52 protein-coding genes and 1 riboswitch (1 of these 53 running past the window's edge) are annotated in these 57671 nt (G+C 48.7%); of the genes, 5 read left to right on the top strand and 47 right to left on the bottom strand.

Features of this window, described 5'->3' with window-relative positions; genetic code table 11:
- Positions 1–102: 102 nt before the first annotated feature.
- The 6 genes from rlmD to ACLTOH_RS04340 form a co-directional block, all read right to left on the bottom strand.
- Positions 103–1578 carry a 23S rRNA (uracil(1939)-C(5))-methyltransferase RlmD gene (rlmD, locus tag ACLTOH_RS04315; protein ID WP_412223459.1) on the bottom strand — a complete coding sequence of 492 codons (1476 nt, stop codon included), beginning with the start codon at positions 1576–1578 and terminating at the stop codon, positions 103–105.
- A gap of 3 nt (positions 1579–1581) precedes the next feature.
- Positions 1582–1881: a DUF4366 domain-containing protein gene (locus tag ACLTOH_RS04320; protein ID WP_117464880.1), complete on the bottom strand. Its 300-nt coding sequence runs from the start codon at positions 1879–1881 to the stop codon at positions 1582–1584.
- Between the two features lie 154 nt (positions 1882–2035).
- Positions 2036–4420, bottom strand: coding sequence for an ATP-dependent helicase (locus ACLTOH_RS04325; RefSeq protein ID WP_412223460.1), 2385 nt, complete (start codon positions 4418–4420; stop codon positions 2036–2038).
- 3 nt (positions 4421–4423) lie between these two features.
- Positions 4424–7285, bottom strand: coding sequence for an EAL domain-containing protein (locus ACLTOH_RS04330; RefSeq protein WP_412223461.1), 2862 nt, complete (start codon positions 7283–7285; stop codon positions 4424–4426).
- A gap of 21 nt (positions 7286–7306) precedes the next feature.
- Positions 7307–8068: a zinc ribbon domain-containing protein gene (locus ACLTOH_RS04335; RefSeq protein ID WP_022313486.1), complete on the bottom strand. Its 762-nt coding sequence runs from the start codon at positions 8066–8068 to the stop codon at positions 7307–7309.
- 206 nt (positions 8069–8274) lie between these two features.
- Positions 8275–9633: an SPFH domain-containing protein gene (locus ACLTOH_RS04340; RefSeq protein ID WP_022313487.1), complete on the bottom strand. Its 1359-nt coding sequence runs from the start codon at positions 9631–9633 to the stop codon at positions 8275–8277.
- Between the two features lie 192 nt (positions 9634–9825).
- Between ACLTOH_RS04340 and ACLTOH_RS04345 the strand changes: the two genes are divergently transcribed.
- The gene (locus ACLTOH_RS04345) at positions 9826–10323 is read left to right on the top strand and encodes a helix-turn-helix transcriptional regulator (protein ID WP_022313488.1); all 498 of its coding nucleotides are present in this window, start codon (positions 9826–9828) and stop codon (positions 10321–10323) included.
- Positions 10324–10354: 31 nt separating this feature from the next.
- Here ACLTOH_RS04345 and ACLTOH_RS04350 read toward each other — a convergent pair whose 3' ends face one another.
- The 4 genes from ACLTOH_RS04350 to ACLTOH_RS04365 all read right to left on the bottom strand — a co-directional run bounded on the left by ACLTOH_RS04350 (position 10355) and on the right by ACLTOH_RS04365 (position 13359).
- Positions 10355–11368 carry an ABC transporter substrate-binding protein gene (locus ACLTOH_RS04350; RefSeq protein ID WP_118537179.1) on the bottom strand — a complete coding sequence of 338 codons (1014 nt, stop codon included), beginning with the start codon at positions 11366–11368 and terminating at the stop codon, positions 10355–10357.
- Positions 11369–11434: 66 nt separating this feature from the next.
- On the bottom strand, positions 11435–11854 hold the full coding sequence (locus ACLTOH_RS04355; RefSeq protein ID WP_118537178.1) for an HIT family protein: 420 nt from the start codon (positions 11852–11854) through the stop codon (positions 11435–11437).
- A 78-nt stretch (positions 11855–11932) separates the two neighbouring features.
- Positions 11933–12691, bottom strand: coding sequence for a phosphatase (locus ACLTOH_RS04360; protein ID WP_022313491.1), 759 nt, complete (start codon positions 12689–12691; stop codon positions 11933–11935).
- Between the two features lie 29 nt (positions 12692–12720).
- On the bottom strand, positions 12721–13359 hold the full coding sequence (locus tag ACLTOH_RS04365; protein WP_022313492.1) for a DUF1836 domain-containing protein: 639 nt from the start codon (positions 13357–13359) through the stop codon (positions 12721–12723).
- 327 nt (positions 13360–13686) lie between these two features.
- Between ACLTOH_RS04365 and ACLTOH_RS04370 the strand changes: the two genes are divergently transcribed.
- Positions 13687–13995: a YerC/YecD family TrpR-related protein gene (locus ACLTOH_RS04370; RefSeq protein WP_022313493.1), complete on the top strand. Its 309-nt coding sequence runs from the start codon at positions 13687–13689 to the stop codon at positions 13993–13995.
- Between the two features lie 66 nt (positions 13996–14061).
- On the opposite strand, the gene ACLTOH_RS04375 is transcribed toward ACLTOH_RS04370, so the two are convergent.
- Together ACLTOH_RS04375 and ACLTOH_RS04380 are read right to left on the bottom strand one after the other, a co-directional pair.
- Complete coding sequence (locus tag ACLTOH_RS04375; RefSeq protein WP_118502772.1) at positions 14062–14610, bottom strand: bactofilin family protein; 549 nt, start codon at positions 14608–14610, stop codon at positions 14062–14064.
- 23 nt (positions 14611–14633) lie between these two features.
- Positions 14634–15359: a peptidoglycan DD-metalloendopeptidase family protein gene (locus tag ACLTOH_RS04380; protein ID WP_227061498.1), complete on the bottom strand. Its 726-nt coding sequence runs from the start codon at positions 15357–15359 to the stop codon at positions 14634–14636.
- 262 nt (positions 15360–15621) lie between these two features.
- On the opposite strand from ACLTOH_RS04380, the gene ACLTOH_RS04385 reads away from it, so the two are divergent.
- The gene (locus tag ACLTOH_RS04385) at positions 15622–15822 is read left to right on the top strand and encodes a cold-shock protein (protein WP_022154906.1); all 201 of its coding nucleotides are present in this window, start codon (positions 15622–15624) and stop codon (positions 15820–15822) included.
- A 61-nt stretch (positions 15823–15883) separates the two neighbouring features.
- On the opposite strand, the gene hisA is transcribed toward ACLTOH_RS04385, so the two are convergent.
- Positions 15884–16663, bottom strand: coding sequence for a phosphoribosylformimino-5-aminoimidazole carboxamide ribotide isomerase (gene hisA / locus ACLTOH_RS04390; RefSeq protein WP_412223462.1), 780 nt, complete (start codon positions 16661–16663; stop codon positions 15884–15886).
- 135 nt (positions 16664–16798) lie between these two features.
- Here hisA and ACLTOH_RS04395 point away from each other — a divergent pair, with 135 nt between their 5' ends.
- The gene (locus ACLTOH_RS04395; RefSeq protein WP_117464873.1) at positions 16799–17245 is read left to right on the top strand and encodes a hypothetical protein; all 447 of its coding nucleotides are present in this window, start codon (positions 16799–16801) and stop codon (positions 17243–17245) included.
- A 1-nt stretch (position 17246) separates the two neighbouring features.
- Here ACLTOH_RS04395 and ACLTOH_RS04400 read toward each other — a convergent pair whose 3' ends face one another.
- From ACLTOH_RS04400 to ACLTOH_RS04420, 5 genes are all read right to left on the bottom strand, one after another.
- Positions 17247–19199, bottom strand: a complete 1953-nt coding sequence (locus tag ACLTOH_RS04400; protein WP_022313498.1) for a fructose-bisphosphatase class III — start codon at positions 19197–19199, stop codon at positions 17247–17249.
- Positions 19200–19475: 276 nt separating this feature from the next.
- On the bottom strand, positions 19476–20240 hold the full coding sequence (gene dapB, locus ACLTOH_RS04405) for a 4-hydroxy-tetrahydrodipicolinate reductase (protein ID WP_022313499.1): 765 nt from the start codon (positions 20238–20240) through the stop codon (positions 19476–19478).
- A gap of 164 nt (positions 20241–20404) precedes the next feature.
- Complete coding sequence (gene dapA / locus ACLTOH_RS04410; RefSeq protein WP_118537174.1) at positions 20405–21289, bottom strand: 4-hydroxy-tetrahydrodipicolinate synthase; 885 nt, start codon at positions 21287–21289, stop codon at positions 20405–20407.
- Positions 21290–21348: 59 nt separating this feature from the next.
- Positions 21349–21525, bottom strand: a riboswitch (Lysine riboswitch).
- A 36-nt stretch (positions 21526–21561) separates the two neighbouring features.
- On the bottom strand, positions 21562–22059 hold the full coding sequence (locus tag ACLTOH_RS04415; protein ID WP_118502776.1) for a cob(I)yrinic acid a,c-diamide adenosyltransferase: 498 nt from the start codon (positions 22057–22059) through the stop codon (positions 21562–21564).
- A gap of 111 nt (positions 22060–22170) precedes the next feature.
- Positions 22171–22824 carry a single-stranded DNA-binding protein gene (locus ACLTOH_RS04420; protein ID WP_412223463.1) on the bottom strand — a complete coding sequence of 218 codons (654 nt, stop codon included), beginning with the start codon at positions 22822–22824 and terminating at the stop codon, positions 22171–22173.
- A gap of 286 nt (positions 22825–23110) precedes the next feature.
- On the opposite strand from ACLTOH_RS04420, the gene typA reads away from it, so the two are divergent.
- Positions 23111–24949, top strand: a complete 1839-nt coding sequence (gene typA, locus ACLTOH_RS04425) for a translational GTPase TypA (RefSeq protein WP_118537173.1) — start codon at positions 23111–23113, stop codon at positions 24947–24949.
- Positions 24950–25464: 515 nt separating this feature from the next.
- Here typA and ACLTOH_RS04430 read toward each other — a convergent pair.
- From ACLTOH_RS04430 to ACLTOH_RS04570, 29 genes are all read right to left on the bottom strand, one after another.
- The gene (locus ACLTOH_RS04430) at positions 25465–26127 is read right to left on the bottom strand and encodes an InlB B-repeat-containing protein (RefSeq protein ID WP_227061507.1); all 663 of its coding nucleotides are present in this window, start codon (positions 26125–26127) and stop codon (positions 25465–25467) included.
- A gap of 182 nt (positions 26128–26309) precedes the next feature.
- Positions 26310–27413, bottom strand: a complete 1104-nt coding sequence (locus tag ACLTOH_RS04435) for a galactose/methyl galactoside ABC transporter permease MglC (protein WP_022313676.1) — start codon at positions 27411–27413, stop codon at positions 26310–26312.
- Positions 27414–27425: 12 nt separating this feature from the next.
- Positions 27426–28925, bottom strand: a complete 1500-nt coding sequence (locus ACLTOH_RS04440; RefSeq protein ID WP_117464867.1) for a sugar ABC transporter ATP-binding protein — start codon at positions 28923–28925, stop codon at positions 27426–27428.
- A 75-nt stretch (positions 28926–29000) separates the two neighbouring features.
- Positions 29001–30095 (bottom strand): galactose ABC transporter substrate-binding protein, encoded by a 1095-nt coding sequence (locus ACLTOH_RS04445; RefSeq protein WP_118668289.1) that lies wholly within the window; start codon positions 30093–30095, stop codon positions 29001–29003.
- 303 nt (positions 30096–30398) lie between these two features.
- Positions 30399–31382 carry a substrate-binding domain-containing protein gene (locus tag ACLTOH_RS04450; protein ID WP_182426962.1) on the bottom strand — a complete coding sequence of 328 codons (984 nt, stop codon included), beginning with the start codon at positions 31380–31382 and terminating at the stop codon, positions 30399–30401.
- On the bottom strand, positions 31379–33097 hold the full coding sequence (locus tag ACLTOH_RS04455) for a sensor histidine kinase (RefSeq protein WP_022313671.1): 1719 nt from the start codon (positions 33095–33097) through the stop codon (positions 31379–31381). The genes ACLTOH_RS04450 and ACLTOH_RS04455 overlap by 4 nt, the downstream gene beginning before the upstream one ends.
- A gap of 3 nt (positions 33098–33100) precedes the next feature.
- Positions 33101–34660 carry a response regulator gene (locus ACLTOH_RS04460; RefSeq protein WP_022313670.1) on the bottom strand — a complete coding sequence of 520 codons (1560 nt, stop codon included), beginning with the start codon at positions 34658–34660 and terminating at the stop codon, positions 33101–33103.
- A gap of 22 nt (positions 34661–34682) precedes the next feature.
- The gene (locus ACLTOH_RS04465) at positions 34683–36815 is read right to left on the bottom strand and encodes an ATP-dependent helicase (protein WP_412223466.1); all 2133 of its coding nucleotides are present in this window, start codon (positions 36813–36815) and stop codon (positions 34683–34685) included.
- Positions 36812–37345 (bottom strand): NUDIX hydrolase, encoded by a 534-nt coding sequence (locus ACLTOH_RS04470; protein WP_118668288.1) that lies wholly within the window; start codon positions 37343–37345, stop codon positions 36812–36814. Before ACLTOH_RS04470 ends, ACLTOH_RS04465 begins: the two co-directional genes overlap by 4 nt.
- A gap of 49 nt (positions 37346–37394) precedes the next feature.
- Positions 37395–37532, bottom strand: coding sequence for a hypothetical protein (locus ACLTOH_RS04475; RefSeq protein WP_172594758.1), 138 nt, complete (start codon positions 37530–37532; stop codon positions 37395–37397).
- Positions 37533–37603: 71 nt separating this feature from the next.
- Complete coding sequence (gene spoIVB / locus ACLTOH_RS04480; RefSeq protein ID WP_181969134.1) at positions 37604–38956, bottom strand: SpoIVB peptidase; 1353 nt, start codon at positions 38954–38956, stop codon at positions 37604–37606.
- Positions 38957–39066: 110 nt separating this feature from the next.
- Positions 39067–39810, bottom strand: a complete 744-nt coding sequence (locus ACLTOH_RS04485) for a DeoR/GlpR family DNA-binding transcription regulator (protein ID WP_022313666.1) — start codon at positions 39808–39810, stop codon at positions 39067–39069.
- A complete protein-coding gene (ptsP, locus tag ACLTOH_RS04490) occupies positions 39804–41456 on the bottom strand; it encodes a phosphoenolpyruvate--protein phosphotransferase (RefSeq protein WP_412223468.1) in 1653 nt (550 codons plus the stop codon). The genes ACLTOH_RS04485 and ptsP overlap by 7 nt, the downstream gene beginning before the upstream one ends.
- A 37-nt stretch (positions 41457–41493) precedes the next feature.
- The gene (locus ACLTOH_RS04495) at positions 41494–41751 is read right to left on the bottom strand and encodes an HPr family phosphocarrier protein (protein ID WP_022313664.1); all 258 of its coding nucleotides are present in this window, start codon (positions 41749–41751) and stop codon (positions 41494–41496) included.
- A gap of 89 nt (positions 41752–41840) precedes the next feature.
- The gene (locus ACLTOH_RS04500) at positions 41841–43757 is read right to left on the bottom strand and encodes a fructose-specific PTS transporter subunit EIIC (protein WP_412223470.1); all 1917 of its coding nucleotides are present in this window, start codon (positions 43755–43757) and stop codon (positions 41841–41843) included.
- Positions 43758–43793: 36 nt separating this feature from the next.
- Complete coding sequence (gene pfkB / locus ACLTOH_RS04505) at positions 43794–44702, bottom strand: 1-phosphofructokinase (protein WP_117568640.1); 909 nt, start codon at positions 44700–44702, stop codon at positions 43794–43796.
- A 182-nt stretch (positions 44703–44884) separates the two neighbouring features.
- Positions 44885–46573 carry a DNA repair protein RecN gene (gene recN / locus ACLTOH_RS04510; RefSeq protein ID WP_022313660.1) on the bottom strand — a complete coding sequence of 563 codons (1689 nt, stop codon included), beginning with the start codon at positions 46571–46573 and terminating at the stop codon, positions 44885–44887.
- A gap of 15 nt (positions 46574–46588) precedes the next feature.
- Complete coding sequence (gene argR / locus ACLTOH_RS04515) at positions 46589–47041, bottom strand: arginine repressor (protein ID WP_022313659.1); 453 nt, start codon at positions 47039–47041, stop codon at positions 46589–46591.
- A 31-nt stretch (positions 47042–47072) separates the two neighbouring features.
- The gene (locus tag ACLTOH_RS04520) at positions 47073–47942 is read right to left on the bottom strand and encodes an NAD(+)/NADH kinase (RefSeq protein ID WP_118730490.1); all 870 of its coding nucleotides are present in this window, start codon (positions 47940–47942) and stop codon (positions 47073–47075) included.
- A 20-nt stretch (positions 47943–47962) separates the two neighbouring features.
- On the bottom strand, positions 47963–48844 hold the full coding sequence (locus tag ACLTOH_RS04525) for a TlyA family RNA methyltransferase (protein WP_117464857.1): 882 nt from the start codon (positions 48842–48844) through the stop codon (positions 47963–47965).
- A gap of 17 nt (positions 48845–48861) precedes the next feature.
- Positions 48862–50715, bottom strand: a complete 1854-nt coding sequence (gene dxs / locus ACLTOH_RS04530) for a 1-deoxy-D-xylulose-5-phosphate synthase (protein ID WP_337417310.1) — start codon at positions 50713–50715, stop codon at positions 48862–48864.
- 14 nt (positions 50716–50729) lie between these two features.
- Complete coding sequence (locus tag ACLTOH_RS04535; RefSeq protein WP_412200047.1) at positions 50730–51653, bottom strand: polyprenyl synthetase family protein; 924 nt, start codon at positions 51651–51653, stop codon at positions 50730–50732.
- A gap of 42 nt (positions 51654–51695) precedes the next feature.
- Positions 51696–51935 carry an exodeoxyribonuclease VII small subunit gene (xseB, locus tag ACLTOH_RS04540; RefSeq protein WP_412200044.1) on the bottom strand — a complete coding sequence of 80 codons (240 nt, stop codon included), beginning with the start codon at positions 51933–51935 and terminating at the stop codon, positions 51696–51698.
- Between the two features lie 57 nt (positions 51936–51992).
- Positions 51993–53207, bottom strand: a complete 1215-nt coding sequence (xseA, locus tag ACLTOH_RS04545; protein ID WP_337536682.1) for an exodeoxyribonuclease VII large subunit — start codon at positions 53205–53207, stop codon at positions 51993–51995.
- 1 nt (position 53208) lies between these two features.
- A complete protein-coding gene (gene nusB / locus ACLTOH_RS04550) occupies positions 53209–53619 on the bottom strand; it encodes a transcription antitermination factor NusB (RefSeq protein WP_022313652.1) in 411 nt (136 codons plus the stop codon).
- A 21-nt stretch (positions 53620–53640) separates the two neighbouring features.
- Positions 53641–54027, bottom strand: coding sequence for an Asp23/Gls24 family envelope stress response protein (locus ACLTOH_RS04555; RefSeq protein WP_022313651.1), 387 nt, complete (start codon positions 54025–54027; stop codon positions 53641–53643).
- 50 nt (positions 54028–54077) lie between these two features.
- Complete coding sequence (locus ACLTOH_RS04560; RefSeq protein ID WP_022313650.1) at positions 54078–55304, bottom strand: transglutaminase domain-containing protein; 1227 nt, start codon at positions 55302–55304, stop codon at positions 54078–54080.
- Positions 55305–55341: 37 nt separating this feature from the next.
- Positions 55342–56940: a peptide chain release factor 3 gene (locus ACLTOH_RS04565; RefSeq protein WP_022313649.1), complete on the bottom strand. Its 1599-nt coding sequence runs from the start codon at positions 56938–56940 to the stop codon at positions 55342–55344.
- Between the two features lie 71 nt (positions 56941–57011).
- On the bottom strand, positions 57012–57671 hold the 3' portion of the coding sequence (locus ACLTOH_RS04570; RefSeq protein ID WP_412223472.1) for a phosphopentomutase. The gene runs 507 nt beyond the window's last position; the window shows 660 of its 1167 coding nt (coding positions 508–1167); the start codon falls outside the window, past its right edge — the gene reads right to left on this strand; the stop codon is at positions 57012–57014.

The raw sequence follows: 57671 nt of genomic DNA on the forward strand, positions 1-57671 counted from the left end.
CACCATGCTTACGGAAATAATGCTTATCCTGTAATTCCTGCGGATGAATCAGCTCCAGCATGACCGACTTTCCGCAGCGGCGGATACCGGTCATAACCTTGATCAGCTCCGTTCCACTTCGGTCCGCGTTGAGCAAAGGTCCACCGGACCTTTAGCGCCCTTGGAAAGTAAGACAACCGTCTCGACATTTGCGGTCCAGGGGAACTGGTCCACGGCCACGGCCTTGTCCACGCGGTAACCGTTCTCCAGAAACACTTCCAGATCTCTCACGAGGCTGGTGGGCTTGCAGGAGATATAAACAATATGCTCCACACCGTAGGCAATGATCTTCGGCAGTGCTTTGGGGTGGATGCCGTCTCTGGGGGGATCTAAGATGATCATATCCGGCTTCTCTTCCACTTCGTCCAGAACCTTCAGTACATCTCCGGCGATGAATTCGCAGTTATCCAGTCCGTTGGCAGCGGCATTTTTCTTTGCTGCCTCTACGGCTTCCTCCACGATTTCCACGCCGATAACCTTTCCGGCCGCCGGTGCCATGAGCTGTGCGATGGTACCGGTGCCGCTGTAAAGGTCGAACACAGTCTTGTCACTGCCGCCCAGGTCGCCCACATAATCTCTTGCCGTCTGGTACAGTACCTCCGCACTGTAAGAGTTGGTCTGGAAAAAGGAGAATGTGGAGATCTTGAATTTCAACCCCAGCAGTTCCTCATAAAAATACTCCTGTCCGTATAACAGCTCCGTACGATCACTCTGCACCACATCTGCAATGGAATCATTGGTAATATGTAAGATTCCTGCGAATTTTCCGGCTAGCTTCCTATACTGTTCCAGGGAAAGCAGCAGATCCTTAAATCCTGTGATCAGCGCATCCACATCCAAGCTTCCTTCCACCGCCGTCTCTCCCTGCCAGGGATCCTGGGAGGTCGTCACCAGTGCCACCAGAATCTCTCCGGTGCGGGATGCCTTACGTACCAGCAGGTGACGTAAGTACCCCTCATGGCTCATTCTGTGGAAAAAGCTTACCTTCGCCCGGGCAAAGTAATCTCTCACTGTCTGTAAGATCAGGCGGTAATCCGCATCCACGATCTCACAGTCCGCTACGGTCACTATATCGTAGAAGCTGCCTCTCTTATGCATGCCCAGCGCCAGCGGTCCGTCCTTGTACTCGTCTCCGAAGGAAAATTCCATCTTATTACGGTATTCATAAGCCTTCGGGCTGCCCTTGATGCCCTCAAAAGCCCAGGCTTCCTCCTGCTTGTTTAACACACTGTCCAGCAGGCGTTTTACCTGTTCCTCCTTGACTTTCAGCTGTTCTTCGTAAGGAAGAGACAGATAGGTACATCCGCCGCACAACCCAAAAAGGGAACACGTCCGGCCGGTTTCCAGAGGTGACTTTTCCGTCACCTCCAAAAGCCTTCCTTCCGCCTTCCCTTTGCGCACTTTATTCACCGAGAACTTGACTTTCTGTCCGGGCAGGCTGTTCTTGACTACAGCAGTCTCATCTCCCACACAGACGATCCCTTTGTTGGGAAAATCGACCCTTACAACAGATCCTTCATATACCTGTCCTTTTTTCATGGGTTAGTTCTCTCCTTCATCCTCGAAGAAGTCGTCATCATCCTCTTCCACGTCATCTGCTTCATCTTCGAAGTCATCCTCGAAGTCTTCCAGATAATCCTGTGCAAAGAAGAAACGGTATACAGCATAAGCCACTGCTGCAACAGCTGCTACGGCGCCAATGATCGCCAGTACCCATACCAGGACATTGCGTTCCTTCTTCTCTTCTACTTCCTTGCCCAACAGCTTGTTAAGCTTCTTCAGTTCGCTGACTTTCAGCTCATTTAATTTGTCAAGATCTACCAGATTTTCAATTCTGTTCATATTATTTACCTGCCTTTCCTGCATCTATTCGTATTTATGGATGCAAAGCATTTTGTTTTCATTCCTTTATATGATACCATATTTTCATCAAAAATACTATAGAAAAACCATATTTGAGGAAATACATTTCTTATTCTTATATTCTTATAATTTCTTACAACTGCTTTAGTTTTGCAAAAGACGCATACATAATCTTCTGCCCTGCCTGGTCGAATTCCACGGTCACCTTATAGTCTCTGGGTTCTCTCACGATATTTAGTACCGTGCCCTCGCCGTATTTGATATGGCGCACTCTGTCACCTACCTCGTAGTCCAGTTTCTCCGGTGCCTTGAACTCCGTGCCCTTCTGCAGTCCGGCCAGCTGGTTCAGTCCGCTGATGCCCTTGGAAATATAAGGTTTATCCGCCTTTGCCGTAACACGGGGTTTTAAGGTCGCCTTGGGTCTTGGATCAAAGCCGGTATTACCGAAGCCGCCAAAACCACTATCCGAGCCGGATCCAGACCGGGGAGATGCAATCGCCTCCAGTCCCATGGCACGAAGAGCTGCTTCATTGGCTCTTCTCGCCTGAAAATCTTCCAGATCATCGTCCCGGTATCTTCTGCTGGGCGGCAGGGTATTATCCAATAATTCCTTCGGAATCTCCCTCACAAAACGGCTCACCGGATTGTACTGGGTCTCCCCACGCAGCATTCTGCTCTTTGCACATGTCAGCGTCAGATCCTCCTTGGCTCTGGTGATTCCCACATAAGCCAGTCTTCTCTCTTCCTCGATCTCCAACGGGTCATCGGAAGCAATGGTCATAAAGTTGGGGAATAATCCATCTTCCATGCCGGCGAGATACACCACCGGGAATTCCAGGCCTTTGGCACTGTGCAGCGTCATGAGCAGCACCCGGTTGTCACCGTTCTCCACATTGTCAATGTCTGCCACCAGCATGATTTCTTCCAGAAATTCCGACAGAGAAGGCTCGTCGTGAGTCTCCTCATATGCGGCCGCCTTGGTGATCAATTCATCTACGTTCCCCAGACGATCCTCAGCGGATTCCTCATCCTGATCCCGCAGATATTCTGCATAATCGATCCGTTCCAGCAGAGATTTGATCAGATCCGGCAATGTATACGAAGACAATCCGCTGCGAAGTACCTCGATCAGATTCACAAATCCACGGATCTTGGTCTCCGCTCTTCCCAGTCCCTTGATCTGATCTGCTTCACACAATGCATCAAATAAAGTAATATCCTTCATCTGTGCATAGTCTGCTACCTTTTCCAAGGATGCCGCACCGATGCTTCTTTTCGGCACATTAATAATTCTGCGCAGAGCCACTTCATCCCTGCCGTTATCAATAGTTTTCAGATATGCCAGAATATCGCGGATCTCCTGTCTGGCATAGAAGTTCACTCCACCTACCACATGATAAGGAATGCCCTCCACTACCATACGTTCTTCCAGAAGTCGCGACTGGGCATTGGTACGGTACAGCACCGCACAGTCCGCATAGGCAATGCCGTCATTTTTCACCTTGTCGGCAATATCGTCCGCAATGTATTCCGCCTCTTCATAGGCATTGTCAAACTGCCTGAAATGTACCCGGCTGCCTGCTCCTTTTTCCGTCCAGAGGGCTTTTTCCTTACGGCCTCTGTTGTTACGGATCACCGCGTTGGCCGCATCCAGGATGTTCTGGGTGGATCGGTAGTTCTGTTCCAGCTTAATCACCTTTGCATCGGGATATACCTTCTCGTAGTCCAGAATATTACGGATATTGGCACCGCGGAATTTGTAGATGGACTGGTCATCATCACCTACCACACACAGATTGCGATAACCGTCCGCCAACAGACGGATCAGTTCGAACTGCGCTGTATTGGTATCCTGGTACTCATCCACCATGATATATTTGAAACGTTCCTGATAATTATAAAGTACTTCCGGGCAGCTTTTGAACAGTTCCACAGTCTTTACAATAATATCATCAAAATCCAGTGCATTACTCTTTTTCAAGGTCTCCTGATACTCTCTGTAGACCTTGGCGATCACGGATTTCTTGTAATCTCCCACGGATTTTACTTCAAATTCCCGCACATCCACCAGCTCGTCCTTGGCGGAGGAAATTTCCGATAACAGCGTCCGCTCTTTGTACATCTTCGTGTCGATGTTCAGGCGCTTGCAGACCTGCTTTATCACAGATTTCTGGTCATCCGTATCATAAATGGTAAAATTCGTATCATAGCCCAACCGGTCAATATGTCTTCTGAGGATCCTCATGCAAGTGGCATGGAATGTCGCTACCCATACCTGATCCGCACCGAAACCTGCGATCTGATCCACACGCTCCCGCATCTCCTGGGCTGCTTTGTTGGTAAAAGTGATGGCCAGAATGTTCCATGGATTTACTCCCATCTCATCGATCAGATAAGCCACTCTGTGGGTCAGGACACGGGTCTTGCCGCTTCCTGCGCCCGCCAACAGAAGGAGCGGTCCTTCCGTATGAAGCACCGCTTCTTTTTGTTCTTTATTTAAGGTATCATAAATACTCATGAATTACGCATTATCCCTTTCATTAAATTCCTGCAAAAACTTTCGGAAATCATCGATTGGCATAGGCTTTGCATAAAAATAGCCCTGTACGATGTCACAGTCCGCCAGACGCAGCATGTCTAACTGTTCCTTCGTCTCCACCCCCTCTGCCAATACCTTGAAGCCGAGATGCTTCAACATTTTAGTCAGATATTTGATAATTGTCAATGCCGTTTCTTCCCGTTCGCTGTTCATGGTGTCATCCAGGAACTGCTTGTCCAGCTTCACCGTATCCACCGCTACCTTGGACAACAGATTCAGGGATGAATAACCGCTGCCGAAATCATCTACTGAAATCTCTACCCCTTTATCCCGGAGAGTCTCCAGATTGTTGGTCAGTTTATTTAGATCCGACATGAAAACAGATTCCGTCACTTCCACTTCCAAAAGTTCACTGGGTACTTTGTAGTCTTTCAGGCGTTTTAAAATATTCGGTACGAAGTCTGTATATTCATTATGCCTTCTGGAAAAATTCACCGAGATCGGCACCACTTCTTCTCTCTGCGCCAAAGCATCCTGCAAATATTCCAGTACCTGATCCAGAATGGCAAAATCCACCTTGGTCACAAATCCGTTTCTCTCAAAGACATCAATAAATCTCCCCGGCATTACCATAGAACCGTCAGCCCGGATCCATCTGACCAGTGCTTCAGCACCCACTACTTTTCCGGTGTGCAAAGAAACTTTCGGCTGCAGATAAGCCCGAAATTCCTTATTATTATATGCAGCTACCATACCAGATACGATCTCTCTGGTATTCTCCAGATTCTTACGGATCTTCTCTGTATAGATTTCCACCGCACTGTCTACCTTCTGGATCTTGCACTGTTTTCTGGCCTCATTGGCATTATCCATCATGGAAGACACCGACCAGTCATTCTCCAGGATTTCATACATTCCCGTGGCAATGACCAGATTGCACTGGTCGTAGCGGCTGTTGGTCTTCTGCACAAAAGTATTGGTGAATTCCAGATATTTGTCTCTGGCCTTCTCCACCGTATCTTCCTTCAGCACTCCCACGAAATGATCCGAAGTTACACGACAGAACAGTACGCCGTTCTGGCACTTTTCCTGCAAGGCTATCGCAAAATCATGCAGGATCCTATCTCCCACTTCATAACCGTACATTTCGTTCACATACTGGAAATTTGAAAAATCAGATGACACAAAAAACAATCCTGATTTCCCATGGGCAGCCATATAGGCCTCCAGCTTATCCACAAACTTGTTATATATCGGCAGTCCGGTCAGAGCATCATAATTCAGTTTCCGGTTCAGCTCACGCTGATCTTTCTCCGCATTCTTCAGCGTGCGCAGTCGGTTAAAAATCTGGTGAGAAATTCTGCACAGTGCATTTTTCTCCTCCTGCCAGCTTCTGTCTGTGTGGCGATTTGAGAAAATAACGCTGGCCTTTAATCCCTTAGCGGCCGTGGACATTACAATCATCACGGACTCCGCCTCTTCCTTGTAGACATCCGGAGTCTCTGACTGACGGTAGATCACAGCACCGGATTCATCGGCCTTTTTCCGGATCCTGTCCCATTCGAACACGCCGGGATTCAGGATTCTTCTGGCAAAATCTTTCTTCTCTTCACGATTCCATTGATAACGGATTGTTGGTCCAGCCTCGTTGACTTCCATACAGATCATGTCATCAATTCCAAAAAAGCTACAGGTCCGCTCACAGATCACCTTTAGTGCACTGGTCAGATTCGGCACATTTTCCAACAGATCCATGCAAAATAATACCAAATCTTCCGCACTCTCAAACTGTGCCTCTTTATGGGCAATCTCGTCCTCCTTGTTCTCTTCACTGTCCAGATAACTCTTGCCGGGCAATGCCACACCTTCCTTGACATCCAGCAGGTAATAAGCACCCTTTCCTTTGCTCTTTACCTGATACAGGGCTGCATCTGCCCACTGGAACAACAGATTGTAATCCGTCACCGTGCCGTCTGTCACCGCCGCGCCCAGGCTACAGGAAATGTGCAGCCCTGTCTTGTCATCATCATAACGGTCAGACATGCAGCGGTTCAGCTGTTTTAATTTCTCCTCCAGGTGTTCTCTGTCCATGTCCTCCACATAGAAGACAAATTCATCCCCACCGATCCGGCCTTTTAACGCCTCGGGGAAAATATTACTGAGTTCATCCGCAAAGGAACACAATACCGCATCCCCAAACAGATGGCCGTTGGTGTCGTTAATCTTCTTAAAGCTGTCCACATCCTGTACGACCAGATACCCAGTCTGCCCGCGTTTCAGGCTCTGTAGCCTGGCACCGATCTGTTGTTTGATGGTAGAATTGTTCAGCAATCCGGTCAGGGAATCTTTCTGAGATTTTTCCCGCAGTTCCCACTCTTTTTTCTTCTGGTCATCAATGTCACAGACCTTTCCCAGAACCCGCTCCGGTTCTCCCTTTTCATCATAAAAAGTCTGTCCGATGACCTTCACCCACCTGGGTTTCCCCTCTGCATCAGTCTTGCAGAGTTCGATATAAATATCCGGCTTGCCACTGCGCAGTGCTTCTGCCAGCTGTTGTTCTACCGTTTCTGTCCGGTTCCCGGCTTCTTTGAGCAGCTGATCTGTATACCCCTCCGTGATCTGCCGGGAATACAGAATTCCCTCTCCCGGACCGGCATAATACATCTTGTCATTTACAATATCATATTCGAAAATCAGATCTCCGGACATACGGATCACAGCCATCAGCTTTTCCCGCTCCCGATGCAGTTCTCTGGTGGTCTCATCCAGCTGTCTGTCCACATCCCCTGTCTGTTTTTCCTGCAATGCAACCTCTTTTTTCAATCCCATACATTTTTCTTCCATGCAGACCCTCTTTTGCTTTCTCTATACCTCTTCCACCCGGCTGAAATTCCAGACACGGAGATTGTATTCCACGATCGGCGTGTCACAGTAAATACATTTCTTGGCTCCCAGTCCCGGAAGCGGTGCTCCACAGTTCGGACAGTTCAGTCCCAGACCGGCATCCTCCTGATTCTCGATCATATCCTGATCCTGGATATAGACCAGTTCCACGTTATACTTGGCCTGTTCTTTATGCTCTTCACTGCCTCTTATTACTTTTCCGTTCTCTTTTAATGCATGAAAATACTCCACTGCCGTCTGCAGGACAATACTCTGTCTTCCCCTCTGCTTCCGGTACTGGTGGATCTCCGTTCTGTGAATATGGATATTTTCAAAGCTCTCCTTCTGGGACTGGTTCTGTAGCATTTCCAGCCGCAGTCTGAGCTGTTCTTTCAATTCTCTGGTTCCCTCCGACAACAGGGCCGGATTCTGTTTCGTAATACTCTGCAGATAGGAGGTCAGCACATTCTCCGCTCTGCTCTTCATCTCATCATAATGAAATTCCGGGAAATCCCGCATAATGGACGGCATGTACAGGTTGGTTGCGGAAGAGACCGACTTCGGTGTCATTTCCACTTCCTTTTCTCTCTGTTTCATTCCCTCGATCATGGAGTCCGTTCCGAATAACATCCGGGAGGTATCCCGCAGTTTTTTCCTGATGTTGCAATAGGCATAATAAATGATTCCTGCAAGCACCAGAAGTAATACCAATATGACGATAATTGCAATCAGATTTCCGCTCATTTATGTTTCTCTCTGTTTTTCATTCTGTTGTAATGTTTGTATAGCATAAGTTTCAGGAACGCAGGTGCCAAAGTTGCACCACATATCTGAACTGTTAACAGTTCAGCGCGCCATTCGCAAAGCCGCACTGTTACAGCAAAGTACAGCAGACGCCAAAAGGCATCCGCTGTACTGCTGTTTTGTAGAAATATTCTGCTAAGTATGTATTATACTCTGTCGTTCTCGTCAAAGGGATCACCGCACTCCGGGCAGAACTTGGGAGGATGTGCAGGATCTTCCGGCTCCCAGCCACACTTGTCGCATTTATAGATCGGTGCGCCGTCTGGCTTCTTTGCTCCGCATTCGGAACAGAACTTGCCCTGGTTTACTGCACCACAGCTGCAGGTCCAACCTGCATCGGAGGGCTTGGGTGCGCCACACTCTGAACAGAATTTGCCCCGGTTATCCGCAGCACCGCAACTACAGGTCCAGCCTAGTACCGGTGCCTGCATCTTAGGAGCCTGCCCCTGCACAGGTGCTGCCTGTGCCTGCTGCATACCCATACCATTCTGCTGTGCATCCATCTGGTACAGTTGGCCGGCATTAATACCACCTACCATATTCGCCATGTTCATACCGGCAAATGCCATCATAGGTCCTGTAGAAGTATTAGATGCTGCCATCTTCATAGCTTCGGCCTGTGCAGCAGTCATGGTAGCTGCAGCCATTCCGGTATTGCGCAGTACTGCGGTTCTCTGCAGATCAGCAATAGTCTTCGCATCCTCATCGGGAATCTTTGCAGAGTTGATATTGATAGTAACGATCTCGATACCGCGAAGCTTGGTCCACAGATCGGAAAGTTCATCTTTTAAAGCCTCCGTCAGTTCCTCAGTGTGTGCGGGAATCTCACTGGGACGGACGCCTTTTGCGGAGATCTTGGCCAGTGCGGGCTGCAATGCAGTCAACAGTTCTGCCTTCATCTTCGCTACCAGTTCACTTCTGGTGTAGGACTCTGTTACGTTACCACATACATTCTTGTAGAATAACAGAGGATCTACCAGATGGAAGGAATATTCACCGTTACAACGTAAAGAAGTATCCAGATCCAGTCCGATATTCTGATCGATCACACGGAAAGGAATGGGGCTTGCAGTACCAAAGAGATTGTTCATGATCTCCTTAATATTAAAAAAGTAGATTCTCTGATCCTTTGCCGCATTACCTCCGAAGGTAAAACGCTTCCCGATATTGGAAAATGTATTCTTAACGCTCTCACCAAGATTTCCGTAGAACAGGCTGGGCTCGGTGGAAGAATCATATACGAATTCACCTGCATCGGCACAGAACTCTACAATTCCGCCCTGATCCACGATGATCATACACTGTCCTTCGTTGACTGCCACGATAGAACCGTTGGAGATAATGTTCTCCACACCCTTGGTGTTACTGTTACGTCCATTGGTTACACGCTGCTGTCCTTTTACTACCAGCACATCATTGGAAAGGGAATCACAATAGAAATACTCTCTCCACTGGTCAGCCATCATGCTGCTGACTGCATCTTTCGCTGCTCTGATTAAACCCATTACCGCACCTCCGTTTTTATATGAAAAATCTGTTCTTTTTCACATCTCTTATATTTTAGCAAATTTTACACATTCCCTCAACTGCTTTTCGTAAAATATCGTCATTTTTCCTTTACAATGTGCCGTTTTTCTACTAAACTGTGATACTAGAGATGTTTGATTAAACTATAATATAAAAGGGTTGAAAGAAAAATGGGTAAAAAAGCTACAAAAGCCGCTGATAATATGTACTATCTCGCACGTTGCGAAGCCGCTGAGACGAATGCGGACTTCAGCAGCCGGGAAAAAGCCGCCGAACTGGTGGACATCGACCGTACCAGACTGGCCAGGATCGAACTGGACACCATTGTTCCCTATCCCGAGGAAGTCAAGGCCATGGCCAAGGCCTACAATACACCGGAGCTTTGCAATTCCTTCTGTGCCAGGGAATGTCCTCTGGGCCGCAGCAGTGTATCGGAAGTCGACATTGTGGACTTTGACCGGCTGGCATTGAAGGTACTGGGTTCCTTAAAAGATATCGACACCCTGCGGGCTTCCCTGATTGCCATCTCCGAGGACGGCATCATCTCCGAAGATGAGCGCCCGGCCTTCCAGGATATTCTGGATTCCCTGGAGAAGATCAGTACCAATGCCAAAGCTTTGAAATTATGGGCCATCAAAAATATACACATCAAGGAGGAGGACGTCTGATCCTCCCCCTTTTTATCCTATTTTATTCTGCTTATCTTGCCGTTGCTTTCTCTGCGAATTCCGTAGTTACCAGTGCCTCGTAAGGTACTCTCTCTTTCAGTACATCCGAGTCCTCCAGAATATTCTGCAACAGGTCAAAGGCATCTTTATGGAAGATCAGATCCTCTTTCCAGGTATCCTGTTCCTGATATCTGGCAACAATAGCTGTCAATGTGTCACTTTCGGTCTCGGCAAACTGGGGTGCAATACACTTGGCAATTTCCTCCGCACTATGCTCCTGTACATAATCCATACCCTTTTGCAGAGCATCGGTAAATGCCTGGATAATCTCCGGATTCTTTTCCAGGTAACTCTTCTTTGCTGAAAAAGAGGTATAAGGAACATAACCGGACTCCTCCCCCAGAGAGGCCACCACATAACCGTCACCCTTTTGTTCCAACAATGTGGCATGAGGCTCGAACTCAATGGTAAAATCTCCCTGTCCACCGGAAAAAGCTGCTGCCGTGGATCCGAAGTCAATGCTCTGGTCAATGGACAGATCCATGTCCGGATCAATATTGTTCTTCGTCAGGATATATTCAAACACCATCTCCGGCATTCCACCGGCTCTGCCACCCAGAACCTTGGACCCCTTCAGCATATCCCAGGAAAAATCATCGATGGGTTCTCTGGCCACCAGGAAATTTCCCGCCCGCTGGGTCAGTTGGGCAAAGTTCACCACATAGTCTTCCGTTCCTCCGGCATAAGTGTATATGGTGCTCTCGCTGCCCATAAAGCCGATGTCTGCCTCCCCGGTCAATACCGCCGTCATGGTCTTATCCGCACCGAATCCCGTCACCAGTTCCAGATCGATCCCGGCATCCTCAAAGTATCCTTCTTCGATAGCCACATACATCGGTGCATAAAAAAGAGAGTGGGCTACCTCATTGAGCACCACTCTGGTCTTCTTTGGTCCGTTCGTCTGCTGTGTGCTGCCGCAGCCCGTAATCGTAGCTGCTGCAAGCACTACAAACAATACTGCTACCGTTACTTTCCTTCTTTTCATAATCGTTCATCCTCCCTGAAATTACATATTTATTCTATGTAACCTCAGGGAAAACGTTCCGGGTAATTACAGATTTTCCTTGATCTTGTCGATCATCTCCTGGTACTCCACATCAGTCAGAAGGGTCTTGCCGGGGTTCATCTCAAAGGTTCCGCCCCACTCGAAACCGTCCTTGTACTTCGGGCACAGATGCATGTGCAGATGACAGCCGGTGTCACCGTAAGCGCCGTAGTTTAATTTATCGGGATGGAATGCTGCATGAATAGCTTTGGCTGCATGAGCCACATCCTCGAAGAATAATCTTCTCTCTTCCTCGCTGATGTCCACGACCTCGCTGACATGGTCCTTATATGCCACGATACATCTGCCGGGATGGCTCTGCTCCTTGAACAGGATCAGGCTGCTTACCTTCAGATCACAGATAAAAATACCGAACTTGTCTAACAGTTCTCCTCTCATACAATATCCACAATTTGCGTCTTTCATTTGTTCTCCTATCTGCCCTCTTACGGGGCCTGCCGTCTGTGGCTTAAATTCTTGTCCGGTCTTGCCGGCCAGGATCAGCTATAATGTTATGTTGATCAGCTTACGGATGTTCTCCGGATCATAGTTCAACACCAGTTCCTTCGGAAATTCCAGTTCCCGCATCAGCTGCTCTGCATCATCAAATGCTCCGATGGCAAAGCACATATGGCTGTCCGTTCCCATTATAACAGGCTGATCATACTTCATGCAAGTCTTTAACAGCTCTGTAATATTTTCTCTGCCTCCTTGTCTGGCCGACTGGGGATTCAGGGATGAATTGTTCACTTCCAACACCGCCTGTGCCTGTCTGGCCTCTCGCACCAGTTCGTCATAATCCAACGGAAATCTGCCGTCATCGGGATGCCCAAGTATTTTCACATAAGGATTCTGAAAAGCTCTGACAGATGCCAGTGTATTCTCCTTGCGGCTTCCCGCAGTAAAGGCAAAGGGATGAATGCTGGCAAGGGCATAATCCATTTTCTGCAGATAGCGCTCTTCCAGATCCAGTTCACCGTTTGTACTGCAGATATTTGCTTCTACGCCGCATAGCAGGCGCAGACTTCCATCTGGCTTCGGTATTACCCGGCCGGTGTTCTCTTCTCTGTCATATATTCTGGGAATCACTTTATAATTACTGAAAAAGAAATTATGCGGGCCTCCCGGGGAAGTCGGTCCGTGCTCACTCATTCCCAGGTACTGTAAGCCCATTGCCAATGCAGCATCTATATTCTCCAACAAGGTACTATACGCATGCCCTGCTGCCAGAGTATGCGTATGAAGATCCATGATTGCTTTCATTCTATTGTCCTTTTACTTTCCAAAACGGTCTAATTCTTTTTCTTATGAGCTTCCTTCTCCGGTTCCTGTGCTTTCATCGTATCTGCCAGATCCGCTACCAGCTGTTCCACAATCATCTTCTTCATATAGACATCAAAGCTCAACAGGCAGATCAGGGCAAATTTCTGTAAAAACTCCTGCTCTTCTCCGGTCACTTCGGTAAAGGAATCCTCTGCTCTGCGGAATTTCTCCACAACATCCTTTTTCAGATCCTCCAGCTGTTCCTTCTCCAACACCACCACTTCCTTGTAGACGCTCTCCAGGTCAAAGACCTGTCCGTTCTGAAAATAGCGGTCAGTAAGGGGCTTAAGCAGCGTCTGGATCTCATTCATGGGAATGATCCCTTTATAATAGTAGATAAAAATAAGAAGCAGCACATGCTCTTTGGAATATTTCTTCTTCACCGGCGGCGGCAGCAGATCATTCTTCGCATAATTGTTGATCATGGTCTTGGTCAGGATGCGGTCTTCGGTCTGGGGCCGCACTGCGGAACGCAGCTTACGATCCATAAAGGTCAGTACCTGATCCATATACAGATCAATATTCGGAATATCTTCCGACTTGATATATTCTACTTTCTCCAGACTCTGTAAGATCATCTGAAGTAATTCTTCTGTTGTTGCTGCCATAATGTTCCTGCTGTCCTTTCCGTGAGGTAGTTTCCAAAAATATTGACTCGAGAACCCGTGCTTCGCACTCTGCTGTCTGCTTCGCAGACGGTTCTCTCGTTAATGCATGCAAGAAAACAAATGCTCGCTCTGCGAGCGCTTGTTTTCTTTTGCATTCATTATATAGTATTCAAAACTACATGTCAACAGTTGCACATTTCCTCTGTTCTCTGAATTTATGAAGATTTTATAACTATTTTGTTTCACTCCTTTACTTTACAACTTTAGTATGTTAAAATACTAATAGTTGCGTTGTATTGATTACAACTATGGAAAGGTGTGTCGCTAATGAATAAAAAAATCAAAACGGACGCTGTAGATTCCCTTTTTGATGCGGTGTTGTGTCTGCAGTCCCGTGAGGAATGCTACAGTTTCTTCGAAGATCTGTGTACTGTCAACGAACTGTTGTCTCTGTCCCAACGGTTCGAAGTGGCTGCCATGCTGAAGGACGGCAAGACATATCTGGAGATTGCCGAGAAGACCGGAGCTTCCACCGCCACCATCAGCCGCGTAAACCGTTCTCTGAATTACGGCAACGACGGTTACGAGCTGGTCTTTGGACGTATGGAGAAAAAGGAAACGGAACAGAATTCTTAACTTAATGAATAAAAACAGGAGCACTCAAAAACGGCGCTCCTGTTTTTATTTTATCTTTTATTCTTCTTATGCTTCGCTTGTATTGGCTGCTGTTGTTTCCGCAGCTGGAGTTTCTGTCTTCTCCACCGTCTCTGCTGTCTGTGAAGTCTTCTGATTTTCTCTCTTTTCTTCCTCTTCCACTTCCTTCAGAGCTTCTGCGATGGCTGCCTTGGCACTCTTGCGTCCTGCCCGGACCGCTTTGGCCGTTCTGGCTTTACCTTTTCTGTCAGGAACTGTCTGGTTCATATCGATTTTTCCCTGGAATACGGCATGTTCATCAATAACGATCACCTTTGTGGCAATGTCCCCCAGCACTTTGGCCGAAGCTGTCAGTTCCGCTTTCTCCGGTGCAGTGATATTTCCGGTCACTTCCCCGCCGATCAGAACAGATGCAGCCTGTACATCTCCTGTGACTATGCTTCCGGCTCCCAGGATCAGGTTGCCTGTCACCGTCACGTTACCACCAATCTTACCGTCAATTCTTGCGGAACCGTCCAATGTAAAATCTCCGGTCAACTCCGCTCCGGCACCGATCAGTGTGCTCATTTTTGTATCTGCATTCTTTTTTCCTAACATGTATCTTCCAAACCTTTCTGCAATCAACCACTGATTGCCAGCATATCCATAGGATTAATATAGCTTCCGTCTTTCTGCATCTGGTATCCCAGATCCGCGTTATCTTCGCCGATGACAAACAAGGTAGTTCCCTGTACTACGGAATCCCCCACATTCACTGTGGTATCTCCTTTATTCCGATAGATGGTGACATAACCGTTGCCATGATCCACCCACACGCTGTGTCCGTAGATCTCGTCATCATTTATGGCAATGACCGTACCGCTGGCCGCCGCCACAACCGTAGTTCCCACCGATGCATGGAATATGCACATGGGATCGCCCTCACTTACTTCCTCCATGGATGCAGAACCCGTCAGAGGGAATTCCGTAGGAAGGCTCTGCTTTTCCAGAGTTGCTGATAATTCGCTCTCACTCTGTACCTTCTGGCTTACGGTGTCGCTTAAGATCTGTATCTCTTCCGCCTGTTCCGTCACCTGCTCTTCCAGCTTACTGTTCTGCTCGCTCAGTGTCTTGTTCTCTTCCTCCAGTGCCATAACCTGTTCATGGCTCCGTCTACTGGCGTTCTCCCAGAGCTGTCCCTCGTAGACAAAATAGCCGATCACTCCGCCGACCAATACACACAACAGAAGTACCACGACTTCCACGATCCATGCACGTACACGGAACTGCTTTACATTGGCATCTGCTGCGTCTGACGTAAGAATCAGCACATGGTTCAATCTTCGCTTATGTTTACGTCTTTTCATAGAGTCACCTCCGCTAAATATCAACCCATTTTACCACAGGAAAGCTCTTACAGCAATCATTTCTTAACATTTTTGTAATATTTTCCCAAGATTTTCTTCATTTATTCGTATTTAAAAGGGAATTGCCTATAAATTTTTGTGCAATTTTACAGAATCGTCTATTTACTTTTACTACCTGCTGTGCTATGATGCACTTGCTGAGACAATGTTGTATACATTGCAAAAAGTAAATGACAGCAAAGAATTTGTGGAGGTATCTATTATGAACAAAGGTACAGTTAAGTGGTTCAACAATCAGAAGGGTTATGGTTTCATCTCCGATGAATCCGGCAAGGATGTATTCGTACACTACAGCGGTCTGAACATGGACGGTTACAAGACCCTGGAAGAGGGCGCAGCCGTTTCTTTTGATATCGTAGATGGAGAAAAGGGACCTCAGGCTGTTAACGTAACCAAACTTTAATCATAAACGAAAAATAGAAAGATCCGCAGGCGCTATCACATGATAGTTCCTGCGGATCTTTCTATTTTTCTCTGCACACTGTCAGTACATCTTCCCATTTCATGCTGCCGCCGAAGAGATCCAGTGCACTCCCGATGGTCACATTCATCCGGTTCTGCCCCAGTTTTTTTAACAAATACAGATCTTCCATGGAGTGAACACCACCCGCATAGGTGATTGGATTTCCGGTATAATTTCCAATAAACTTTACCAGTTCCTGTTCAATTCCCCGGGCCTTGCCTTCCACATCCACGGCATGGATCAGGAATTCATCACAATAGACAGATAATTTTTTAAGTAGTGCCTCATCCACTGCTTCTTCTGTCAGCTTCTGCCAGCGGTCAGTCACTACCAGATACTGCTCTCCCGCACGCTTGCAGCTTACATCCAGCACAAGGTGCTCTTTTCCGATGGACTGGACCAGTTTGTCCAGTCTGTCATAGTCGATCCGTCCCTCCCTGAACACATAGGACGTCACGATCACATGGGAGGCCCCTGCTGCCAGATACTCTGCCGCATTCTCCGCCGTGATGCCTCCTCCGACCTGCAATCCTCCCGGATATACACGCAGGGCCGACAATGCCTGTTCCTTCGTTGCCTCATAATAAGGGCTGTCCGAGGCATTCAATAAAATAATATGTCCGCCTTTTAAACTGTTTTTCTGATACAGTTTTGCATAAAAGGCAGCGTCCTGTTCTGAGACAAAGTTCTCCTGCGCCCGATCACCGAGATCTTTTAAGCTCCCACCGACAATCTGTTTTACTTTTCCGTTATGAATATCAATACAGGGGCGAAATTCCATCTTTTTCCTCGTTTTCTTCCAAATGATTTTTATTTTTTTGAATTATTTTCTAAAATCCGCACATACTACCCTCAAGCCGACCACCTTTGGTTCGGACTGAATATCCCTGACGGGCATCTTGAAATGGAGGACATTATGAAAAATAAGACAAATAACGTAACATCCCACATCGGGAAAAAATTACTGGTTCTGGGCATCATCACAGTCTACCTGTGTATGGCGACCGCCTGTGGCACCAACAAGAACAACAATAACTCCGGCAGCATGGCTGCCTCTCCTTCTCCGTCCACCTCTCCTGCTGCTCAGGGGAGCACAGAGGCGCAGACCACAGAGACCGGAACTGCCGCTACCGACAGCACTATGGGTGACATGAACGGCAACGGTAACACCGTAGGAGAAAATGATTCCATGCTGGACAATGCAGGCAATGCCATCGGAGAAGCCGGTGATACCGTAGGCAATATCGTGGACGATGCCGCAAACGGTGTCTCCGATATCACCAACGACCTGGTAGGCAACGGTAATGATACTGCAGGTAACAACAATTCTACCACTGCCACCACCGGAGCCGGCCAGAGATAAGTTATACCTCTTCCATGATCGTACCTTCCCGGTAAGCCTCCAGGAGTTCTTCCAGATAGAAGATATTCTCCTGGATCTCCTTGCCGGTATCGGTATCGGCCACCAGTTTTCTGCGGGGGAAATTCTCCACCACCACGGAATCCGAGAAAATATCCGATTCCTTGATGATCGCCGCTTCCGTAGATTCAAAAGGTTCATGGGCTACCAGACGCATTCCTCTGGAATTACATACCAGCGTATATCCCGCAATTCCCGTCTTTTTCTGATATGCTTTGGAAAAGCCACCGTCGATGATCAGCAGCTTACCGCCGCATTTGATGGGTGATTCCCCATGGATCTGTTCCACGGGCACATGACCATTGACGATATGGGCATCGGCCTTGTCCAGACCGAATTCCTCTAAGATTCTGCCGATGACTTCCTCATTTTCCAACAGCTTATAGTAACTGTTTTTCTCTTCTATATGAGTCTCCTTATCCTTCAGGAAATACCGCTCAAAGGTAGCCATTTTTGCCTTGCCGAACACCGGGGAACCGGGGCCCGCCCAGATGTACCAGATCATATCCTGTCCAAGAGCGCGCTCTTTGGCTTCCTTGGCATAATAACCTCTTCTGGCGTAATATTCCAGAATGTCGTACAGTGCTTTTCCGCAATACTCTTTTCCGCAGATCTCCACCTGCATGAAACTGCCGTCCGGATTCAAGGGGACACAGCCGTGATACAACAGATTGCCGTTGTAAATCTTGTACATGCCGCCCTTGGAAAACAGAAATTTTACATGGCGCTGCAGTTTCTCACAGCGCATGAACACCTGCTGCAGGCGCAGCATGACCTTGCTCTCTTCCTCCGTGAGTTCGTAAGGATGTACAGGATCCACCGTAGGGAAATCCACGTCTTTCATGGGATATTCTTTGCCGTCCACACAGATCGTCTTTTTCTCGAAATCGATCCGATGCAGCAGCATCCGGTCTTCCATATGGAACTCCGGGTGTCTCATGATCAGCTGTCCTTCCAGCTTGAACTGCAAGATAGCAATTGCTTTATGCATCTTGGTGTCCAGCCCGAGATCCTTGGTATTGTAATCGGTATTGAACTTGATGGTAAAGGCATCGCAGTTGGTATTCTCATAAGTTTCCAGTGCAAATGTAGCCAGAGGCAGCAGGTTGATGCCGTAGCCATCCTCCAGAGTGGCGAGATTACCGTATCTGGCAGACATTCTGACCACATTGGCGATACAGGCCAGACTTCCGGCCGCCGCGCCCATCCACACCATGTCATGGTTGCCCCACTGGACATCCACGGAATGGTATTCGCACAAAGTATCCATAATAATATGAGGGCCGGGACCTCTGTCGTAAATATCACCGACGATATGCAGATGATCGATGACCAGCTGCTGGATCAGGTGGCTTAACGCAATAATAAACTGCGGCGCTCTGCCGATGCGGATGATAGTATGGATGATCTCATTATAGTATGCCTCTTTGTCCTGGATTTCTTCCTTCTCCGTGATCAGTTCTTCGATGACATAGGCGAAATCCTTCGGCAATGCCTTTCTGACTTTGGAGCGGGTGTATTTGGAAGAGACACGTTTGATGACCTGTACCAGACGATGAAGGGATATTTTGTACCAGTCCTCCAGATTGTCCTCTTCTCTTTCCACGATCTCCAGTTTGCTCTCTGGATAATAGATCAGGGTTGCCAGGCTTTTTTTGTCCTTGTTGCTGATGGTGTTGCCGAATTCCTCGTCGATCTTGCGGCGTACGGAACCGGAACCGTTTTTCAGGACATGGTTGAACTGTTCGTATTCTCCGTGGATATCCGTCAGGAAATGTTCCGTACCTTTGGGGAGGTTCAGGATGGACTGGAGGTTGATGATCTCTGTGGAGGCCGCCGCTATATTTTTGTATTGGTGTGAGAGGGTCTTTAGAACCTTCTGTTCCATTTCGTTCATGAAATTCAACCTTTCTACGTTACTTCACGAAGCGAACGGATACCATGCCTCGGTGTAAGGTCTCCGAGTGTGAATTTTCTAGGAAAAGTGATTCATTTGTTCTACTTAACACGGGCACGCCTACACGCACCATCCGTAGTGCGGATCGGCTGTCGCAAACATCGTGTTTGCTCCACCCTGTTCTTCAACACTTTTCAAGAAAATGTCAACACTCTACGACAAACATCATCGCCATGGCATCCATCCACTTCGTCAGTTCATGACTTTACCAGGTAATTACATCGCTGCATTGATAACATCAGACATGTTGTACATGCCGGCGGGCTTGCCTGCCAGGAACTTGGCTGCCTGTACGGCGCCTTTACCGAAGACAGCTTTGGAGTAGGCGGTGTGGGAGAAGGTTACAACTTCGTCTGCCCCGGCGAAGATCACATCATGGTCACCGACGATGGTGCCGCCTCTGACAGAGCTGATGCCAATTTCTTTCTTCGGTCTCTGCTCTCTGCGGTTGCTGCGGTCATAGACATATTCATACTCACCGTTAAATTCCTCGTTGATGGAATCCGCCAGTGCCAGTGCGGTGCCGCTGGGAGCGTCTACCTTCAGATTGTGGTGCTTCTCCACAATCTCCATATCGAAGCCTGCGTTGGCCAGCACTCCGGCAGCTTCTTTCAAAAGCTTTAACATCAGGTTGATACCTAAGGACATATTGGCGGATTTTAAGATGGCCACCTTTTTTGCTGCTTCGTCTACTTTCGCCAGCTGTGCCTCGGACAGACCAGTGGTGCACAGCACGCAGGGAAGCTTTTTCTCCACGCAGTAATCCAACAGCTTGTCTACTGCCACGGCTGCGGAGAAATCAATGATTGCATCTGCAGCCACATCACATTTGTAAATATCTGTGAATACAGGGTAGGGATTGTGTCCATCGTCTCTGGCATCGATTCCCGCCACCAGTTCCATATCGGGGTCCGCTGCGATCAGTCCGCTGATCACCTGTCCCATTTTACCGTTACATCCATGCATGATTATTTTTACCATTTTTCTTTTCTCCCATCTATCATGATTTTTGTAATAACGATCCAGCAGCCCTCATATTCATTTGCAAAAGCGCACTATGAATCGTTACTTTTTGAAAAAAGATCCCGCCCATGACAAAAATTTCACAGGCGGGATTCTTCCACTCTTGCTCTCTATTTTCCAGCCTACAGGATACCATAATCCTTCAGGGCTTTTTCAAGCCTCTTGGCATTGGCCTCTTCCATTTCACACAGAGGCATACGGAACGCACCGGCTCCCATTCCCATCATGTTCAGTGCGGTCTTCACAGGGATCGGGTTCACTTCACAGAACAGTGCGTTACACAGATCCATGGCATCTAACTGCATCTGACGGCTACCTGCCACATCTCCGTCAAAGAACTTCTGGCAGATCTCGTGGGTCTGTGTAGGTGCTACATTGGAAAGTACGGAGATAACTCCGACTCCGCCCAGGGCCAGAATGGGTACGATCTGGTCGTCATTACCGGAATAAATATCCACAACGCCCTGTCCGATGGCTGCCAGGTGAGCGATCTGGCTGATGTTGCCGCTGGCTTCCTTGACACCTACGATGTTCTCCACGTCCTTACACAGCTTCACTACGGTCTCCGGCAGAATATTGCAGCCGGTACGGCTGGGTACGTTATACAGAATAGCGGGAACCTTCACAGAATCCGCAACGGTCTTGAAATGACGATACAGTCCCTTCTGGGTTGCTTTATTATAGTAGGGACTTACCAGCAGAATGCCGTCCACGCCGTATTTCTCCGCTTCCTGAGACAGATATACTGCAGTCTCGGTACAATTGGAACCGGTACCTGCCACTACGGGGATTCTCTTTGCAACTTTGTCCACACAGTATTTGATAGTATCCAGATGCTCCTCATGGGTCAGGGTAGATGACTCACCTGTGGTACCGCATACGATAATAGCATCTGTGCCGTTTGCGATCTGGAATTCGATCAGTTCACCGAATTTCTCATAATTGACAGATCCGTCCTCGTTCATGGGTGTGACGATTGCCACGCCTGCTCCTTTAAAAATAGCCATATGCTTCCTCCATTTGCAAAACGCCAGCGCACAATGGCGCCGGCGCTGATTATCCAAGCTTATTTGATAGCGCCCCATCTGCTCACGAGATGACAGTCATACGCTTCTTAAACGTATGCCCAAGATAACATATACAGGATACCTTATCTTTCGGCGTGTTCCCCTTTCTTCTTCCCTCATCGGTACCTGTTACCTCCGAAAAAATACTCTTGAAAAACGCAACCTCTATCTTCTTAAATATAGTTTTATGATAGCATCAACCCATGTGACTGTCAATCCCAGACCTTGAATTTTACCGTTTCAATCTTGGACACTTCATCCGCCAGAACACAGATCTCATCGTTCAGGGTGATTCCCGTCAGAATCACATCCGTATCTCCCCTGCATTCCAGTAATGCCTTCAGGTCATCTTCCGTAATAATATCCTTCTCCACCAGTCCCAGCACTTCGTCCAGGATCAGCAGATCGCATTCTCCAGTCGTCAGTACTTTCTTGGCAAAGCCGATCCCGTTACGGATGTTCTGGATCTCCTCCTGCTTCTTTTCCTCCGGTAATTCCACGAAATTACCGTCCGATTTCTCGAAACGGAACAGCTTGATCTCCGGCTCCATTCTGCGTAAAAAATCGGAATCCCCCAGTCCCTTTCCCTTCAGGAACTGAATAATAACGACCCTCTTGCCTTCTACCGCTGCCTGTACCGCTCTTCCAATCGCTGCCGGTGATTTGCCTCTGCCATCGCCGGTATAAATATAGATGCATCCTTCTGCCATTCCACACCTCATGGTCTATCTGCGTATCTGACGCTCCCTAGCTGTACACAGTTACTAATATCTATGCATTCTTTTATACCATATATTGTCACTTTTTGCAATCTTTTGTCGTTAGACGATGGATTTCTGCACCTGTGCCTCCTCCAGAAGTTCCAGTTTGCTGACGGATACCTCGAAAGCTACTCTTTTCTCCACATGCTCTTCATCCAGTTTTTTCATATATTCACGGCTCTGGATCCGTCCCCAGATCGCACAGCGCTCTCCTACCTTGAAATGCTCCGCATAACGGGCGTTACGTCCCCAACAGATACAGGGAATATAATCGGATTTTCCGTACGGACGGTTTACCGCCAGCAGCAGATCCGCTATTTCTCTTCCCAACGGTGTCTTACGATACACCGGTTCCTTACATATATATCCATCCAGATAAATCTGGTTCGTCTTCGAACTTTCTTCCATTTCTTCAATAAATTTCACTTCTCTGGCAAACACAGACAACACCAGTCTGTTCTTGCGCTCCTCATGACGATTGTAGGAACGAAACTGTCCGTTCACACACAAAAGCATTCCGACATAGCTGGCTGTCACGTCCAGTAATCTTTCTGAGACCATCACCGGTATAATGTCAAAACTGTCGCTCAGTCTCGTACATTTGATGTCCACCATGTAGAATCCTTCCCCATAGATCTCATGGCTGTAGGAAAAATTGCTTACCACTTCCCCCATCACCGTTACCTGATTGTTTTCAATAACCTTATCTGTCATTTTTGTTCTCCCTTCTACATCTTCTGACTCTTCTACAACAATCTTTATGTATTGCACTACTATTTATACTCTAAAATCCATCGTTTGAGTACTAAAACTCATCGCACAAAAGGGCAAATTACGCACAAAAGGGATTTCTTTTCCATACTTTTTCATATAGAAAACCACCAAAAACGTTGATTTTCCACGGTTTTTTCTTGCGTCCGGAAATGATAAGTGCTATACTGAAACAGTTTGAAAAAAGATTGAATCAGTTGCACGCATTTTTAGAAAGGCAAGGATTTTTATGAGACAAAAAAGAGAAGATGTCAGAAACGTTGCAATCATTGCTCACGTAGACCACGGTAAAACCACTCTGGTGGATGAGCTGTTAAAACAAAGCGGTGTATTCCGTGAAAATCAGGAAGTTGCTGAGCGTGTCATGGACTCCAACGATATCGAGCGTGAGCGTGGTATCACCATTCTGTCCAAGAACACTGCCGTTATGTATAAGGGTACCAAGATCAACATCATCGACACCCCGGGCCATGCGGACTTCGGCGGCGAGGTAGAGCGTGTCCTGAAAATGGTAAACGGTGTTATCCTGGTGGTGGATGCCTTCGAGGGTGCCATGCCCCAGACCAAATTCGTGCTTCGTAAAGCACTGGAATTAAAGCTTCCCGTTATCGTATGTATCAATAAGATCGACCGTCCCGAAGCAAGACCCGATGAGGTCGTAGACGAGGTACTGGAACTGTTCTTAGAGCTGGATGCGGATGATTCTCAGCTGGATTGTCCTTTCGTATATGCTTCCGCAAAGGCCGGTATTGCCTCTCTGGATGCTGACGAAATGGGTACTGATATGGAACCTCTGTTTGAGACCATTTTAAACTACATCCCCGCTCCCGAAGGAGATCCGGATGCGGCTACCCAGGTACTGATCAGTACCATTGATTATAATGAATATGTAGGACGTATCGGTGTCGGTAAAGTAGACAACGGTACCATCCGTGTAAACCAGGATGTGGTCATCTGTAACCACCACAACCCCGACAAGATCATTAAGACCAAGGTCAGCAAGCTGTATGAGTTCGACGGTCTGAATAAAGTAGAAGTCAAGGAAGCAGGCATCGGTTCCATCGTTGCCATCTCTGGTATCAGCGAGCTTCACATCGGTGACACCATCTGCTCTCCGGAAAATGTGGTACCCATTCCTTTCCAGAAGATCAGTGAGCCTACCATCGCCATGCAGTTCATGGTCAACGACTCTCCCCTGGCAGGCCAGGAAGGTAAATTCGTTACCAGCCGTCACCTGCGTGACAGACTGTTCCGCGAGTTAAATACCGATGTATCCTTGCGTGTGGAAGAGACCGATTCTCCTGACCGTTTCAAAGTATCCGGCCGTGGTGAGCTGCATCTGTCCGTGTTGATCGAGAATATGCGTCGTGAAGGTTTCGAATTCGCCGTGAGTAAGGCAGAGGTTCTGTATCATACCGATGAGAACGGTAAAAAGTTAGAACCTATGGAGCTGGCTTACATCGATGTTCCCAATGAATTTGCCGGTGCTGTTATTGAGAAGCTTGGTCAGAGAAAAGGTGAACTTCGTAACATGGGTTCCATTTCCGGCGGCACTTACACCCGTCTGGAGTTCTCCATCCCCGCAAGAGGACTGATTGGTTACCGCGGTGAGTTCATGACCGATACCAAGGGTAACGGTATTCTGAACACCGTATTCGACGACTACGGCCCTTACAAGGGAGATATCCAGTATCGTAAGATGGGTTCCCTGATCGCATTTGAAGCCGGTGAAGCTATCACCTACGGTCTGTACAATGCGCAGGAGCGTGGTACTCTCTTCATCGGACCCGGTGAAAAGGTATACTCCGGTATGGTCATCGGTCAGACCGGACGCAGTGAGGACATCGAGATCAATGTCTGCAAGAAGAAGCAGCTGACCAACACCCGTTCCTCCAGCGCTGACGAAGCTCTGCGTCTGACACCGCCCAAAATCCTGTCTCTGGAGCAGGCTCTGGACTTCATCGATACCGACGAACTGTTGGAAGTAACTCCTACCAACCTGCGTATCCGTAAGAAGATTCTGGATCCGACCATGAGGAAACGTGCCATGATCAATAAGAAAGCTTAAGAAGATTTATAAATAGAACCACCTTCGTGTACTGCCTGCAGTATGTGAAGGTGGTTTTTAACTGGGTTAACAAAGAATCCCAAATGCCCACGGCGAACGGAACATCCTTCCTCGATGTAAGGTCTCCCGGTGGGAATTTTCTGACGAAAAGTGAGTAGCGGTTCTAACCCGTACGGGCACGGCTCCAGTTGCCATCCATGGCAACGTCCGCCTGTCGCAAACGTCCTGTTCGCTCCACCCTGATGTTCAACACTTTTCGAGAAAATATCACCACCTCCCGACAAACATCTTCGGAAGGACATTCCATCCGCCGCGGGCATTCTGCGTTTTGGAAAGCCTGCGAAAAAACAGTAGCCCGCGTTGGGGTAAGGACAAGCAGACTCTAAGCAGCCGTCGGTACTTAGCGAGGGTACTTTCCTCGCTTATGTACCGCTACGGTCTGCGTCCGAAGTGGAAACGGGTCTGCGGTTCTTAGCCCCAATACGGGCTACGGGGATATTTCACTAACTCTTCAGTTAATTCCAGGTGGCTGTCAGGACATGCTCCCCGGTCATCTGGACGACGGTGTCTGCGGTAATAATCTGGCCGCTGTACTCCCATCCGCCGAAGGTACTGCCCTCTTTTACCGGGGTAGGAAGTTCACCGTAGGTCTCGCCGAAGGTCACCTGTTTGGATTCCACGGTGGAACCGTCGGCACCGGTGCCGCCGTCATAGTCGAATTTCACGGTGAACTGTGCGGGAACCCAGTGAGCGGTCAGAGTCATATCGCCGGTGACTTTCTCCGACTGGAAATACCACAGCACTGTCTCTCCTTCTTTTTCCGTATACCACCCGTCAAAGGTGTAGCCGGGCTTATAAGGTGTCTCGGGCTCTGTAAGGAATTCACCGTAGCGTACCTTCCGGGCTGCCACTTCACTTCCGCCGTCCGTATCGTACACAATGTTGAATCCACCGCGTACCGCGAAGAAAATAATCATTCCCACGATCACCACGATCAGGACACCGATCAGGCCGTCCAGAATGCGGATGGGAACATCCTTGCTTCCGTAAATGCCGCGGCCGAACCATTTTCCTTTCGGACGGATTGCTTCCTCCGGCTGCTGCGTCGTTTCCGACTGCGTGGTGACTTCTGCTGCCTTTTCTTCTGTATTCTCTGTTGTCACTTGTTCCTGATTCATAATTTTTCCTTTTCCTAATCTATCATAAGCAATTTCTATGTGCTGCGCACTCTCGAAATTGCAACCAATATTCGTATTTCGGACTGTCGTCCTTCATACTCATATTGTTTTACTCCCAACATAGAAAACATCCTTTACCTGCAAGCAGTCACGGATGTTTTCTATGGGTGAGTCTTATATCATTACTTTCTTACCAGGTACTTTCTCATATCGATCGCGCAGGCAACCAGAATGATGAGTCCTTTGATCACATACTGCATGTTCATGTTGATGGACAGGAAGTTCAGTGCTACGAAGATGATTCTTAAGAGAAATACACCAAGTACGACACCACTGATCTTACCGGTACCACCTACGAAAGAGACACCGCCGATAACGCAAGCTGCAATGGCATCACACTCGTAGTTCAATCCGGTATTTGCTGTGTTGGAACCGATACGGGAAGACTCGATGAAACCGGTCAGACCGTACATGGCACCTGCCAGTGTATGTACTAAAATGGTGGTTTTCATTACGTTAACACCGGATACCTTTGCTGCTTCGGGATTGGAACCTACTGCAAACATGTTCTTACCGAAGGTGGTCTTGTTCCAGATGAACCACATGATAACAACGATCAAAGCTGCCAGCCATACATAGTTGGGAATGGCGATTCTCGCGCCGCCGGCATTGAAGGAGATCACGCTTCCCTTTACCACATCGTTGAAGTGCTGATCCAGACCGGACAGAGGCTGACCGTTATTGCCGTTGATCATGATGTACATTAACAGTAAGCCGTATACGATCAACTGGGTAGCCAGAGTTACGATGAAGGGATGCAACTGGAATTTCGCTACGAAGAAACCGTTGACCCATCCCACGATACCGCCGACCAACAGTACGATCAGGATCACCAGAGGAATCGGAAGTACCGGAAGGTTCGGGAACATCTTGGTGGCATAAGTCACGGACTGCATCAGGGATGCCGTGATACATGCGGTCAGTCCTACCACACGTCCTGCGGACAAGTCGGTACCTGTCAATACGATACATCCTGCAATACCACAGGCAATGGGAAGGTTCGCCGCGGACAGGCTGATGATGTTGACAATGGAAGCCGCCGACAGGAAATTGGAGTTCTGGATGTAAGTGTAAATAATTGCTACGATCAGCAGGATGTATAAGGCATTGTTAAGTAAAAATTCTTTCCAATAGGTCTTCTTGTCTCTGCTGTCCAGCTTCTTGTAGTCTGCAAAATTTTGCTTTACGCCGTTAATTTTATTCTGAATTGCTTTGCCGGGATTCATACGCATATCCTCCTATACATATTTTGCAGCAAGAGACATGATCTCTTCCTGTGTCGTATTTTTGGCATCTACTTCTCCTGCCAGCTTACCGCCGCTCATGACAAGAATTCTGTCACATACACCCAGCAGCTCCGGCATCTCCGAAGATACCATCAGGACAACTTTGCCCTTATTGGCCAGATCGATGATCAGCTGGTAGATCTCGTACTTTGCACCTACGTCGATACCTCTGGTAGGCTCATCCAGCATCAGCACCTCCGGCTCTGTGAGAAGCCATCTGCCGAGGATAACCTTCTGCTGGTTACCACCGGACAGTGACCGGATCTTCGTCTTCTGGGAAGGTGTCTTGATATGCATGGCATCAATGGCCCATGCAGTGTCCTTCTCCATGGATTTATCACTCAGATAAAATCCTGCTTTTTTATGTTTCTTCAGACTGGAGATCACCGTGTTCTCCCGGATATTCAGGATTCCGAAGATACCGGTGGCACGACGTTCCTCCGTCAGAAGTGCAAAACCGTTTTTAATGGACTCTCTGGCATTGCGGTTTCTGACCTCTTTGCCGTCCAGTTTGATCACACCGTCTTTTCTGGTGGCCACACCGAAGATATTCTCCAGTGTCTCCGTTCTGCCGCTGCCATCCAGTCCGGCCAGACCTACGATCTCACCCTTTCGAGCCTTAAAGGATACATCCTGCAGCAAGGAATATCTCGCGCTTAAGTGTTCTACCTCCAATGCCACTTCACCGGGCTTGTTGGTCTTGGGCGGGAACTGGTTGGTCAGTTCACGGCCTACCATCAGTTTGATGATCTTGTCTGTAGTCAGGTTCTGTGCAGGCTCTGTTGCGATCCAGGTACCGTCACGCATGACGGTGACTTCATCTGCGATCCGCAGGATCTCTGCCATCTTGTGAGAAATATAGATAATACCGCATCCTCTGTCACGAAGCATGTTGATGATCTTAAACAGATGCTCCACTTCTTCTTCCGTCAGGGATGAAGTAGGTTCGTCGAATACAATGATCTTGCTGTTATAGGATACCGCCTTGGCGATCTCAACCATCTGCCTTTGTGATACCGGCATCGTACTCATAATTCTCTTGGGGTCTACTGCGATCCCCAGTTCTTCAAAAATCTTGTTGGTGTCTTCCAGCATTTTATGCTCGTTGACCATAATACCTGCTGTCATGGGATAACGGCCCAGCCAGATATTATCCATGACATTTCTCTTCAGTGCCTGATTCAGTTCCTGGTGAACCATGGCCACTCCATTATTCAGTGCTTCTCTGGAATTTTTGAAATTGACTTCCTTGCCTTCCAGTTCGATCTTGCCTGCATCCTTACTGTAGATGCCGAACAGACACTTCATTAAGGTGGATTTACCGGCGCCGTTCTCTCCCATGAGCGCGTGTACCGTTCCTTTTTTTACGGTAAGGGATACATGATCCAGTGCCTTTACGCCGGGGAATTCCTTGCATATGTCTGTCATCTGAAGTAATACTTCCTGTCCCATACGCATCCTCCTATACATAAAGAGCGGCCGCTGCCAGATGCAGCAGCCGCTTCTTTTATTTACTTGTTATTCAGATCATTCTCCGGTGTAAGTAGCGTAAGGGATGTAGATCTTGTTGCTAACCTTCTCAGAGATGTTGAAGCTGTCGGTATCTGCCATCAGATCCTTGCCAGCCTGGATGTTCTTAGCCAGGTAAGCAATACCGTTTGCCATACCTTCTGCATCCTGCTTGATGGTACCGGTCATCTTGCCGTCTGCGATCAGCTGCTTGGCTGCGTCAGTTGCATCAACACCGAATACAGGAATGGTGGTGCAGTTGCCATCGCCTAAGTTGTAGCCCTTGTCGTTCAGAGCAGAGATAACACCTTCAGCCATACCGTCGTTGTTACAGATAACCAGCTCGATCATGTTGCCAGCGGACTCATTGTACTGAGACAGGTTGGTGGTCATGTAGTTGTTAGCTGCGGTTGCGGACCAGTTACCGTCCTGGTCAACCTGATACTTATCGGTATTGGATGCATCGAAGTACTCCAGAGCGGGCTTGCCTGCTGCGGTGATCACTGCATCTGCATCTTCTACGCCGTACTGGGTACGATAGATTGCTTCTACGTTACCTAACTGACCCATGAACATTGCGTAGCTGATCTTGCCATCGCCATTCAGATCAATAGTATCGAAGTTGTCTACTACATACTGACCAACCATCTTACCCTGCATATGACCTGCTTCGGGAGCATCGGTTCCAACGAATGCACACTTGTCATAGCTGCCTAATACCTTACCTTCATCCTCATCGGATTCTACCGCACGGTTGAAGAAGATTACAGGGATTCCTGCTGCGCTTGCCTTGTCAACGATGGCCTGGGAAGCGTCTACGGAACCGGATGTTACGATGTTGACGATCAGAAGGTTGGTACCCTGTGCAATAGCGGTATCGATCTGCTCGTTCTGGGTGGTCTGGTTACTGTTGCCGTCATAATTCTGGAACTTGATGCCTGCTTCGGTAAGCGCATTATCCAGTGCAGTACGCACGCTGGAGATGTATGTATCACTGTAGGTGTAATAGAATACTCCTACATTCAACTCTCCCTTTCCTCCGCCGCTCTTTCCGCACGCTACGAGGCTGAGCATCATAATGCCGACCAACAGTAGTGACATGAACTTTTTCATATAAAATACCTCCTTGTTTTGATGAAAATGTATGTGTTTCATCTCTTGATGAGGTAATTATATGGCATCTTGTACATAAAAGATATACAAAATCTTACGCATGGGGTTAAAAATTATACTATTCTGTACACATTTTGTTCATGTTCTGTACATAATTTGTAACTATTCAGAGCCGAAAAGCATTACATAATTTCGTCGAACGCTTGCATTCGTAAGAATTATGTAATGCTTATTCGGCGAAGTAACCACATGAGCAAAAGAATAGCTCTGAAAGAGCGGTTTTGCGAGTGGGGTTCTGAATAGTTACTTTCTCTCTTCAAAAGAGAACAATATCTTCTGGCTCTCCCGCTCGTACATGTTCTCTCTGGTCACAATAGTGGTGGCTGTGTCTATCACGCTGGGGCCGCCGGTCTGTCCGTTGATCAGGTTCGCCGCCGTCTCCACTCCCAGATACCCCATGGCATAGGGGTTCTGCACGATCAGGGCATCCACCTCCCCGGTCTCCAACATTCCCACAGAGACCACATTGGAGTCAAACGCCACCACCTGCGTCCTGTCTCCCCGGTCCAGATCCCGGATGGCCCAGCCCACACCGAGGCTGGTCCATTCGTTAAAGGTCACCACCACATTGATCCTGGAATCCGACAAAAGCATCTCTTTTGCTCCCGCTCTGGCATCCTCCGTGGTGGAAAGGACATTGATGGTGGTAATATCCTTTACTCTCGGGTCCTGCTCCACCGTCTGCCGGAATCCCAGTTCCCGTTGCTGCCCGTTGGCGGAATTCACATCATAATTCACGATACCGATATACAGTTCGTCTTCTCCCACCGCCAGAGCTGCTTCCGCCGCCTTCACACCGGCCTGCAGGTTATTGGTCCCAATGCGGCAGCTTACCATACTGCTGTTGACATCACTGTCAATGACAACGATCTTAATTCCTCTCTGGGCTGCCTGACCGATGATCTCCGCATTGGCATTGTAATCCACCGCAGAGAAAACGATCACATCCACTCCGTCCTCCATGGCCTGCCGCACCATCTCATTCTGGGTCACATAATCTTCTTCCGATTCCGGGCCGTTAAACGTAACATTCAGATTGTATTCCGTAGCCGCCGCCCGGGCACCCGCAAAGACACTTTTAAAAAAGGCGCTCTCCGTGGACTTCACGATCATAGCCACCTGGGTTTTCCCTGTCTCAGCTTCTTTTCCGCAGCCACTCATGCTCATAAGAAGCAGGACACCCGCAGCCAGCAGGGACAGTATTTTTTTTATTTTCTGTTTTCTCATACTTTCTCCCATCCTGCCGCTGCATTTTCTTCCACCTTTGGCATCCGTATGATCACAGTAGTGCCTTCATCCAGTTCGCTTTCTATGGAAAGACCGTACTCTTTTCCGAAATAAATCTTAATCCTGTCGTTGACGTTCTTGATGCCGATGCCAGAATTATCTCCCGGCTCCTTATGAAGGATCGACCGACACTGTTCCTCTGACATACCGACACCGTTATCCTCCACCCGGAAGACCACATCTTCCCCTTCGCTGTAGATGCGGATCAGAATCCGTCCTTCATCCACCATGCGGTCCAGTCCGTGATAGATGGCATTTTCGATAATGGGCTGCAGGGTGATCTTGTTACAGTAATATTGCAGACAGTCCTCTTCCACCTGAAACTCATAGGAAAACTGATTCTTATAGCGGAAATTCTGGATCTTTAAATAGCTTCTGGCATGCTCTACTTCTTTTTCAATGGGGATCAATTCGTGCCCCTTGCTGATACTGATACGAAACAGTTTCGCCAGAGCATTGACCATCTCCACGGCATCCTGACACCTTTCTTCCTCGCAGAGCCACCCGATGGCATCCAACGTATTATATAAGAAGTGGGGATTGATCTGGGCCTGCAGAGCCTTTAACTCCGTTTTGCGCAGGGAAATCTCTTCCTGACGTACCTGCTTCATCAGTTTCTGGATCTTTCTTACCATGTGCTCGTAGGACTGTGACAGTGCCTCGATCTCCGTGGTGCCTTCCACAGGCTGATAAACATATCCCGCAGCATCCTTTTCGAACTCTTCCATAGCCCGGATCAGGCGCTGCACCGGATTGGTCACCAGTCTGGATACCAGAACACTGACCACCATGGTCGTCAGCAGAATGATTGTCAGCATGACACAGATGTTTCCCACCAGTTCCATCTCTTTGGCCGTCACCAGTTCACTGATATAGCTGACACCCACCACCTTCCAGTTACAGTTATCCAGCGCCAGGACACTACAGATCAGTTCTTCGGTCTCAAAGGAACCGTTGTGGCTCAGATCCAGTCCCTCCGTGGCTTCCGTCTTAAGACCCGAATACAGCAGCTGCTGTTGGGGATGATAGATGATCTCTCCATTACTGTCTGTGATAAAGCAGTAGCCATGCTGTCCGATTCCCACATCGTCCACATAATCCGATATTTTGGAGAAACGGATATCAATGACTACCCGCAGCTTCTGTCCGTCTGCTCCGGGAATCTCCTGTAAGACCGATACCACCCAGGGATAATAGTCCTGCAACAGAGATTCCACATGGGGTTCCGACAGATAGAGTACCCCGGGGCTGTAGGAATCCAGTTCGATATAAGACAGATCCTTCAGATAATGTTCCTTCAGAGTATGAGTTCCCGTATGGGAATCCACCAGCTTCCCCTGCTCATCATAGATATAGACCGCCACCAGATCCGACCGGACACTGCAAAGAGTCTCCAGTGTCTGCCCGGTACTTCCGCCGCTCTTTGTCAGATCCTTCTCGATCAGACTCATGATCTCCTGCATATCTCCGATGTAGTTAGAAATGGTATTGGAAGCCTGAGTCACCGCCTGTTCACTGCTGGTATGTGCCGCCTGTTTCATACTTCCGACATAAAGAGAAAAAAAGTAAAAAGTGGACCACAACAAAAACAGGGTAACCAGTCCCACCACTAATGTCGTAATGATAAAAGAAAGAGACGTTTTTTGCTTCTTCATATCTTATTCTTTCTCCTGTCGCATGGCATTGGGAGATACCCCGCAATACTTTTTAAAGCAGTAGCTGAAATAATGCTGATCGCTGTAACCGCAGCGCTCCGCAATCTCCCGCATCTTCATGGAACTGCCCAGTACCAGTTCCCTTGCCGTTTCGATCCTCTTTTTCGTCAACAGATCCACGAAGCTTGACCCGGTCTCTTTTTTGATCAGGGCACTCAGGTAATTGGGGCTCACATGAATGCTGTTGCTGACGCCCACCAGAGACAGGGACGGATCCCCATACTCCTTGTCGATGATCTGCATGGCCTTTTCACACAGGATCTGGCTGCTCTTTTTCTTGCCCGCATTGACCAGTTCCCATACTTCCAGGCAAAGTGCCGTGAAACGATCCCTGGATTCCCGTATCGGACCTTCCAGCATGGCAAAACGCTGGAGCAGGGCGGAATCTTCTGTCACCGTATAGGCAATGCGGATCAGCGCCGAGGACATCCGGAAGATCAGGAATTTGCATTTCAGGGCAGCATCCTGCTGCACCTCCAGTTTGCCGAATACATCCTTCAGATAGTTTTCCAGTTCCTCTCGGGAACCACCACGGATCAGATTCTCCATCTGAGTAACACATTCCGCCGCCAGCTCCATGTCCATGGTGTTATCCCGCTCTTCATCGGCAATATAATGGATGCCGCTCTCTCCCGGAGTGCAATATCCCAATGCACTCATAGCTCCTCTGTAGGCCTCGTGGCATTCTCCCAGATGTTCTCTGATACGGCTGACACCGATATGACAATGCATTTTCAGAATGCGTTCCGTACTCTGTACCATCTCTCCCACGGCAATATGCAGATACCGGTCGAAGGTCGACGTGGTGGCCGCCAGCACTGCAATGATCCTGCCGTCCATGGCAAAAGAATAATGCTTCATATATTTTTGCAGTATCATATCCACGGAATGTACCAGTTCCGGTCTCGTACGGTTCTTCCCGTTGGTATCCTCCACCGTGATGGCCAGCACCGCATACTGAAAGGCATTATTACGATCCTTCAAAAAGCCGTTGCCAACCGCCTGTTCCTGTAAAAGTTCCTCCCGGTCCTGCCCCTCAAAGCTGGCATAATCATCTAGCAAAAGGGGCAGAAAAAACTGTTGCAGATCCGGATTATCATGTTTTCTGGCATCAAATTCCGCAAAGATTCCGTCGATCTTAAGCTTGATCTTCTTCAGTTCTTCCGTCAGATCCACCATAGTGATAGGTTTCAACATATAACTGATGATATTGTACTGGATGGCCTGCTGGGCATAAGAAAATTCATCGAAGCCGCTTAAGAAGGCTATCTGTGTGGTAGGACGTACCTCTCTGACCTGTCTTGCCAGCTCGATTCCGGAGACAAAAGGCATCCGGATATCCGTAAGCAGCAGATCCGGTTCCATCCTCTCCACCAGTTCCAAAGCTTCGATGCCGTTCTCCGCTTCCCCCACGACTTGAAATCCGATGCTCTCCCAGTCGATCTTCCTTATGATTGCTCTGCGTAATTCCTCTTCGTCATCTGCCACTACGATTGTATACATCGCTGTCCCTCCCTGGTATGTATTATTTTAAGGTAAGTATCTTCCCGGAAAACGCAATGGGAAGGGATATTTTTCTGGTACTGTTTTCGCCTGCAAACAGAATCTGGGCAATGCCGTCAGCCGATACGGACGCAATCCTGCCGGTTCCGTATTTCTGATGCTGTACTTCCCGTCCGGACTCACAGGCTGCGATGCAGGCCTCCACTTCCCGTGGCGGCAGCTTCTGCACCTTTTTGTCCGGTGTCTTTAGCAGCGAGCCTCTGATCCCGACAGCCGTACCGGTCTTTCTTACAGCGTTTAACGGCTTCGTTTTCTCAAACACTTCTCCTGAAAAAGCAGAGGTCAGATTCGGTCCAAAGGTAAATACATACAACTGTTCCTTCGCTCTCGTCATTCCCACATAATAAAGCCTTCTCTCTTCCTCATAGGCATTTGCCTCCGGGGAATCCGGTACACAGCCCCTCCCCGGAATCTGGGAAGGGATCACTCCCGCCAGCATATCCGCCAGATACACTCTTGTGTATTCCAGTCCCTTGCTGGAATGGATCGTGGACAGGATAAAATTACTCTTCGGATCCCCGCAGCCCTCTCGCATCATCTCCTGCAGCTTCTGTAATCTTGCAGGGAAATCAAACAGGCTGTTCTCCTGATCTCCCAGGGCCTTTAATATCTCCGCCTTGCCACTGTCCAACCCGTGGGTATCCATGAATTCCTGATATCCCATATAATTCAGGATCCGGTAGATAGCTTTTCCTGCTGACTCATACCGCATATTGTCCAGATGGGTAGCCAGTGCCTTGCACTGTTTTCTGGTGTAAACGGATACCTCATCCATTTCCGCCACCGTATCCAGCAGTGTCAGTCGTCTGGTATTGGCATCCACCGCCTCCATGGCCGCCTTTTTGCTGATACCGGCTCCCATTTTGTAATAGATCCGAAGAAATGTCTCCCCATCCCATGGATCCAGAGACAACTGAATAAAATCACAGATATCGTTGACCACCGGATGGGAAAAGAAGGTCATATCCGAATTTTTCACCCGGTAGGACAATCCTTTACGTTCCAACAGATCAATGATGGGAAGTGCACTTTCGTTATTCCGGTATAATACTGCCGTCTCCTGTTCACAGTCCTGGGCTACTTTCAGCAGATAATTGTACTGTCCCTGTCTGGATACTGCCTTGATCTCTGTAACGCAGCCACCACCTTCTCTGGCCGCGGTCATCTTCTTCGGATGTCTGTTTTTATTCTTCTGGATCAGAGTATCCGCCGCCCGGACGATCTCCTGCCTGCTGCGGTAATTGGTCTCCATGAGAAGGATCCCTGCTCCCGGGTGTCTGTCCTCAAAGGAGACAAGTGCCTGCGGGTAAGCTGCCCGGAAGCCGTAGATACTCTGGTCTTCATCTCCCACCATAAACAGATTCCGGCTCTGCGCCGCCAGCAGGTCGATCATATCATGCTGTATTTTCGAAGTATCCTGCGCTTCATCCACACAGAAATACCGATACTGCTCCCTGAAATGTGCAAGTACCTCAGTATACTGTTCCAGAATTCTGAGGGCGTAGATCATCTGATCATCGTAATCGATCATCTGCATCTGCCTGAGTTTCGCATTATAAGTACGGAATATCTCCGGGAATTTCTCCACATCCGTGTCCATATCCCGGATTTCCTCCGGTGTCAGACGCATATTTTTTGCATAGGTGATATTCAGCTGGGTCTCTTTGATATCATTTTCCGTGGCGTATTTCCCCGTTACTTCCAGAAAAGACTGTTTGACGGCCGCCGAGGCTTCCTTATCTGCCACCTGAAAAGGCGTTTTCCCGGTACGGTAGGCAAAATATTGCAGTACCTTCTGGGAGATGCCGTTGATGGTGCGAAACTCCAGCCGCTCTGCATCCGCTTCTCCGAACATCCCCGCAAACCGCCTGCGCATATCATTCGTTGCCGCCACGGTATAGGTCACTGTCAGGATCGACTCCGGTGTTATTCCCAGGCAATAGATCATATAGCCCAGTCTGCTGACCAGTACGGTGGTCTTACCGCTTCCTGGAACCGCAAGAAGCAGTACCGGACCTTCCGTGGCCTGTACCGCCTGCATCTGCTGTTCGTTTAACTGTATGTGGTAGTTCTGTACAAATTCCGTAAAATTCAATTCATTGTCCCACTTTCCGCCTCCGGCATTTTTCTGCCTTCCTTTGTCGCTATCGGCTCACCGTCCAGTACTGCATCCAGAAGGATACCATTCTCATCGTAAGACAGTTTTAAGGAGAAAAAGGGGCGGTTCTCACGAAGCAGCCGGAAAAATATCTTGTCCCCTTCCCAGAGATCCAGTTCTTCCACCTTATTGATCTCCACCCATTCCAGCGCTCCTTCGTCACACTCCCTCGGTTCCCCCGTAAATCCATCCGCCGTATACAGGCACATATACTCACAGACGTCCCGGTATAAAAAGGTGATGATTCCCCGGAACCGGTAGGCCGTCAGAGTATACCCTGTCTCTTCCTTTACTTCCCGGAGCACACAGTCCTCCGGGCTTTCGTCCGCCTCGAAATGACCACCCACGCCGATCCATTTGTCTTTGTTAATGTCATTTTCCTTCTTCACCCGGTGAAGCATCAGATATTTTCCGTCCTGCTCGATGTAGCAGAGCGTGGTCAGATTTCTGAGCTGCTGTATACTCATTTTCTTTCTCCTCTATATCCCTATCCTCTGAAAAATCTGTCCAAAATTATTATTTCTTACAATGTTCCGCAATGGCTGCGATCGCTTTCTCCATCTGGAACGGTTCCGCCAGATGTGCATTCCTTCCGGCGGTCAGACATTTCTTCGCATCTTCTTCATACGTCAGCGCATTTTCCCTATTCCTCACATTACAAATCCATTTTTGCATTTGAATGTATATTTAATTTATTTTACCATGTTAACTGCCGGACGGCAACCTTATTGCTCCAGCATATTCTCAATAAAAATCCCATATCCTCTGGTACTGTCCTGCACGAGAACATGGGTGACGGCTCCTACAAATTTTCCGTTCTGGATGATAGGTGCCCCGCTCATTCCCTGGACGATTCCTCCGGTCAGGGCGATCAGGTCAGAATCTGTGACTTTCAGTTCGATTCCCCGGTTCACGTTGTCATGATCGAGATGAATGTCGGTGATCTCGATATCATAGTATCTGGTGGTGCCGTCTACGGTACACAAAATCTGCGCCGGTCCCTTTCGGATCTCCTGTTTTAATCCAATGGGCATCGCCTCTTCCGTTCCCATTGCCAGTGCTTTGTCATTGCACTTGCCGAAGATTCCCCGGACACTGTTGCTGGTAATATCCCCCAGAATCCTGTCATCAGAATAGACGATCATTCCCGTCATTTCCCCCGGATGACCGGCCGTTCCCTTCTGAATGGAGATGATCTCCGTCTGGTACAGGGTTCCGTCATTCATTTCCATCAGGTTGCTGGTGTCCACATCATTGATTCCATGCCCCAGTGCTCCGAAATTTCCCTGACTGTCAATGTAGGTCATGGTTCCCACACCCTGGGCATTGTCCCTGACCCAGACACCAATCTTATATTTCTTCGTCTGATCCTGTACCGGATCGATTTTAACATCAAAATATTCTTCGCCCCGCCGGATCGTCAAAATCGCTGCTTCTCCATTACCGTTTTCGATCCGGGTGATCAGATCATCCTTGTCCGCCACTTCCGTGCCGTTCAGTTTCACCACATAATCGCCGCTTTTCAAAATATGTTCCGCCGGAGCCACCTTCTCCCCGTTGACAGAACGGAACTCTCCGGTACCTATGACCATTACCCCTTCGGTCTTGACATAGATTCCGATGGGAACACCTACCGGGATCAGCTGCTGATCCTCGATCACCCGGATCCCCACCTGCTTAAAAGGCAGGATCCCGAACAGCTTCACCTGCATCTCAAGGCTGTCCGTCATTCCGGTCTTCATAGTCACCGGCTGACTCAGATCCAGTGTCACGGCACCTTGGGGAATATTACTGGTTCCCTGTTCACTGACACTTAAAATCTCACCTTTTGCGGGAATATCCAGTGCCAGTGATTCCTCCGATTCCGCCCGCATATAAATAACAGAAGGAATACTGCTGTCCACCAGATAATAGCTGTAGCCAAAGAGTCCCATACCGGCCAGGATAAGGGCAGCACAAAGGCAGGCCCGGTAAATCCGCAGTCTGCGCACCTTCTGTTTCCAGAGCTGCAAAATTATGACTGCATCTTCTCCTGCCTGCCTTTTTACTTTTTCCGTTTCCGTAATCCATAGCTTCATACACATTCCCCCACTGAACTTCTGTCATTGCTGTATAGGGTATAGTGTACGTCACATTCCTATTTTTAATCTGTGATCACCGGGATTTGCGGTTTACAGTTTTCTCCAGTTTAACCACAAATGACCACATTCCCACTGCTTTTATATTCCTCCGGGCAGTCGTCCGTCAGAATCGTTCCGCTCTGAAACGCCCCGAAGGTCACAGAGCTGACATTTCCGAACTTAGAATGATCTGCCAGAATAAAACATTCTCTGCATTGTCCCATGGCAGTCTTTTTCACCATGGCCTCATTCATATCCGGTGTGGTCAGGCCACTCTGCCTGCTGATCCCGTTGGTTCCAAAAAAGCCTTTGGTAAAATGATAGCTCTGTAAATTCATCAGTGCCTGATTGCCTACCACAGCCTCCGTGGAGCCTTTTAATTCACCGCCGACGAGATATACACGGAATCCTGCCGCTGCCAGTGTCTTGGCATGCGCTACCGCATTGGTCACAAAGGTGGCACTTTTCTCTGTCAGATAAGAAAGCATACTTGCTGTGGTCGTACCTGCATCCAGATAGATAAAATCCTCCGGCTGGATCAGTGCTGCCGCTTTGGCAGCCACCAGCTGTTTGGCTTCCACATTGACTTCTGCCTTCTGTTCCACCGTGGGTTCATGTGTTATCACCGTCCGGTCACATGCCACAGCACCTCCAAAGACCTTTACCAGCTTCCCGGCATTATGCAATGCTGTGATGTCCCGGCGTACCGTGGATTCCGACGTATTTAACAGATCTTTTACCTCTGCCACCGTAATGCTGTTTTTTTCTTCCAATAATTTCAGAATGATCTCATAACGTTGTTCTGTCAGCATAAATTGTTATTTTCTCTTTCCTTTGTCACATCTGTCTCCAGTATGATCTTACGCACGGGAAGAATACTTCCGGGAGACATGGATAATTCATCAACACCCATAGCCAGAAAACGTCTGGTCAACGATGTATCTGCACCCAGTTCTCCGCAGATACCTGCCCAGATTCCGGCCTTATGCGCATTTTCCACGACCATCTGTATCATACGCAGCACTGCGGGATGATGTGGATCATAAAATGCATCCAGCTTCGGATTCTGCCTGTCGATGGCCAGTGTGTACTGGGTCAGATCGTTAGTACCGATACTGAAGAAATCCACTTCCTTCGCCAGCTCTGCACTCATCATGACAGCAGCCGGTGTCTCGATCATAATACCCTGCTTCGGTTCTCCGAAAGCCACACCCTGTTCTGTCAGTTCCTGCTTTACCTCTGCCACGATTTCCTTGATCTGATGTACTTCCTCCACACTTATAATCATAGGATACATAATGGAGATATTACCAAATGCACTGGCACGGAACAATGCACGGAGCTGTGTCTTGAAGATCTCCGGTCTGGTCAGACAGATACGGATGGCACGGCATCCCATGGCCGGATTTTCCTCCGGCTCCATTTCGAAGTAATCACACTTCTTGTCTGCACCGATGTCCAGTGTACGGATGATCACAGGCTTTCCCGCCATGGTCTCCGCCACAGTGCGGTAGATCTGAAACTGTTCTTCCTCGGTAGGGAAGGTTTCTCTCTCCAGATATAAAAACTCACTGCGGAACAGGCCGATGCCGCCGGCATCGTTCTGCAATACGGCCGCCAGATCCTTGCTGTTACCTATATTAGCATAGAGCATGATCTTCTTACCGTCAATAGTGATATTTTCACGTCCCTTTAAGCTCTGGAGCAGTTCTTTCTTCTCCTGCTCCTCCTGCTTTAGCTGCTGCATTTTCGACAGAGTATCTTCATCGGGATCCACATAGATGCAGCCGTTTCGTCCGTCCACGATACCAAGTTTTCCGTCTATGGCATCGGTCAGAGGGATATCGGTGCCGATCAGTGCCGGAATGCTCATGGTGCGGGCCAGGATCGCCGTATGGGAATTCACAGATCCATGTACCGTTACAAAGGATAATACCAGATCCTTGTTCAACTGTACCGTCTCGGAGGGTGCCAGGTCGTCTGCCACAATGATCATGGGTTCTTCCGATGCCGCCATGCCTGCCGTTCTGCCACCCAGCACGCTTAATACGCGCTCGGAAATGTCTTTGACATCCGCAGATCTGGCTCTCATGTAGTCATCCTCCATGGAGGCAAACATCTGTGCAAAATTGTCTCCGGTGGAAGCCACCGCATACTCTGCATTCACCTGCTGCATATGAATGATGTTCTCAATGGATTCATTGTAATCATCATCCTCCAGCATCATCTGATGAATCTCGAAAATAGCTGCATTGGCTTCTCCCACTTCTTTCAAGGCTTTCTGGTACAGATTCTGCAGCTGCTCCATGGCGGTTTGTCTGGCCTGTCTGTAACGAGCGATCTCCCGGTCGGGATTCTCGATCTTCACACGCTTTACCTGCTGCTCATCCTTCTTATGAACACTGATCCTGCCAATGGCAATTCCGCCGAATACACTTTTTCCCTGGTAGACTTCCATGACTTTTCTCCTCTCCCGACAATAATATTATGATTACTTAGAGGTTTGCTTTCACAAATTCCGTAACAGCTGCATAAGCTGCTTCCTCATCCTCACCGTCGAAGGTCAGGGTGATCTCGTTGCCGGCCTTAACAGCCAGACCCATGATGCCGAAGATTCTCTTGCAGTCTCCGGTCTTGCCGTCCTTGGTCAGAGTGATGGCACTCTGGAATTCCTTTGTTGCCTTTACCAGTTCTCCTGCGGGGCGAGCATGGATACCTTCGGGATCTGTGATAACATATTTAAATTCTTTCATTTTCTTATCTCCTTTTCTGATTTTTTATATTACGGTAACTATTCAGCACCCACATTCGTAAAACCGCTCTTTCAGAGCTTTCCTTTTGCTCATGTGGTTACTTTTTTCTTCAATACACCCAACAGCAGTGCGGACACTACCGTACCTGCCACCAGTGCCACCAGATACATCACTGCGTTACCTACTACAGGGAATACGAAAATTCCGCCGTGAGGTGCCATCAGTGTACAGTGGAATGCCATGGACAGGGCGCCTGCCAGTGCCGAACCGATGATGCAGGAAGGAAGCACATGCAGAGGATCGGATGCTGCAAAAGGAATCGCACCTTCGGTGATGAACGCCAGGCCCATGATGAAGTTGGTGGGACCTGCGTCTCTCTCTTCCTTGGTGAATTTATTCTTGAATAACAGGGTTGCCAGTGCAATGGCACAGGGAGGAGTCATACCTCCGATCATAACCGCTGCCATGATGTCATAATTGCCTGCAGCGATCGCTGCCGTTCCGAATACATAAGCTGCCTTGTTGAAAGGGCCACCCATGTCAATCGCCATCATGCCGCCCAGGATCAACCCCAGTACAACTCGGCTGGAATCACCCATTCCGCTTAAGAAATTGTTCAATCCGGTATTGATACCGCCCATGACCGGCTCCACCACAAAGTTCATGGCAAGTCCCATAATCAAGATACCCACTACCGGATAGATCAATACAGGAGCCAGTTTTTCAATAGCCTCCGGGAGTTTGTCACAGATCTTACGGAGTCCTACGATCAGGTAGCCTGCCAGGAAGCCAGCCACCAGTGCTCCTAAAAATCCGGACTTGCCGTTTGCCGCCAGCATACCGCCTACAAAGCCAAGCGCCAGCGCCGGTCTGTCGCCGATTGCCATACCGATGAAGCCCGCCAGTACCGGAAGCATCAGACCGAATGCCACGCCGCCGATATTCTTGAACATTGCGGCTATGGGAGTAATCGTACCAAAGTTACTTCTCTGATCTGCGGGAAGTGCATTGATATCAACGTTCAGTCCGTCGATCAGGAAGGCAATGGCGATCAGGATACCACCGCCGACTACGAAAGGAAGCATATGGGATACGCCGTTCATCAGCTGGGTATAGATCTTATGAGCTGCGCTTTCCTTACCGGTTACGGCTGTAGTTGTTTCACTGCTTTCCCCGTGGAAAACTTCCACGTTTCCACTCATTGCCTGTTTTACCAGCTGGTCTGCCTTGCCAATACCGTCGGATACCTGACAGCTGATGACTTTCTTGCCGTTAAAGCGGTCCATGGGTACTTTGGCATCAGCCGCCACGATGATGCAGTCCGCCGCTTCAATCTCTTCTGCAGTCAGTACATTTTTTGCGCCTGCGGAGCCTCTGGTCTCAATCTTAATCTGACAGTCTGCTGCTCTGGCCGCCTTTTCCAATGCTTCTGCTGCCATATAGGTATGAGCGATTCCGGTCGGACAGGAGGTCACTGCCAACAGCTTAAAGCCTTTCTTCTTCTCGGTGGTAATACCGGTATCACTTAATCTGTCATCAATGCTCTTGGCACTTTCATCTGCTGCATCAATGATCTGTAAAAACTCATCTACGCTTTTTGCGTTTCTCAGGGAAGTGGTAAAATTTTCATCCATCAGCATCACGGACAGTTTGCTCAGCACATCCAGATGTACATTATCCTTTGTATTCGGTGCTGCAATCAGGAACAGTAAGGTCACCGGTTCCCCGTCCAGAGATTCATACTCCACACCGTTTTTGATCACCATGGCTGCCAGTCCGGGGGCTTTTACCGCATCACATTTTCCGTGAGGGATCGCAATTCCCTCTCCGATTCCCGTGGTACTCTCTTCCTCTCTTGCATAGACCTGTTCACGATACTTCTCCACATCAGACAGCTTTCCGCTTTTTGCCATCAGTTCCACTGCCAGATCCAGTGTTTCCTTTTTGTCAGCCGGTGCCGCATTCAGGGAAATACTATTTTTGTCCAAAAGATCTGTAATTCTCATGTTGTGACCCATCCTCTCTTTTTATATTTATCATTGTTATTGTTCTACCTGCTGTAATACCTGCAAGACTTCTTCTCTGGTGGCCAGATTCTCGGAAAATGCACTGGCGCTTCCTGCAGCAATTCCCATATGGAACGCATGTACATAATCTTTCTTTTCCATCCATCCTGTCAGGAAACCTGCCACCATGGAATCGCCTGCACCCACACCATTGACCAGTGTTCCCTTCGGTGCCGGAGCTCCCATGCTCTGTCCGTCCGCTGCGATCAATACTGCTCCTTCGCCTGCCATGGAAATCAGTACATTCTGTGCTCCCATCTCCTGCAGTTTCCTGCCGTATGGAACCACCTCTTCCCTTGTGGAGAGCTTCACACCGAAGATATCCCCCAATTCATGGTTGTTGGGTTTTACCAGAAAAGGATGATACGGCAATACCTTTACCAGCAGGTCTCTGGTGGCATCCACTACGGTGAGAACACCTCTTCCCTGAATTCTCTCCAGAATTCTCTGATAAATGTCATCCGGCATGGTATAAGGAATACTTCCTGCCAATACCAGGACATCTCCGTCTCCCAGTCTGTCAATCTTTTCCATCAGCTGTTCCAAAGCTTTTGCATCAATATCCGGGCCACAGCCATTGATCTCTGTTCCGTCAATACTTTTCAGCTTCAGATTGATTCTGGTCATTCCGTGATCGATTTTGATGAAATCAGCATTTACGCCAAACTCGTTCAATCTCCGGATCAGTTCCTCTCCAGTGAATCCCGCCGCATATCCCAGGGCTGTGGAATCCAGTCCCAGATTCTTCAGTACGATAGAGACATTGATTCCCTTTCCTCCCGGAAGAATCAGCTCTGATGAGGTTCTGTTCGTCATTCCCAGCTGAAAGTCATCCACGGATACGATGTAATCCAGTGACGGATTGAAAGTCACGGTACAAATCATTTCTATCCCTCCTGTCTGTCATCTTTCTTGTTCTTATGATGTTATTATATCTTCACATTCAGTCAAATTCAATCAATTTAATTCACAAATATGGTGCTTTATTTTGGTTGAATTTGCACAAAATAAAAGGATGAAATACTTCTTCATCCTTTTTCAATGTTTCTTTCACTATAGCATTTCCCTTATCTGGCTTCTTTAAACCCGTTTGCCTGTTCTTTCATTTCCTTTGCATTGGAAAGCGCCGCTTCCGTCAATGCATCACTGCCTAACAGTCTTGCCAGCTCCGCCAGACTTTCTTCTTCTGCCACCTTGTGAATGTCCGTAATGGTCATATCATCGGTACTGCTCTTTTCAATAATGAAATGCACATCCGCCATGGCTGCGATCTGAGGCAGATGAGTGATACAGATGACCTGATGGGCTCCTGCCAGAATACTCAGCTGCTCCGCTACTTTCCATGCGGTTCTGCCGCTGATACCGGTATCGATCTCATCAAAAATCAATGTATCAATGGCATCTTTCCCTGCCAGCACCGTTTTGATCGCCAGCATCACCCGGGACAGTTCACCGCCACTGGCCACCTGGTTCAAAGGTTTCAGACTTTCTCCGGGATTGGTGGAAATCAGGAATTCCACATCATCATAGCCTTTTGTTGTAATGGCCTGACCGGGTCTGACTGCGATGTCAAATTCCACCGTCAGGAAATTGAGACCTATCAGCGCATCTTTCAATTTCTGCGTCAGTACCGCTGCGTTTTTTCTGCGGATCTCAGACAGTTCTTCACAGGCTTTCTTCAGTAACGCCTGCTTTTCCTCCCACTCGGCGTTCAATTTCTGCATATAGGCATCATAATCCACCAGTTTTTCCAAATAAGCTTCTTTTTCCTCTTTGTACCGCAGGATCTCTTCGATCGTGTTGCCGTATTTTCCCTTGAGGTGATTGATGGTATTCAGACGATCCTCTGTACTGCGAAAATCCTCTTCATCAAATTCCAGATCCGACATATATTCGGAGACATCATGATTGTAATCTGACAAAAGACTTTCCACCTCTGCCAGCTGTTCCTCCATCTGTTCCAGTGCAGGATCATACATGGTCACACTACGCAATGCCCGCAGTGCCCTGCTCAAAGAATTCCCGGCACCGTCTTCCGCGTCATTGCCACTGAGTTGATAGCTCTCCGCCAGGCTTTCCGCAATTTTTCGGCTGTTGGACATTTTGCGGTACGCCTGTTCCAGTTCCTCATCTTCTCCGGGCTGCAGGGAAGCATCCGCGATCTCCTTTTGTTCAAATTCCGCCAGAGACTGTTCTCTGCTTCTGGAGGTATCATCCAGAGTTTCCTCTGTGATCTTTTTCTCCAGGGCAGTACATTCATGATAAAGTGCAGCCACCCGCCCTGCGCATTCTGCAAATTCCGCTCCCGCATAGGCATCCAGGATCTCCATATGTTTTTTCTTGTTTAGCAGAGACTGGTGCTCATGTTGTCCGTGAATATCGATCAGCAGCTCCGAAAGTTCCTTCACCTGCTTTGCCGTCACGGTCTCTCCATTGATGCGGCAGATGCTTTTCCCGGAGGAAAGTTTTCGGCTCAGGATCACGGTTCCGTCTTCCGAAGGTTCCAGATCCATGCTCTTTAATTTTTCCGCCAGCCTTTCTTCCTCGCAGTCGAAGACCAGTTCCACCAGACCGTTCTCTTCTCCCCGTCTGAGCATGTCTTTCTCGAACTTTCCTCCCAGTGCCAGATTCACTGATCCAATGAGTAATGATTTACCGGCACCGGTCTCACCGGTCAGTATATTCAGTCCTTCTCCGAACTCTACCTCTGTCTCCCGGATAAGAGCCAGATTTTTCACGCGTAAACTACGAAGCATGTATTTCCCCCTGTCTTACCTTTCTATCATCAGATGGATCTTGTCCATAAGGATCTGGGTATCTTCCACGGTCCGCACTGCCACCATGATCGTATCATCTCCGGCGATACATCCCACCACTTCGGAGAATTTCAGGGCATCCAGTGCCGCCGCCACTGCCATGGCCATGCCGGATACGGTCTTGATCACCAGAATATTCTGTGCCATGTCCATGGAGATAAAACCGTCTCTGAGGACGCGGATGTATTTATCTCCCATATGACTGTCATCCTGTTTTAAAATGACGTATTTCTGTTTGCCGCCACCGGTGGGTACTTTGGACAGCTTCAGTTCTCTGATATCTCTGGATACGGTAGCCTGTGTCACAGCAAAACCGGCTTCCTTCAGATAGCCCGCCAGTTCCTCCTGGGTCTCCACATCTCTTTTTTCTATAATCTCCACGATCTTGCGATGTCTTGTTTTCTTCATCTTGACCTCATGCCTTTCTCACAACAATTCGTCAGGAATCTCTCATTTTCCGATGCAATACATCCAGGAAGCTTACCTGATTCAGCTGAATAAACTCGGTGATCTTCTCCGACTGCACAATACGGATCCGGTCTCCGGTACACATGGTCACTTTGTGGCTGCCGTCATAATTGGCTTCCACGGTCTGGCTTTTGCCCTCTCTGCCACCGGGAATCTCTATAACGATCTCATCTTCCGGGGACAGGATAATGCTTCTCTGGTTCAGGCTGTGGGGGCAGATCGGTGTCAGGGTGATCAGTTTCGCCTTGGGCTCCACCAGCGGCCCGCCCGCCGACAGATTATATCCCGTGGATCCTGTCGGTGTAGTCACGATCATTCCATCTGCCTTGTAATGATTCAGAAGCTGTCCGTTGACATAGATGTTGAATTCTATGATCTGCAGGGATCCGCTTCGGGAAATGACGATGTCATTCAAAGCCCAGCCTTCCGACACGGTTCCATCCGCACAGCAGACTTTACCGTTTAACATCATTCTGCGTTCTTTCTTAAAATCATCCCGGATCAGGCGGTCCAGGGATTCCTCTAATCCAGACAGTTCGATCTCCGTCATATAACCTACGGTTCCCAGATTCACTCCGATGATGGGGACAAGGATCTTCTTCGTCTCTCTGGCTGCCTGCAGCACCGTGCCGTCGCCGCCCAATACGATCATGCAGTCCACATCTAACGGAATGTCCGTTGCTTCCTCTTCCGCCACGGAATCCGCTTCTTCCTTCCAGTCGGATTCCTTGACCTTTAATTTCACCGTACAGCCTTTGGTTTCCAGATAATTCTGGATCCGTTTCGTGGTCGCAAGCTCCTGATCCTTATGCTTGTTGGTATATATCAGAAAATGCTTCATAGCTTCGCACTCCTTGTCTGTTACAGGGTATGAGAGTTGTCTACGATACCTTTGATTACGGCATCCCATTCAGGGGTATAGGACAGTCCGGTCTTTTCCTCTATAATAGTCTGTAAGGCGCTCTCCGCTTCATGCTCGGTCAGCGCCAGCTTTTCTTCGGAGATCTCCTCCGGCTTACGGATATGTAGCAGATATTCGATATTGCCCTCCGGTCCCTTGATGGGGGAATATTCCAGATGCAGTACTTCGAAACCAATGCTGTCCGCATAGTCGATGATCTTGCGGATCACTTCCTCGTGGATCTGAGGCTCTCTCACCACACCGTTCTTGCCCACCTTGCCTCTGCCGGCCTCGAACTGGGGCTTGATCAGACACACCATCTGTCCGCCGGTCTTTAACAGATTTCTCGCCGGGATCAAAATCTTGGTCAGAGAAATAAAGGACACATCCACGCTGGCGAAATCCAGTGCATCCGGGATATCCTCCGGGGTCACATAACGGAAATTGGTCTGTTCCATGCATACCACCCGCTCATCATTCCGCAGTTTCCAGGCTAACTGCCCCTGTCCCACGTCCACGGAATACACCTTCGTGGCTCCGTTCTGGAGCATGCAGTCCGTGAAGCCTCCGGTAGATGCACCGATATCCATGCAGATCATGCCGTCCAGCAGAAATCCCCACTGTTCCATTGCCTTTTCCAGCTTCAGGCCTCCGCGGCTGACATATTTCATGGTATGATTTCTGACTTCCAGCTTGATCTTGCTGACATCAAATCCGGTGCCGGCCTTGTCTTCCTTCTGTCCGTTGACATAGACATTGCCCGACATTATGATGGCTTTTGCCTTTTCTCTGGAAGGAGCATACCCCTGCTCTACCAGAATCACATCCAGTCGTTCTTTCATCTTCGTCTCCTAATTATTTATAATCTTTCCAGAATTTTCTCCGTGATGCTTTCCGCATCCAATCCGATCTCCTTTTTCAAAAGCTCTACATTTCCATGTTCCACATAAGCATCGGGAATAGCTGCCATGACACATTTGATCCGTTTCTCGTGGTCATTCAGACAATCCAACACCTTTTCTCCGAATCCTCCGCTTTGGACATTTTCTTCCATGGTCACGATCATCTCATGATCTTCACAGGCCGAAAGTACTGCCTCTTCGTCAATGGGCTTGATAAATCTGGCATTGATGATACTTGCCTTGTAACCCTTTTCATGCAGAAGCTTCTGGACTTCCTCCGCTGTCTTTACCATACTGCCTATGGCAAACAATGCGATACCGCCCTCTCTTGCGATCCACTCCGCCTTGCCCAGTTCAATGGGAGCACGGTGTTCGGCAAGTCCGGCATAAGCCGTTCCTCTGGGATATCGCACCGCAATGGGCGCATCCAGTGCCACGGCAAACTTCATCATATCCGATAATTCCCATTTGTTCTTCGGCGCACAGATATGCATATTGGGAATTCCCGACAGATAGGTATAATCAAAAATACCCTGATGGGTCTCACCGTCACTCCCCACCAGCCCTGCACGATCTATAGCAAACACTACCGGCAGGTTCTGAATACACACATCATGCAGGATCTGATCGTAGGCTCTCTGTAAAAATGAAGAATACACCGCAACAATAGGCCTCATGCCTCCTGCTGCCAGTCCTGCTGCGAAGGTCACCGCATGTTCCTCCGCAATTCCCACATCAAAGAACCGATCCGGGTACATATTCCGGAAGCGCTTCAGTCCGGTGCCGTCCGGCATGGCTGCCGTAATAGCCACTACCCGTTCGTCCCGCTGGCCCAGCTTGCACATAACAGTGGAAAACACATCCGTATAATTGGCCACGGTGCGGGGATGGGAAGGAATTCCCGTCTCGATGTCAAAAGGCTCTGCCCCGTGAAATCTGGCGGGATGTTTCTCCGCCGGTCCATAGCCCTTGCCCTTCTGGGTAATCACATGCACCAGCACAGCTCCCTTGACTCTCTTGGCTTCCTCAATGACCTTGATCAGGCCTTCGATATCATGTCCGTCTACCGGTCCTAAATAAGTCACTCCCATATCCTCAAAAAACATCCCGGGGATCACCAGCTGTTTGAAGCTGCTCTTGGCCCGGCGGATACTATTGACAATACCGTCGCCACCGGGTTTTCTCTTGAGAGCGTTGTATATGCCCTCTTTCAGATCCAGATAACCGGTCGCCGTACGGATATTGTTCAGATATTTGGAAACACCGCCCACATTTTCGGAGATGGACATATTGTTGTCGTTTAATACCACAATAAAGTTCGTCTCCAGTTTGGCTGCATTGTTCAAGGCCTCGTAAGCCATGCCTCCTGTCAGAGAGCCGTCTCCGATCACGGATACAATGGTGGTCTTCTCCCCTTTGAGATCTCTTGCCTTCACCAGTCCCAGTCCTGCGGATATGGAGGTAGAACTGTGTCCGGTATCAAATGCATCATAATCACTTTCTTTTCTCTTGGGGAACCCACTCATGCCATGGAACTGGCGTAAGACATCGAAACCGTCCTTGCGGCCCGTTAATATTTTGTGGGTATAAGACTGATGACCTACATCCCAGATGATCTTGTCCTCCGGGAGATTCAGAGCAAGATGAAGTGCCATGGTCAGTTCCACCGCTCCCAGGTTCGAACCCAGATGCCCCCCGGTCACACTGATCTTTTCGATCAGGAACTGCCGAATCTCCTCCGCCAGTTCCCCATAGTCTGATTTATCTATTTTTTTGATATCGTTTGCTTTCTCGATCTTATCCAGTAACATTGGCTTTTCCTCTGCTATTTCGTTCTATGGACCAGGTGCAGCAACAGCTCCTTCAGGAATTCATGTTCTCCCGAAAAGCTGTCCAGAGTCGCTACCGCTTCCCCGGTCAGCCGTTCCACTTCTCTGCCGGATTCTTCCAGTCCGTGTAAAGTCACATAGGTCTGCTTATGATTCTGTGCATCACTTCCGGTAGCTTTTCCCAGCTCCTTGCTGTCCCCTATCACATCCAGAATGTCATCCTGGATCTGGAATGCAATGCCGACATTGTAGGCACACAGTTCCAATGCCGCAATCTCTTCATCGGTTGCCCCTGCCAGCGTAGCTCCGATAGTCATGGCCGACTGGATCAGGGCTGCCGTCTTGTTGGCATGGATGAACAGGATCTGTTCTGTGGTCAGAGGTTCTGCCTGTTCCTCCGCTTCAATATCTGCGTTCTGGCCGCCGATCATCCCATAGATTCCTGCCTTGCGGGCTAAAATATTCAGTGCCGCCGCCACTCTCGGGTAATTCGGATCTACCGGTTCTCCCGAGGTGCATGCCGGAAAAGCACGAAATGCAGTCTCAAAGGCATAATTGAGCAGTCCGTCTCCTGCCAGGACTCCCATACCGTCACCGTACACAGACCAGGTGGTCTTGCGGCCTCTGCGGTACTCGTCATTGTCCATGGCCGGCAGATCATCATGTACCAGAGAATATGTATGGATCATCTCGATCGCCGCCATAAAAGGCTCTATCGTATCATCTTTGCCACCGAACATTTTATAGGTCTCCTGCATCAGCATGGGACGCAGGCGCTTTCCGCCTGCCATAAGACTATAGTTCATGGCTTCAATAACGGTCTTCTGGTATCCTTCCTCTGCCGGAAGATATTCCTTCAGTAATTCTTCAATCGCTGCCGTTCTCTTCTGCAATTCCTGTCTGAATAACGTTTCTTCCATGTCTGATGCCAACCTTCCTCTACCTGCCGGTATGCTGTATGCTTACTGGGGATCCAGCGGTTCCAGTCCGCCCTCTTCGTTCAGCTTCATGACCTGTTTTTCCACCCGGTCGATCTGTTCGCTGCACCGTTTCAGCAGATTCATGCCCTTGCTGTACGCCGTGAAAGCTTCCTCCAGAGAAATATCCTCTGCTTCCAGCTGTCCGATCAGTTCTTCCACTGCGGAAAAATTCTCTTCCAGGCTCTGTGGTTCCTGTGCTTCCGTTTTCTTTTTTCCTGCCAAAATAGCACCTCCGTCTGCTGCCTGCATCTATCTGCATCCCCCGGATACCGGTAAATGCTATCCGGGAAGTCTTTCTTCCTTCTGTATCTGTTCCACCCGGGTATCGATCACGCCGTCACTCACCCGGATCCGCAGGCGCTCCCCTGCTTCCACCTGGATCACGGAACGGATATTTTTCCCATCGGTATCCTCCACATAGGAAAAACCACTGTTTAACTTTTCCAAAGGAGAGACCGCTTTCATTCTCTCAATATACAATGCCAGGTTATGTCTGCGTTCCCGCAGGATCGCCTGCAGCCGGTTCTGCAGCCGGTCTTCCAGCTGTATGCTGTAAGTCCTCTTCTCCCGTATCCGGCTGGCGGGGCTTAAATATTTCAGGCGCATTTCCATCTGATCCGCCTGCTGCCTCTTATGCTGAAGCACTCGTCCCATCCGCTGATACAGCCTGTCCTGTCTGTCCAAAATCTCATTCTCAATATCACTGACCTGTGTCACTGCCAGTTCTGCCGCTGCCGACGGGGTCGGTGCCCGCAGATCCGCCACATAATCAATGATCGTGGTATCCGTCTCGTGTCCAACCGCCGAAATAATGGGAACAGAGCAGTCGAATACTGCCTGTGCCACCATTCTCTCGTTGAACGCCCACAGATCCTCGATGGAGCCGCCCCCACGTCCCACGATCATGACATCCACGCCCTGTCTCTCCAGTGCACGGATTCCGTTCACAATGGAAGGCGCCGCCGAAGCTCCCTGTACCAGCGCAGGATACAAAATAATCTGCACGAAGGGATTCCGTCTGGAGGCGATCTGTATGATATCCCGGACTGCCGCGCCGGTATCTGCCGTGACTACCCCAAGAGTATGGATATACTTCGGAATCTGCTGCTTATACTCCGGAGCAAACATGCCCTCTTCCGCCAGTTCCCGTTTTAGTTGTTCGTATTTTTCATAGAGGGCTCCGGCGCCGTCCAGCGTCACTTCCTTCACATACAGCTGATATCTGCCGTCACGCTCAAATACACTCACACTGCCCTTCGCAATTACCTGCTGCCCTTCCGTCAGCCGGAATCCCAGACCTCTCCGGTCTCCGGCGAACATAATGCAGTTCAGGGCACTGGCAGAATCCTTTAACGTAAAATAAATATGTCCAGAGGGATGGTATTTACAGTTGCTTACCTCACCCTTTACAGATACCATCTGTAAAAAGTAATCCTGCGTGAACATATTTTTGATATAAGTATTCAGTTGTCGTACGCTGATTACGTTCTGTATCCTACTCACCGGATTTCATGATCTTGGCAAGGATCGCATTGACGAATCCGCCAGAGCTTTCCTGTCCGTACTTTTTGGCAATCTCGATTGCCTCGTTAATAGCAACGCCATTCGGGATATCGTCATCATAGCGCAGCTCATATGCACCAAGACGCAGTACTGCAAGCTCCACCTTTCCCATACGGGTGGTATCCCAGCCTTCGGTATTCTCATTCAACAGCCTGTCAAGCTCGGGGATTTTCTCCCTGATCTTCTCAAAGCGGGCCGCAATGGCATCTGCATCCTGCCAGGAAGGAACTTCCTCATTATTCTCGCGGAACAATGCAATCTGTTCCGGCATATCCTCCGGTGCATGAAACTCCACGCGGTATAAAAGTTTGAAAACCTGTTCTCTCTGCTCGTGTCTTCCCATAATATCTTCCTGTAATTCCTCTTATTTATCCTTCTTCATGTTCACACCGGCAATACGGATGTTCACATCAGAGCAGGTCAGTCCTGTCATATTCTCAATGGCATTTTTCACCTTCTGCTGTACTGCCTGACAGGTAGCGGGAATATTGTAACCGTACTCCATGGTCACAGTCAGATCCACGGTCACATTCTTGTCCAGCACCTCTACTTTGACACCCTTGGTCAGGCTCTTAACGCCTACCTTGCTCATGAGTTCGTTGGTAACATTACCAGCCATGGCGCTGACACCGTCTACCTCGGTAGCTGCTAAAGATGCGATCATAGCCACTACATCATCGGCGATCTGTACGGTACCGATGCTCTCGTCTTCCCTTAATACCAGGTTCTTCTTATCTATTTCTTTTTCCATGATAGCTGATCCTCCTAATAATAACTAATTAGTTACAGTATACCAAATCCTTATTCATTTGTCACCCAAAAAGTCAAGGATAATTGTTTCCCGTTCTGGGCATAAGTGACGGTATTGCTGTTCCCCTGTATCTGCATATAGGAAAAAATCTCCTGCTCATCGATCAATGCATGACAGATTTCCTGATAACAGAGTTCATCTGCACATTTTATCGTCACTTCCGTTCTGCCGCCCTCTATGGCTCTGTCGAAGACCGCCTGCATCTGTTCATGGTCATAGGAAGTAAAGTAGGAACCTTCCCGCACATAATAATTTGCTTCCGTCGCCGTACATTCCGGCATAGGGATCACCGCTTCGATACGATGCGTCCGTAGCAGATCCTCTGTAGTCACGCACAGATAATCATAATTGATCTCCGGCAGGCTCCTCTGCTCGCTGCCATTCTCCATGCGGTAAGAGGCATCTCCCCAGGTGGTATCTACATAATAATAGTCCCCGTCCACCTGTACCAGATTCCAGGCATGAGCTTCTCCGGTATCCACCGTTCCCTGCACCAGGGTGCACATCACCCCCAGATGATTCAACAGATACTGGGTGGCTTTGGCATATCCCTGGCAGACAGAAGCTCCTCCTAAGAATACCGAGGCAATGTTCTGATTATCCGCCGCACTCAGATCATAATTTGTTGAAAAGATGACCGCCTCATACACCGCTTTTACCTTATCGTACTCAGAAGCCGCCTCTTCCATACCGGACAGCCATTCCGCCGTCACACTGCGAATGGCCTCCGCCCGCGCTACGGCCTCTTCCTTCGTCTGATCGTAAGTGCCTGCGAAGTCGATTCCTACGGTTTTCTCCCCTCTGGAATATTTGGTATAAGTATATCCTGTGGTGTAAAAAATCTCCGGATGATCTATCAGCACGCACTGAAATACTTTGTCAATGTCCTGTTCATCCATTCCCTGTTCCAACGGTTCCGTGGACAGTTTGATCGTGTCATCCATAGACCCAATCGCCTGCTCGATCTCCTGATACCAGATCTGTTCCTGCGCATCCAGACTCTCATATGCAAAACGAGAGCCTCCCTCCTCTAAAAGGGAAAAGCTCTCTGTATTGTCATTTTCCGCAGCCGCCGTCTCCTGCACAGGCATAGTATCTATCTGTGACTCGGGCAGCACGATGGTCTGGGGTACTTCCTGCAGAACCTCCTGTGAGGAGCATCCTGTCAAAAGCAGTAACATCAGAATTCCGGCACATAACTTTTTCTTATTCCGCATTCTATCCCCCTACACACTTTTTGTTTCCATATAATTACTAATTGCGTCCGAACTCCGTCAGCACCAGTCCCTTATTACGGTCCAGAGTCATGCCGATGCTCCAGGAATTCACAAACAGTAATAAAGGATTACCCTTCATGTCCTTGACCTTCTTCATATCGGAAGTACCGGACAGCTTGGCCAGGTCGATCTCATCCTTATTCTCGATCCAGCGGATATGCTCATAAGGCAGGTTCTCCAGACGGATCTCCACGTTATATTCGTTCTCCAGACGGTATTTCAGTACATCGAACTGCAGCACGCCTACCACACCGACGATGATCTCTTCCAGACCGGTATTGAACTCCTGAAAGATCTGGATGGCACCTTCCTGAGCGATCTGCTCTACGCCCTTGACGAACTGTTTTCTCTTCATGGTATCCACCTGGCGCACTCTGGCAAAATGCTCCGGTGCGAAGGTCGGAATACCTTCATACTGGAACTTCTCCCTGGGCATGCACAGTGTATCTCCGATGGAGAAAATGCCGGGATCGAAGACACCGATAATATCACCCGCATAAGCCTCGTTTAAGATCTTACGTTCATCCGCCATGATCTGCTGGGGCTGGGATAATCTCATAACCTTATTGCCCTGCACATGACGCACTTCCATGTTGGCATCGAATTTACCGGAGCAGATACGCATGAATGCGATACGGTCTCTGTGAGCCTTGTTCATGTTAGCCTGGATTTTGAAAACAAAGGCACTGAACTCATGCTCCGTCGGGTTGATCATACCGATGTCTGCTTTTCTTGGCAGCGGCGTGGTAGTCATATTCAGGAAATGCTTTAAGAAGATCTCCACACCGAAGTTGGTCAAAGCAGATCCGAAGCATACCGGGGTCAGGTTACCCTTCTGCACTTCCTCCAGATCAAACTCTGCGCTGGCGCCGTCCAACAGTTCCACCTCGCCAAGCAGCTTGTCCGCTGCATCCTCTCCGATCAGTTCCTTCAGATGTTCTTCGTCCTGAATGGGGATCTCGGTGGAAGTTCCTTCCTTCGTTCCCTTCTCCGTATCGGAATATGCGATCACACACTTTTTCTCACGGTCGTAGACACCCTGGAATTCCTTGCCGGAACCGATGGGCCAGTTGATGGGGCAGGTGGCAATGCCAAGCTCCTTCTCGATATCATCCAGCAGTTCAAAGGTATCTCTTGCCTCACGGTCCATCTTGTTGATGAAGGTGAAAATAGGGATCTTGCGCATCACGCAGACCTTGAACAGCTTTCTCGTCTGGGCCTCGACACCCTTGGAAGCATCGATGACCATAACTGCGGAGTCCGCTGCCATCAGGGTACGGTAGGTATCCTCAGAGAAATCCTGATGTCCCGGGGTATCCAGAATATTGATGCAGTAACCGTCATATTCAAACTGCAATACGGAAGAGGTAACGGAAATACCTCTGTCTTTCTCAATCTGCATCCAGTCGGATACCGCATGTCTGGCCGTTGCCTTACCCTTTACGCTTCCTGCCAGGTTGATGGCTCCTCCGTAGAGCAGGAACTTCTCAGTCAGGGTCGTCTTGCCGGCATCCGGGTGGGAAATAATGGCAAACGTCCGGCGGCGGTTGATCTCTTCTGTATAATTATTACTCACTACTATAGTCCTCCAAATATATCTCTTATATCTCTAAAAATCTATTTTCGCAGTTCTTCGGGATCTGCTATCTATGATGGATCTGCCTTTAAAACAGAGCTTCCTTCAAACTCCGGTTGGATTCCGAAATAATCCAATACCGTAGCTCCGATATCGGAAAAAGTCGGTCTGGTTCCGCGATTCCCCGGCGTCACAGGCGCACCGTACATAAGAAACGGAGTATATTCTCTGGTGTGATCCGTGGTGGCTGTGTAAGCGGGATCACAGCCGTGGTCTGCGGTGATCATCAGAATATCATCCGGCTTCATGCGTGCCTGGATCTCCGGCAGCTTCTCATCAAAATAAGCCAGTGCCTTCGCATAGCCGTCCACATCTCTTCTATGGCCGTAGAGCATGTCGTAATCCACCAGATTGATAAAGCAGAGTCCTTCGAAATCCTTGTCCAGATATTCCAGTGTCCGCTCAATGCCTTCCGCATTGCCGGAAGTGTATACATGCTCGGTAATGCCCCTGCCTACGAAAATATCCTGGATCTTACCCACAGCAATGACATCCTTACCGGCAGCCTTCAGCTGATCCAGCATGGTCACTGCGGGAGGCAGCAGGGAAAAATCGTGTCTTCTGGGGGTACGGGTATAATGTCCGCTCTCACCGATAAAAGGTCTCGCAATGACACGGCCCACACCGTGTTCTCCCTGTAAAATCTGTCTGGCGATACGGCAATAATCATA

Source organism: Waltera sp. (assembly GCF_046969025.1).
GTDB lineage: Bacteria > Bacillota > Clostridia > Lachnospirales > Lachnospiraceae > Acetatifactor > Acetatifactor acetigignens.

Bases quoted from the DNA above. Each gene is read 5' to 3' on its own strand.
- rlmD (WP_412223459.1), bottom strand. From the start codon at position 1,578: ATGAAAAAAGGACAGGTATATGAAGGATCTGTTGTAAGGGTCGATTTT.
- ACLTOH_RS04320 (WP_117464880.1), bottom strand. From the start codon at position 1,881: ATGAACAGAATTGAAAATCTGGTAGATCTTGACAAATTAAATGAGCTG.
- ACLTOH_RS04325 (WP_412223460.1), bottom strand. From the start codon at position 4,420: ATGAGTATTTATGATACCTTAAATAAAGAACAAAAAGAAGCGGTGCTT.
- ACLTOH_RS04330 (WP_412223461.1), bottom strand. From the start codon at position 7,285: ATGGAAGAAAAATGTATGGGATTGAAAAAAGAGGTTGCATTGCAGGAA.
- ACLTOH_RS04335 (WP_022313486.1), bottom strand. From the start codon at position 8,068: ATGAGCGGAAATCTGATTGCAATTATCGTCATATTGGTATTACTTCTG.
- ACLTOH_RS04340 (WP_022313487.1), bottom strand. From the start codon at position 9,633: ATGGGTTTAATCAGAGCAGCGAAAGATGCAGTCAGCAGCATGATGGCT.
- ACLTOH_RS04345 (WP_022313488.1), top strand. From the start codon at position 9,826: ATGGGTAAAAAAGCTACAAAAGCCGCTGATAATATGTACTATCTCGCA.
- ACLTOH_RS04350 (WP_118537179.1), bottom strand. From the start codon at position 11,368: ATGAAAAGAAGGAAAGTAACGGTAGCAGTATTGTTTGTAGTGCTTGCA.
- ACLTOH_RS04355 (WP_118537178.1), bottom strand. From the start codon at position 11,854: ATGAAAGACGCAAATTGTGGATATTGTATGAGAGGAGAACTGTTAGAC.
- ACLTOH_RS04360 (WP_022313491.1), bottom strand. From the start codon at position 12,691: ATGAAAGCAATCATGGATCTTCATACGCATACTCTGGCAGCAGGGCAT.
- ACLTOH_RS04365 (WP_022313492.1), bottom strand. From the start codon at position 13,359: ATGGCAGCAACAACAGAAGAATTACTTCAGATGATCTTACAGAGTCTG.
- ACLTOH_RS04370 (WP_022313493.1), top strand. From the start codon at position 13,687: ATGAATAAAAAAATCAAAACGGACGCTGTAGATTCCCTTTTTGATGCG.
- ACLTOH_RS04375 (WP_118502772.1), bottom strand. From the start codon at position 14,610: ATGTTAGGAAAAAAGAATGCAGATACAAAAATGAGCACACTGATCGGT.
- ACLTOH_RS04380 (WP_227061498.1), bottom strand. From the start codon at position 15,359: ATGAAAAGACGTAAACATAAGCGAAGATTGAACCATGTGCTGATTCTT.
- ACLTOH_RS04385 (WP_022154906.1), top strand. From the start codon at position 15,622: ATGAACAAAGGTACAGTTAAGTGGTTCAACAATCAGAAGGGTTATGGT.
- hisA (WP_412223462.1), bottom strand. From the start codon at position 16,663: ATGGAATTTCGCCCCTGTATTGATATTCATAACGGAAAAGTAAAACAG.
- ACLTOH_RS04395 (WP_117464873.1), top strand. From the start codon at position 16,799: ATGAAAAATAAGACAAATAACGTAACATCCCACATCGGGAAAAAATTA.
- ACLTOH_RS04400 (WP_022313498.1), bottom strand. From the start codon at position 19,199: ATGAACGAAATGGAACAGAAGGTTCTAAAGACCCTCTCACACCAATAC.
- dapB (WP_022313499.1), bottom strand. From the start codon at position 20,240: ATGGTAAAAATAATCATGCATGGATGTAACGGTAAAATGGGACAGGTG.
- dapA (WP_118537174.1), bottom strand. From the start codon at position 21,289: ATGGCTATTTTTAAAGGAGCAGGCGTGGCAATCGTCACACCCATGAAC.
- ACLTOH_RS04415 (WP_118502776.1), bottom strand. From the start codon at position 22,059: ATGGCAGAAGGATGCATCTATATTTATACCGGCGATGGCAGAGGCAAA.
- ACLTOH_RS04420 (WP_412223463.1), bottom strand. From the start codon at position 22,824: ATGACAGATAAGGTTATTGAAAACAATCAGGTAACGGTGATGGGGGAA.
- typA (WP_118537173.1), top strand. From the start codon at position 23,111: ATGAGACAAAAAAGAGAAGATGTCAGAAACGTTGCAATCATTGCTCAC.
- ACLTOH_RS04430 (WP_227061507.1), bottom strand. From the start codon at position 26,127: ATGAATCAGGAACAAGTGACAACAGAGAATACAGAAGAAAAGGCAGCA.
- ACLTOH_RS04435 (WP_022313676.1), bottom strand. From the start codon at position 27,413: ATGAATCCCGGCAAAGCAATTCAGAATAAAATTAACGGCGTAAAGCAA.
- ACLTOH_RS04440 (WP_117464867.1), bottom strand. From the start codon at position 28,925: ATGGGACAGGAAGTATTACTTCAGATGACAGACATATGCAAGGAATTC.
- ACLTOH_RS04445 (WP_118668289.1), bottom strand. From the start codon at position 30,095: ATGAAAAAGTTCATGTCACTACTGTTGGTCGGCATTATGATGCTCAGC.
- ACLTOH_RS04450 (WP_182426962.1), bottom strand. From the start codon at position 31,382: ATGAGAAAACAGAAAATAAAAAAAATACTGTCCCTGCTGGCTGCGGGT.
- ACLTOH_RS04455 (WP_022313671.1), bottom strand. From the start codon at position 33,097: ATGAAGAAGCAAAAAACGTCTCTTTCTTTTATCATTACGACATTAGTG.
- ACLTOH_RS04460 (WP_022313670.1), bottom strand. From the start codon at position 34,660: ATGTATACAATCGTAGTGGCAGATGACGAAGAGGAATTACGCAGAGCA.
- ACLTOH_RS04470 (WP_118668288.1), bottom strand. From the start codon at position 37,345: ATGAGTATACAGCAGCTCAGAAATCTGACCACGCTCTGCTACATCGAG.
- spoIVB (WP_181969134.1), bottom strand. From the start codon at position 38,956: ATGAAGCTATGGATTACGGAAACGGAAAAAGTAAAAAGGCAGGCAGGA.
- ACLTOH_RS04485 (WP_022313666.1), bottom strand. From the start codon at position 39,810: ATGCTGACAGAACAACGTTATGAGATCATTCTGAAATTATTGGAAGAA.
- ptsP (WP_412223468.1), bottom strand. From the start codon at position 41,456: ATGGAAGTCTACCAGGGAAAAAGTGTATTCGGCGGAATTGCCATTGGC.
- ACLTOH_RS04495 (WP_022313664.1), bottom strand. From the start codon at position 41,751: ATGAAAGAATTTAAATATGTTATCACAGATCCCGAAGGTATCCATGCT.
- ACLTOH_RS04500 (WP_412223470.1), bottom strand. From the start codon at position 43,757: ATGAGAATTACAGATCTTTTGGACAAAAATAGTATTTCCCTGAATGCG.
- pfkB (WP_117568640.1), bottom strand. From the start codon at position 44,702: ATGATTTGTACCGTGACTTTCAATCCGTCACTGGATTACATCGTATCC.
- recN (WP_022313660.1), bottom strand. From the start codon at position 46,573: ATGCTTCGTAGTTTACGCGTGAAAAATCTGGCTCTTATCCGGGAGACA.
- argR (WP_022313659.1), bottom strand. From the start codon at position 47,041: ATGAAGAAAACAAGACATCGCAAGATCGTGGAGATTATAGAAAAAAGA.
- ACLTOH_RS04520 (WP_118730490.1), bottom strand. From the start codon at position 47,942: ATGAAGCATTTTCTGATATATACCAACAAGCATAAGGATCAGGAGCTT.
- ACLTOH_RS04525 (WP_117464857.1), bottom strand. From the start codon at position 48,844: ATGAAAGAACGACTGGATGTGATTCTGGTAGAGCAGGGGTATGCTCCT.
- dxs (WP_337417310.1), bottom strand. From the start codon at position 50,715: ATGTTACTGGATAAGATCGAGAAAGCAAACGATATCAAAAAAATAGAT.
- ACLTOH_RS04535 (WP_412200047.1), bottom strand. From the start codon at position 51,653: ATGGAAGAAACGTTATTCAGACAGGAATTGCAGAAGAGAACGGCAGCG.
- nusB (WP_022313652.1), bottom strand. From the start codon at position 53,619: ATGGGAAGACACGAGCAGAGAGAACAGGTTTTCAAACTTTTATACCGC.
- ACLTOH_RS04555 (WP_022313651.1), bottom strand. From the start codon at position 54,027: ATGGAAAAAGAAATAGATAAGAAGAACCTGGTATTAAGGGAAGACGAG.
- ACLTOH_RS04560 (WP_022313650.1), bottom strand. From the start codon at position 55,304: ATGCGGAATAAGAAAAAGTTATGTGCCGGAATTCTGATGTTACTGCTT.